Annotated in this window: 53 protein-coding genes, 1 CRISPR repeat array and 1 other annotated feature (2 of these 55 cut by a window edge); of the genes, 50 read left to right on the top strand and 3 right to left on the bottom strand. The window is 38.5% G+C overall.

Translation table 11 applies throughout. The features are described from left to right. From cas7i to V4T18_RS04360, 50 genes are all read left to right on the top strand, one after another. On the top strand, window positions 1-144 hold the 3' portion of the coding sequence (gene cas7i, locus V4T18_RS04605) for a type I-B CRISPR-associated protein Cas7/Cst2/DevR (RefSeq protein ID WP_332646992.1). 759 nt of this gene lie to the left of the window's left edge; 144 of the gene's 903 nt are visible here — the last part of the coding sequence; its start codon lies beyond the left edge, outside the window; the stop codon is at window positions 142-144. Then, window positions 122-835, top strand: a complete 714-nt coding sequence (gene cas5b / locus V4T18_RS04600) for a type I-B CRISPR-associated protein Cas5b (protein WP_332646990.1) — start codon at window positions 122-124, stop codon at window positions 833-835. The genes cas7i and cas5b overlap by 23 nt, the downstream gene beginning before the upstream one ends. Window positions 836-844: 9 nt before the next feature. Continuing rightward, the gene (gene cas3, locus V4T18_RS04595; RefSeq protein ID WP_332646989.1) at window positions 845-3,139 is read left to right on the top strand and encodes a CRISPR-associated helicase Cas3'; all 2,295 of its coding nucleotides are present in this window, start codon (window positions 845-847) and stop codon (window positions 3,137-3,139) included. Window positions 3,140-3,154: 15 nt separating this feature from the next. Then, window positions 3,155-3,670, top strand: a complete 516-nt coding sequence (gene cas4 / locus V4T18_RS04590; protein WP_332646988.1) for a CRISPR-associated protein Cas4 — start codon at window positions 3,155-3,157, stop codon at window positions 3,668-3,670. Then, window positions 3,648-4,643 (top strand): type I-B CRISPR-associated endonuclease Cas1b, encoded by a 996-nt coding sequence (gene cas1b / locus V4T18_RS04585; protein ID WP_332646986.1) that lies wholly within the window; start codon window positions 3,648-3,650, stop codon window positions 4,641-4,643. Before cas4 ends, cas1b begins: the two co-directional genes overlap by 23 nt. 1 nt (window position 4,644) lies before the next feature. Further along, window positions 4,645-4,908, top strand: a complete 264-nt coding sequence (gene cas2 / locus V4T18_RS04580) for a CRISPR-associated endonuclease Cas2 (RefSeq protein WP_332646984.1) — start codon at window positions 4,645-4,647, stop codon at window positions 4,906-4,908. Window positions 4,909-5,060: 152 nt separating this feature from the next. Continuing rightward, a CRISPR array of direct repeats spans window positions 5,061-8,410; the repeat unit is 29 nt; unit sequence GTTTTATCTGAACGTAGTGGGATTTAAAG. Between the two features lie 226 nt (window positions 8,411-8,636). Continuing rightward, window positions 8,637-9,782 (top strand): radical SAM family heme chaperone HemW, encoded by a 1,146-nt coding sequence (gene hemW / locus V4T18_RS04575; RefSeq protein ID WP_332646982.1) that lies wholly within the window; start codon window positions 8,637-8,639, stop codon window positions 9,780-9,782. Window positions 9,783-9,871: 89 nt separating this feature from the next. Then, window positions 9,872-10,897 (top strand): heat-inducible transcriptional repressor HrcA, encoded by a 1,026-nt coding sequence (gene hrcA, locus V4T18_RS04570; RefSeq protein ID WP_332646981.1) that lies wholly within the window; start codon window positions 9,872-9,874, stop codon window positions 10,895-10,897. 18 nt (window positions 10,898-10,915) lie between these two features. Continuing rightward, entirely contained in the window at window positions 10,916-11,470 is a 555-nt protein-coding gene (gene grpE, locus V4T18_RS04565) for a nucleotide exchange factor GrpE (protein WP_332646979.1), read from the top strand. Between the two features lie 46 nt (window positions 11,471-11,516). Beyond that, window positions 11,517-13,361 (top strand): molecular chaperone DnaK, encoded by a 1,845-nt coding sequence (dnaK, locus tag V4T18_RS04560; RefSeq protein WP_332646977.1) that lies wholly within the window; start codon window positions 11,517-11,519, stop codon window positions 13,359-13,361. A 423-nt stretch (window positions 13,362-13,784) separates the two neighbouring features. Further along, the gene (gene dnaJ / locus V4T18_RS04555; RefSeq protein ID WP_332646975.1) at window positions 13,785-14,906 is read left to right on the top strand and encodes a molecular chaperone DnaJ; all 1,122 of its coding nucleotides are present in this window, start codon (window positions 13,785-13,787) and stop codon (window positions 14,904-14,906) included. A 17-nt stretch (window positions 14,907-14,923) separates the two neighbouring features. Beyond that, window positions 14,924-15,868 carry a 50S ribosomal protein L11 methyltransferase gene (gene prmA / locus V4T18_RS04550; RefSeq protein ID WP_332646974.1) on the top strand — a complete coding sequence of 315 codons (945 nt, stop codon included), beginning with the start codon at window positions 14,924-14,926 and terminating at the stop codon, window positions 15,866-15,868. A 70-nt stretch (window positions 15,869-15,938) separates the two neighbouring features. Then, the gene (locus V4T18_RS04545; RefSeq protein ID WP_332646972.1) at window positions 15,939-16,682 is read left to right on the top strand and encodes a 16S rRNA (uracil(1498)-N(3))-methyltransferase; all 744 of its coding nucleotides are present in this window, start codon (window positions 15,939-15,941) and stop codon (window positions 16,680-16,682) included. A 16-nt stretch (window positions 16,683-16,698) separates the two neighbouring features. Further along, entirely contained in the window at window positions 16,699-18,036 is a 1,338-nt protein-coding gene (mtaB, locus tag V4T18_RS04540) for a tRNA (N(6)-L-threonylcarbamoyladenosine(37)-C(2))-methylthiotransferase MtaB (RefSeq protein ID WP_332647019.1), read from the top strand. A 238-nt stretch (window positions 18,037-18,274) separates the two neighbouring features. After that, window positions 18,275-20,251 carry a stalk domain-containing protein gene (locus V4T18_RS04535; RefSeq protein WP_332646970.1) on the top strand — a complete coding sequence of 659 codons (1,977 nt, stop codon included), beginning with the start codon at window positions 18,275-18,277 and terminating at the stop codon, window positions 20,249-20,251. 64 nt (window positions 20,252-20,315) lie between these two features. Then, on the top strand, window positions 20,316-21,485 hold the full coding sequence (locus V4T18_RS04530; protein ID WP_332646968.1) for a polysaccharide deacetylase family protein: 1,170 nt from the start codon (window positions 20,316-20,318) through the stop codon (window positions 21,483-21,485). Window positions 21,486-21,830: 345 nt separating this feature from the next. Beyond that, window positions 21,831-22,241: a hypothetical protein gene (locus V4T18_RS04525; protein WP_332646966.1), complete on the top strand. Its 411-nt coding sequence runs from the start codon at window positions 21,831-21,833 to the stop codon at window positions 22,239-22,241. 81 nt (window positions 22,242-22,322) lie between these two features. Next, a complete protein-coding gene (gene deoC, locus V4T18_RS04520; RefSeq protein WP_332646964.1) occupies window positions 22,323-22,991 on the top strand; it encodes a deoxyribose-phosphate aldolase in 669 nt (222 codons plus the stop codon). An 845-nt stretch (window positions 22,992-23,836) separates the two neighbouring features. After that, window positions 23,837-24,994 carry an N-acetylglucosamine-6-phosphate deacetylase gene (gene nagA / locus V4T18_RS04515; protein WP_332646963.1) on the top strand — a complete coding sequence of 386 codons (1,158 nt, stop codon included), beginning with the start codon at window positions 23,837-23,839 and terminating at the stop codon, window positions 24,992-24,994. Window positions 24,995-25,024: 30 nt separating this feature from the next. Continuing rightward, the gene (locus tag V4T18_RS04510; protein WP_332647018.1) at window positions 25,025-25,747 is read left to right on the top strand and encodes a GntR family transcriptional regulator; all 723 of its coding nucleotides are present in this window, start codon (window positions 25,025-25,027) and stop codon (window positions 25,745-25,747) included. Between the two features lie 4 nt (window positions 25,748-25,751). Continuing rightward, entirely contained in the window at window positions 25,752-26,471 is a 720-nt protein-coding gene (locus tag V4T18_RS04505; RefSeq protein WP_332646961.1) for a sugar isomerase domain-containing protein, read from the top strand. Between the two features lie 18 nt (window positions 26,472-26,489). Then, complete coding sequence (locus V4T18_RS04500) at window positions 26,490-26,759, top strand: HPr family phosphocarrier protein (RefSeq protein WP_332646960.1); 270 nt, start codon at window positions 26,490-26,492, stop codon at window positions 26,757-26,759. Further along, the gene (gene ptsP, locus V4T18_RS04495; protein WP_332646958.1) at window positions 26,753-28,465 is read left to right on the top strand and encodes a phosphoenolpyruvate--protein phosphotransferase; all 1,713 of its coding nucleotides are present in this window, start codon (window positions 26,753-26,755) and stop codon (window positions 28,463-28,465) included. The genes V4T18_RS04500 and ptsP overlap by 7 nt, the downstream gene beginning before the upstream one ends. Before the next feature lie 49 nt (window positions 28,466-28,514). Beyond that, the gene (locus V4T18_RS04490; RefSeq protein ID WP_332646956.1) at window positions 28,515-29,693 is read left to right on the top strand and encodes a GNAT family N-acetyltransferase; all 1,179 of its coding nucleotides are present in this window, start codon (window positions 28,515-28,517) and stop codon (window positions 29,691-29,693) included. Between the two features lie 266 nt (window positions 29,694-29,959). Beyond that, a complete protein-coding gene (locus V4T18_RS04485) occupies window positions 29,960-30,271 on the top strand; it encodes a PTS sugar transporter subunit IIB (RefSeq protein ID WP_332646955.1) in 312 nt (103 codons plus the stop codon). Between the two features lie 13 nt (window positions 30,272-30,284). After that, on the top strand, window positions 30,285-30,605 hold the full coding sequence (locus V4T18_RS04480) for a PTS lactose/cellobiose transporter subunit IIA (RefSeq protein ID WP_332646954.1): 321 nt from the start codon (window positions 30,285-30,287) through the stop codon (window positions 30,603-30,605). Between the two features lie 50 nt (window positions 30,606-30,655). After that, window positions 30,656-31,936 (top strand): PTS sugar transporter subunit IIC, encoded by a 1,281-nt coding sequence (locus tag V4T18_RS04475; RefSeq protein WP_332646952.1) that lies wholly within the window; start codon window positions 30,656-30,658, stop codon window positions 31,934-31,936. A gap of 370 nt (window positions 31,937-32,306) precedes the next feature. After that, window positions 32,307-33,389 (top strand): DUF871 domain-containing protein, encoded by a 1,083-nt coding sequence (locus V4T18_RS04470; RefSeq protein WP_332646950.1) that lies wholly within the window; start codon window positions 32,307-32,309, stop codon window positions 33,387-33,389. Window positions 33,390-33,459: 70 nt separating this feature from the next. After that, the gene (locus tag V4T18_RS04465) at window positions 33,460-34,434 is read left to right on the top strand and encodes an N-acetylglucosamine kinase (RefSeq protein WP_332646949.1); all 975 of its coding nucleotides are present in this window, start codon (window positions 33,460-33,462) and stop codon (window positions 34,432-34,434) included. A gap of 4 nt (window positions 34,435-34,438) precedes the next feature. Continuing rightward, window positions 34,439-35,143 carry a glucosamine-6-phosphate deaminase gene (locus V4T18_RS04460; protein WP_332646947.1) on the top strand — a complete coding sequence of 235 codons (705 nt, stop codon included), beginning with the start codon at window positions 34,439-34,441 and terminating at the stop codon, window positions 35,141-35,143. A gap of 180 nt (window positions 35,144-35,323) precedes the next feature. Further along, window positions 35,324-35,497, top strand: a complete 174-nt coding sequence (gene rpsU / locus V4T18_RS04455) for a 30S ribosomal protein S21 (RefSeq protein ID WP_004227078.1) — start codon at window positions 35,324-35,326, stop codon at window positions 35,495-35,497. Window positions 35,498-35,724: 227 nt separating this feature from the next. Further along, a complete protein-coding gene (locus V4T18_RS04450; RefSeq protein ID WP_332646944.1) occupies window positions 35,725-37,053 on the top strand; it encodes an NfeD family protein in 1,329 nt (442 codons plus the stop codon). 16 nt (window positions 37,054-37,069) lie between these two features. Further along, window positions 37,070-38,068 (top strand): flotillin-like protein FloA, encoded by a 999-nt coding sequence (gene floA / locus V4T18_RS04445; RefSeq protein WP_332646942.1) that lies wholly within the window; start codon window positions 37,070-37,072, stop codon window positions 38,066-38,068. Between the two features lie 40 nt (window positions 38,069-38,108). Then, the gene (locus tag V4T18_RS04440) at window positions 38,109-38,585 is read left to right on the top strand and encodes a hypothetical protein (protein ID WP_332646940.1); all 477 of its coding nucleotides are present in this window, start codon (window positions 38,109-38,111) and stop codon (window positions 38,583-38,585) included. Window positions 38,586-38,634: 49 nt separating this feature from the next. Beyond that, window positions 38,635-38,874 carry a hypothetical protein gene (locus V4T18_RS04435; RefSeq protein ID WP_332646938.1) on the top strand — a complete coding sequence of 80 codons (240 nt, stop codon included), beginning with the start codon at window positions 38,635-38,637 and terminating at the stop codon, window positions 38,872-38,874. After that, window positions 38,867-39,967 (top strand): sporulation protein YqfD, encoded by a 1,101-nt coding sequence (locus V4T18_RS04430; protein ID WP_332646936.1) that lies wholly within the window; start codon window positions 38,867-38,869, stop codon window positions 39,965-39,967. The genes V4T18_RS04435 and V4T18_RS04430 overlap by 8 nt, the downstream gene beginning before the upstream one ends. 2 nt (window positions 39,968-39,969) lie before the next feature. Beyond that, on the top strand, window positions 39,970-40,929 hold the full coding sequence (locus V4T18_RS04425) for a PhoH family protein (protein WP_332646934.1): 960 nt from the start codon (window positions 39,970-39,972) through the stop codon (window positions 40,927-40,929). Window positions 40,930-41,328: 399 nt separating this feature from the next. Next, a complete protein-coding gene (locus V4T18_RS04420) occupies window positions 41,329-43,446 on the top strand; it encodes an HD family phosphohydrolase (RefSeq protein ID WP_332646933.1) in 2,118 nt (705 codons plus the stop codon). Window positions 43,447-43,455: 9 nt separating this feature from the next. Continuing rightward, window positions 43,456-43,941: an rRNA maturation RNase YbeY gene (gene ybeY, locus V4T18_RS04415; RefSeq protein ID WP_332646931.1), complete on the top strand. Its 486-nt coding sequence runs from the start codon at window positions 43,456-43,458 to the stop codon at window positions 43,939-43,941. Then, entirely contained in the window at window positions 43,928-44,278 is a 351-nt protein-coding gene (locus V4T18_RS04410; RefSeq protein ID WP_332646929.1) for a diacylglycerol kinase family protein, read from the top strand. The genes ybeY and V4T18_RS04410 overlap by 14 nt, the downstream gene beginning before the upstream one ends. A 24-nt stretch (window positions 44,279-44,302) precedes the next feature. Further along, window positions 44,303-44,716: a cytidine deaminase gene (locus V4T18_RS04405; RefSeq protein WP_332646928.1), complete on the top strand. Its 414-nt coding sequence runs from the start codon at window positions 44,303-44,305 to the stop codon at window positions 44,714-44,716. Continuing rightward, window positions 44,697-45,617 (top strand): GTPase Era, encoded by a 921-nt coding sequence (gene era / locus V4T18_RS04400; protein WP_332646926.1) that lies wholly within the window; start codon window positions 44,697-44,699, stop codon window positions 45,615-45,617. The genes V4T18_RS04405 and era overlap by 20 nt, the downstream gene beginning before the upstream one ends. A gap of 101 nt (window positions 45,618-45,718) precedes the next feature. Continuing rightward, complete coding sequence (locus V4T18_RS04395) at window positions 45,719-46,813, top strand: sensor histidine kinase (protein WP_332646924.1); 1,095 nt, start codon at window positions 45,719-45,721, stop codon at window positions 46,811-46,813. Beyond that, window positions 46,814-47,458 carry a response regulator transcription factor gene (locus tag V4T18_RS04390; protein ID WP_332646922.1) on the top strand — a complete coding sequence of 215 codons (645 nt, stop codon included), beginning with the start codon at window positions 46,814-46,816 and terminating at the stop codon, window positions 47,456-47,458. 91 nt (window positions 47,459-47,549) lie between these two features. Next, window positions 47,550-48,482, top strand: coding sequence for an ABC transporter ATP-binding protein (locus tag V4T18_RS04385; RefSeq protein ID WP_332646920.1), 933 nt, complete (start codon window positions 47,550-47,552; stop codon window positions 48,480-48,482). A 12-nt stretch (window positions 48,483-48,494) separates the two neighbouring features. Next, window positions 48,495-49,748 (top strand): ABC transporter permease, encoded by a 1,254-nt coding sequence (locus tag V4T18_RS04380; RefSeq protein WP_332646919.1) that lies wholly within the window; start codon window positions 48,495-48,497, stop codon window positions 49,746-49,748. Further along, window positions 49,745-50,848: an ABC transporter permease gene (locus tag V4T18_RS04375; protein WP_332646917.1), complete on the top strand. Its 1,104-nt coding sequence runs from the start codon at window positions 49,745-49,747 to the stop codon at window positions 50,846-50,848. The genes V4T18_RS04380 and V4T18_RS04375 overlap by 4 nt, the downstream gene beginning before the upstream one ends. Window positions 50,849-51,392: 544 nt before the next feature. After that, entirely contained in the window at window positions 51,393-52,535 is a 1,143-nt protein-coding gene (locus V4T18_RS04370) for a CapA family protein (RefSeq protein ID WP_332646916.1), read from the top strand. 84 nt (window positions 52,536-52,619) lie between these two features. Further along, a complete protein-coding gene (gene recO, locus V4T18_RS04365) occupies window positions 52,620-53,384 on the top strand; it encodes a DNA repair protein RecO (RefSeq protein ID WP_332646914.1) in 765 nt (254 codons plus the stop codon). 216 nt (window positions 53,385-53,600) lie between these two features. After that, on the top strand, window positions 53,601-54,113 hold the full coding sequence (locus tag V4T18_RS04360) for a hypothetical protein (protein WP_332646912.1): 513 nt from the start codon (window positions 53,601-53,603) through the stop codon (window positions 54,111-54,113). Window positions 54,114-54,330: 217 nt separating this feature from the next. Here the strand turns inward: V4T18_RS04360 and V4T18_RS04355 are convergent, their stop codons facing one another. The 3 genes from V4T18_RS04355 to V4T18_RS04345 form a co-directional block, all read right to left on the bottom strand. Further along, a complete protein-coding gene (locus V4T18_RS04355; protein WP_332646910.1) occupies window positions 54,331-54,801 on the bottom strand; it encodes a hypothetical protein in 471 nt (156 codons plus the stop codon). Between the two features lie 139 nt (window positions 54,802-54,940). After that, complete coding sequence (locus V4T18_RS04350) at window positions 54,941-56,530, bottom strand: 2-isopropylmalate synthase (protein WP_332646909.1); 1,590 nt, start codon at window positions 56,528-56,530, stop codon at window positions 54,941-54,943. A gap of 73 nt (window positions 56,531-56,603) precedes the next feature. Continuing rightward, window positions 56,604-56,841 (bottom strand) — a binding site (T-box leader). Between the two features lie 74 nt (window positions 56,842-56,915). After that, a protein-coding gene (locus V4T18_RS04345; RefSeq protein ID WP_332646907.1) for a cytochrome ubiquinol oxidase subunit I crosses the window boundary here: on the bottom strand, window positions 56,916-57,671 show its 3' portion. 285 nt of this gene lie beyond the right edge of the window; 756 of the gene's 1,041 nt are visible here — the last part of the coding sequence; the start codon falls outside the window, past its right edge — the gene reads right to left on this strand; the stop codon is at window positions 56,916-56,918.

Here is a 57,671-nt window from a genome sequence, read left to right as displayed (position 1 = left end):
CTTGTTTCAGGTACATTCCAAAATGAAGCAGAGATTCGAGAAGCATTTGTGAATACAGCATCAATCGAACAGACTTTCAATACGCTTATTCAGCAAGTAGCTGAACATTATGGTGTAGCATATGAAGCAATTGCTACGGTTTAAAATCTTTCAAGAAACAGCATGTTATCAGAAGCCGTTTGCCTTTAAAGTTGGAGAAACATATCCCTTGGTCCCATTTTCTACAATAAAGGGGTTATTACATGCACTTTTAGAAGCGGATAAATATATTCCTCTAGATATTTCAATTCAAGGGAAATTTGAAACAATGCTGATCGATTATCAGAAAAAATATATGTATAAGAAAAAAGAAGCGCAAATTCCTTTTATTATTGATGGGCTGGGTGTGGAGTTAGAGCCGGAACATGTAACATCGATGCCGATGTACCAACATTTACTGTTTCATGTTGAACATGTTTTTCATGTGGATGCACAACCAGAGATTCTGCAACAACTATATGACAAGTTAACTAACCCAGATGTAACATTAAGTCTTGGCCGATGGGAAGATTTAGTGCGAATTGATGAAGTGACCTTAGTTGAAGTGACAAAAGATAAACTAACTCAACATACAAGTTATGATATATATGTTCCTGAATATGATGCCCAAGAACTTCGTGAATTTAAAGGAGAAAATAATCTAGTTGCTTATTATAGAATGCCGAAAAAATATACAATTATTAATGGTAGAAGGGTATGGGATTATTCTTCTGTAGCGCTAGTTCAACAAAATCAAAAATTTATATCTAAAATTTTAACAGATGGGGAATATCCAATATTTTTAATTAAAGGTTAGGTGGAGCTTATGTATTATGCCAAGTCAAAACCTGACATACTTTCTATCCTAGAACATACAAATGATGTTTTAGTCGCTGTAGAGATGCTTTATCATGCTTATGGTAAACATCTCTCTTTTTTTAAAGAAAAAGAGTGGGAATTGTTGCGCCTTGCAGCTTTATATCATGATATAGGAAAGTATAGTACGGGATTTCAAAACTCAATAAAAAAAGTAATTGAGGAAATAAAAGATTGTAAAACAGAAAATTATCCGCATAATTATTTGTCTGTTGCAATGGTGCCATTTGAAGAACTAGAAAATAAATATGATTTAGATGCCTTAGAGTGCATGTGTTATTCTATTGCATTTCACCATGAAAGAACAACTCAACCAAGTAAAGAAAAGGTAAAAGAAATTTTTAACCGTCAAATCTTACCATATAAAGAAAAAATAAAATATGATTTCAAGGAGATTTTAGATTTTAATTTAGAGTTTAATGAACTTTATTTAGACATTTTAGAAAAAAGAGCTAACTTATGGAAAGGGGAAGATAAAAAAAATCTTTATATCCTCCTAAAAGGTCTCCTTCATCGAGCGGATTATGCTGCATCTGCTAAAAGAAAAGAAGATAACATCGCCGATTTTATTGAGCAAGGAGTAGAAGCTTCTGTAGGTATTGCGACAGAAAGCTATTTTGAAAAAATGGGCTACAAAGAAAAAAGAGAGTTGCAGCAATTTGCATTTGAGAATCAAGATATAAACATTCTTCTTGTTGCACAAACCGGAAGTGGAAAAACAGAAGCGGCATTATTTTGGATTGGAGATAGTAAAGGATTTATTACACTTCCTTTGCGCGTTAGTATCAATGATATGTACAACCGTATCCAAAAAGAAGAGGGAATCGGATTTGAATCTACAGGACTTTTGCATTCTGGTGCTTTGGATTATTTAGTAGGAACGATGGAAGCAGATGAAGCGACATTTGGTTTGCATGCTGAATCCGTAAAAAAAGCCGCATTACTATCGTATAAATTAACACTTTCCACAATTGATCAAATTTTTAAGTTTCCGCTTTTATATCAGGGGTTTGAACGTGAACTAGCGACACTAGCTTATTCAAAAGTAGTCATTGATGAGATTCAAGCATACAATCCCCATATTGTTGCGATTTTGATAAAGGGGTTAGAGATGATTACAACGCTAGGTGGAAAGTGGATGATTATGACGGCTACACTACCAGCGATATTTAAAGAAGCACTGCAAAAGCGCGGTTTATTAAAAGAACAAGCAATCGAAAAAACAATATTGCTTCCAGATGATACAGCAGAAAACTGTGAGATACCACGTCGTCATCGCATACATGTAGTAGAGGATTCAATCTTAAATGCAGTAGAGACCATTCTAGAATATGGACAGCAGAAGAAAGTGTTAGTGGTTGTGAACACCATCAAACAGTCGATGCAGCTATATGATTTATTAAGCGAAGAAACAGAAGATGTTACCTTGTTACATTCTCAATTTATTACAAAAGACCGCCAGAAAAAAGAGCAACGAATTAAAAAGTTTGCACAACTAAACAATAATTTTTCTGGAATTTGGGTAACAACACAAGTTGTAGAAGCTTCATTAGATGTTGATTTTGATTACTTATTCACAGAAGTGGCTACACCAGATTCATTATTCCAACGTTTTGGCCGTTGCAATCGAAAAGGAAAAAGATATAAAGATTCTACAATTGTACCAACGGATCCGAATGTATTTATTTATACAGAAGAGGCCTCGGGAGTTGGATATGTTTATGAGGAAGAGATTGTAAATAACGGATTAATGTTGTTGAAAAATTATGATGGAGAATTAATGAGTGAACAAAATAAGCTAGATATTGTAGAGAACGTCTTTAGAAGAGAAAGTTTGTGCGGAACAAAATATTTAGAGCAATTCGACAAAGCGTTAGAAGAATTAGATTTTATGACACCGTTTAATAAAAAATCTACTGATGCCCAGCAGATTTTACGTAATATTCAGAGTGTCCAACTTATTCCCAGCGATAAATTATATCAAGAAGCTGAAGGATTAAGACAGCTATACTATAAAACACCTAAAAATAACGAACAAGAACGTAAAAAAATTAAAATGCAGATAGAGCAACTAACCGTATCAGTGAACAAATTCACATTAAAAATAAGAGCTAAGGAAAATGGTTTTAAAATTAATCTATTGGATGAAAGAGTGTTTCAGCATATCTATTATGCTCCGATTAATTATGAAGAAGAAAGAGGAATGGAGTATATATGTGATAGTATTGAAAGCCGATTTTTCTAACGGGGGTGAATAGAGTTGGCTGAAAAGATTGGTGGTCTTCATATTCAATATTACGCCGTATGTAAAAGAAAGTTATGGCTATATAGTAAACAGATTTCATTTGAAACAGAGCATGAGCGTGTAATAGAGGGGACATTATTACATGAAAACTCTTATAAAAGAAAAGATAAAGAGCTAATGGTTGATGAGTATGCCAAAATTGATGTACTAGATAGCGACTACATTCAAGAAACAAAACTATCTAGTAAAATGCAAAAAGTAGATGAATTGCAGCTATTATATTATCTTTATTTGTTAAAAAAGCGTGGAATAGAGAAGCGTGGGAAAATTGCATATACAAAAGAGAAAAAAGTAATTGAAGTCACTTTAGACGAAGAAAAAGAGACGATGATAAAAAAGACGATTGCGGAAGTATATAAAATTATCGATCAGGAATATGCCCCAAAATTAAAAAAGCTAAGCTACTGTAAAAGTTGTGCATACTATGATTTTTGCTTTTCGATAGAGGATGGTGAAGAAGATGCAACGTGATTTGTTTATGTTTTCCAATGGACGGGTTCAGCGGAAGGATAACACTATTTATATTGTCAATGAGGAAGGAAAAAAGCGGGCTGTTCCAGTTGAGCAAATTGAAAATATTCATTTGTTCGGAGAAATAGATTTAAATACATCATTTTTAAATTTTATGGGGCAAAGAGAAGTAGCGCTTCATTTTTATAATTACTACGGTTTTTATACCGGCAGCTTTTATCCAAGAGAGCAAAAAATTTCAGGTTTTGTCACAGTGAAGCAGAGCGAGCATTACTTGCATAAGGAAAAACGTTTAGAATTAGCGAAGGCTTTTGTATCTGCAAGTACTTTTCATATGATTCGTCTTTGTCGCAAAAAGAAAAATGTGCAGTCTGAATATGTTAAGGAAATTCAAAAACTTTATAAAGATATTGAGCAAGCAACAACAGTCCAGCAAGTAATGGGGACTGAAGGAATGATTCGGCAAAACTATTACCGGGCATTGAATGAAATGATTCCTGAGGAGTTTTGCTTCGAAGAGAGAAATAAAAGGCCACCAAGAGATCCCTTTAATGCTTTAATTTCATTTGGAAATACAATGATGTATACGGCAGTTCTTGGGGAGGTATATAAAACACAATTGAATCCGACTGTCAGTTATCTTCATGAACCATCTCAAAGGAGATTTTCGTTATGCCTAGATATTGCTGAAATTTTTAAGCCTTTATTTGTCGATGCCTTATTATTAGCGCTAGTAAATAAGAAGCAAATTAAATCTCAACACTTTGAAGATCATGAAGGCATGGTGTATTTAAATGAAGAAGGGCGTAAAATTGTTATTGCAGAATTTGATGAAAAATTTAAAACAACGGTCCGACATCGAAAGCTAAACCGCAATGTTTCCTATCGTAATTTAATTCGTTTAGAGTGTTACAAATTAATCAAACACGTAATTAATGATACAAAATACGAGCCATTGAAAGCGTGGTGGTAGTATGTATGTAATTATTACATATGATGTAAATGTCAAACGTGTTTCAAAAGTGTGTAAAAAGTTAAAAGAGCATCTTACATGGACACAAAACTCCGTATTTGAGGGAGAGATAACTAAAACACAATTTATGAAATGTCGCCAAGAGGTGGAGCGAATTTTAGATACAAGTGAGGATAGCATTTATTATTATATTGTTGCCAATCCAAAACATTTGAAAAAAGAATTCGTAGGGCATGAAAAAGGTGATTTCGACTTATTCTTCTGAGTTGGTGCATTCTGGTAATTGTTGTGATAAGCTAGAAAAATATTGATGTATCAACGTTTTTAAAACTTTTTGTAAATTAACATTTTACACGACTGGACATCTGCTGCAATAAGGATGTTATAAATGTTGTTATATCAGTATTTGAGTGCAGGGTTTTATCTGAACGTAGTGGGATTTAAAGCAGAAATTTCATCGAATGTAAGGTGTTCATAACCCGTTTTATCTGAACGTAGTGGGATTTAAAGTTTTCGGTGTTGCGGATCGTATCGGCAAAGTTGTACGCGTTTTATCTGAACGTAGTGGGATTTAAAGGTCTGATTGATGTAGAGGAAAAGCTACCTCATCGTTGTTTTATCTGAACGTAGTGGGATTTAAAGGAACGCTTCAATCTTGCTTTAGAAATTGCATTTGAGTTTTATCTGAACGTAGTGGGATTTAAAGATAGCACAAGCGCTTTGCACGTATTATCACGAACACAAACGTTTTATCTGAACGTAGTGGGATTTAAAGGGATCATCTCTCTTTCAAATTGTGCGAGTGCTGCCAGTTTTATCTGAACGTAGTGGGATTTAAAGTTGGATTGAAAGTAAAAGAGGTGCGTGAAAATCGTGTTTTATCTGAACGTAGTGGGATTTAAAGGATGGCACTCTCGATATAAAAGGACAAGAAAGTTTTGGTTTTATCTGAACGTAGTGGGATTTAAAGCTTTATAAGGGGTAGATATCTCTTGGGCAGAAAAAGTTTTATCTGAACGTAGTGGGATTTAAAGCAATATGCGTATGGATACAACAACAAATGAAATTTTGGTTTTATCTGAACGTAGTGGGATTTAAAGTTGCAAATTACTGCAAAAAAAGTAGCTAAAGATTTGGGTTTTATCTGAACGTAGTGGGATTTAAAGTTTAGAGATGATCCAGGGGGCTTTAATATTACGAAGTTTTATCTGAACGTAGTGGGATTTAAAGAATGAATATACACCAGAAATCATTGTTCAGCTTCGTGTTTTATCTGAACGTAGTGGGATTTAAAGAAATACTTTTGTTCGATTTCATCCCTAATTTCAGCGTTTTATCTGAACGTAGTGGGATTTAAAGTTTCAACACGCGCGGTTTTCGGTGCTTCTTCATAAGTTTTATCTGAACGTAGTGGGATTTAAAGACCGATGTGCATCGCAAAAAAAAGCAAATTTCGCTGTTTTATCTGAACGTAGTGGGATTTAAAGTTAACTCAACTTCGTCACATTCCACTTCGTCTTCATGTTTTATCTGAACGTAGTGGGATTTAAAGATTCCAATACTACAGGGGTGATTATTGACACAAGACAGTTTTATCTGAACGTAGTGGGATTTAAAGAAAAACAAATTGGAAGCGGTTCATCTTGGAGAAAAGTTTTATCTGAACGTAGTGGGATTTAAAGAATTTTTTTAACATCTTCCAATGAACGGAATTGTGGTTTTATCTGAACGTAGTGGGATTTAAAGCTGCAACAAGTGCTGGTACATCTTCACGAGCGTGTGCGTTTTATCTGAACGTAGTGGGATTTAAAGCACTATAGAAGCGCTCTACTGGTCTTACAGCTGCGTGTTTTATCTGAACGTAGTGGGATTTAAAGTTTGTTATAGGATATGGAGTTTCGTTGTTCACTTTTGTTTTATCTGAACGTAGTGGGATTTAAAGTATAGAGCGCTTTTATTAATTCAATAAGCATTTCCGTTTTATCTGAACGTAGTGGGATTTAAAGTCGCTTGAATACACTTTTATTTTTTGACTGTTAGTTGTTTTATCTGAACGTAGTGGGATTTAAAGGAATCATATTTTGAATTAGATTCTGCTGAATTGTTGTTTTATCTGAACGTAGTGGGATTTAAAGATAGAAGTGAATATAGATACTGTTTATTTACGTACAAGTTTTATCTGAACGTAGTGGGATTTAAAGTTGCTATTTTTTCTCTCACTAAACACCCACAACTCGTTTTATCTGAACGTAGTGGGATTTAAAGGATTCAACTGCTACCTTTTGAGCTCGTAATTCATCGACGTTTTATCTGAACGTAGTGGGATTTAAAGTTCCAACAAAGGCGGCTCCGAAGGTACAGGGAATAAGTTTTATCTGAACGTAGTGGGATTTAAAGCTTTTAAATCGTCCAGTGGACCACCGCGAACATTACGTTTTATCTGAACGTAGTGGGATTTAAAGTTCCCTTCTTGCTGCGCTTTTAAATTTTCAACAATGTTTTATCTGAACGTAGTGGGATTTAAAGGTCCATGTGGCTACTTGAACTGTTGTAATAGCTTTTGTTTTATCTGAACGTAGTGGGATTTAAAGACGCTAGTTACTGCTACAGAATTAATTGGTGGATATGGTTTTATCTGAACGTAGTGGGATTTAAAGGAATGGCATCACCCGTAACGTCAACATCTAACACTGTTTTATCTGAACGTAGTGGGATTTAAAGTTGAAGTCGTTCCCTAATTCAGCATAGTTTGCTATCTGTTTTATCTGAACGTAGTGGGATTTAAAGATCAATGGAAACTAACCCCCCATAGTCAATAGCACGTTTTATCTGAACGTAGTGGGATTTAAAGCCAATTTATCGATGTACGGCTTATGGTATAACTCCTCGTTTTATCTGAACGTAGTGGGATTTAAAGTTCCACAACGGATCGAATATCGAATGAGTTGTCAATGTTTTATCTGAACGTAGTGGGATTTAAAGGCACACGCTTCTACTGGATCAACGTCCCAGACAGACTCGTTTTATCTGAACGTAGTGGGATTTAAAGTTTTTCCCGTTCGAATTGTAAGGGAAGAAATTGATTGTTTTATCTGAACGTAGTGGGATTTAAAGGTAATAGATTGGTGTGTGGAGACATTCGAGAAATATGTTTTATCTGAACGTAGTGGGATTTAAAGTTGACAATTACTGCAAAAAAAGTAGCTAAAGATTTGGTTTTATCTGAACGTAGTGGGATTTAAAGATAATTCATAAATATATAATATGTGAGTGGGGCATTGTTTTATCTGAACGTAGTGGGATTTAAAGTTATATATGATGGATTAGGTTGCGTTAAATCTACAGGTTTTATCTGAACGTAGTGGGATTTAAAGGTATAATGTTTACATCTAGCATATTGGATAGCTCAGTTTTATCTGAACGTAGTGGGATTTAAAGTGAAGAATTGCTGTTCCATTTCGTAGGTGCTCCGGTCGTTTTATCTGAACGTAGTGGGATTTAAAGGATTTTTTTGATACGCCCTTGTTTCTCTCATGTTTGAGTTTTATCTGAACGTAGTGGGATTTAAAGTGTCCAGACATGTTAAGCAGCCAGCGACCATCTTCTGGTTTTATCTGAACGTAGTAGGATTTAAAGGTTGCAGGGTTAGCTACAGCCGCTGTTGCTGTCGGGTTTTATCTGAACGTAGTGGGATTTAAAGTTCGGTATGCTGTACTTTCCTGCAGCAATTACAAGTGTGTTTTATCTAAACGTAGTGGGATTTAAAGTAAACACGAATAGTTTGTTATCTAAATCTAGCTCGATAGTTTTATCTGAACGTAGTTCGAATTTGTGTTTCCATACTATCAACATTTTGATACTTCTTAAAATACAACATCTACACCAAAAAAATCCCCCCCACAACCCCAAAATTGTTTTTCCCCCAATAATCAGTACAATAGAGAAGAATGAATCCAAATGAAAATTCTACATTAGTAAAAGGGAAGTGATTTTGTGGCGCGAGGAGTTTATATTCATATCCCTTTTTGTCATCAAATTTGTAATTATTGTGATTTTAATAAAGTGTTCTTTAAAAATCAGCCGGTCGATGAGTATATCGAGGCGCTCGGGCAGGAGATGGCGCTGACGGTGGCGGCGATGCCGGATGCGTTTGCTCAAATAGAAACGGTTTTTCTTGGTGGCGGGACACCGACAGCGTTGTCTGCTCCTCAAATTGATCGTTTAATGGAACATATTCATGCGCATATTCCGATGGGAAATGTGACAGAATTTACATCAGAGGCTAATCCTGATGAATTGTCTGAGGATAAGCTGCAGGCGCTTTTTCGAGGCGGTGTGAATCGTTTAAGTATGGGTGTGCAGTCGTTCGACCCGGGCTTGCTTCATAAAATTGGCCGTACCCATTCAAATGAGCATGTGTATGAAACGATTGCTCTTGCTAAAAAAGTTGGGTTTGAGAATATTAGCATTGATCTGATGTACGGTCTGCCAGGGCAAACGATGGAGCAGTGGACGGAAACGCTGGAAAAGGCGCTCTCGTTAGATTTACCTCATTACTCGGCTTATTCGTTAATCGTGGAGCCGAAGACGATTTTTTACATCCAGTATGCGAAGGGCAAGCTCGCTCTTCCGACAGAGGATTTAGAGGCGGATATGTACGACGTTTTAATGAAGAGAATGGAGGAGCATGGCCTGCAGCAATATGAAATAAGTAATTTTGCAAAGCCTGGCTTCCTTTCTACACATAATAAAATTTATTGGGACAATGATGAGTATGCAGGCTTTGGTGCAGGGGCACATGGCTACTTGGACGGAGTGCGCTATTCGAACCATGGTCCGATTAAAAAATACATTGAAGCCGTAGCAGAAGGTATACGACCAATCGTTAGTGAGCATAAAGTATCTATGGAAGAAAAATTGGAGGAGCAAATGTTTTTAGGCTTACGTAAAGTAGAAGGTGTGCCTAGCGAAACCTTCCTTCAAAAATTCGGTGAACCATTAGAAAACCACTACGGAGAAGTCATCTCAAAGCTTGAACGGGACGGGCTAATACAAGCGGATTCAACGGGTGTTCGGTTAACGAGAAAGGGTCGATTTGTCGGAAATGAAGTTTTTCAACAATTTTTATTAGAACATTGAGCGATTCCGTTGACAGATAAAAAGGGATTTGTTAATTTAATAATAGTATTAGCACTCCCTAATGATGAGTGCTAACAGAGGTGATGGACATGTTAACAAATCGGCAGTTACAAATACTACAAGTTATCGTTGATGATTTTGTGACGTCTGCCCAGCCAGTTGGTTCACGCCAAATTTCCAAGAAGGATTGGATTACGTTCAGTCCAGCGACCATTCGTAATGAAATGGCGGATCTAGAGGAATTAGGTTTTCTAGAGAAAACACACACCTCATCTGGACGAGTTCCTTCAGAAAAAGGCTATCGATTTTATGTGGACCATTTGTTGCAGCCTCAAATCATGTCAGCTGACGAAGTAACTCAAATTCATTCGATGTTTAAGACTCAAATCGTTGAAGCAGAGCAATTGATACGGGAGTCAGCAAATATTTTGTCGGAGCTTACGACATATACGACGATTTTACTTGGACCAGATGTGCAAAAGCATAAGGTAAAAAGGTTCCAAATTGTTCCGCTTTCGGAGCAAAGTGCAGTTGCAATAATCGTGACGGACAATGGTCATGTTGAAAACAGATTGTTAACCTTACCGCCAGCGTTTAGTCCTTCCGATATTGAGAAAATGGTGAACATTTTAAATGAGCGCTTAATCGGCGTTTCGTTGCATGATCTCCATCGAAAACTAGAGGTAGAGGCGCTTGCTGTACTAAAGCAGCACGTCCGAACAGCTGATGATGTGATTCAATCCTTAATCGGCATTTCTTCTGGGCAAAATGAAGGAAAGATTTATTACGGTGGTAAAACAAATATGTTGAACCAGCCAGAGTTCCACGATTTAAATAAAGTCCGCATGCTGATGGAATTAATGGAAAAGGAAAGTCAATTGCAATCCTTGTTCAAGCCTAATAATACAGGCATCCAAATTCGTATCGGCTCGGAAAATAACCATTTAGCGATGGAAAATTGTAGTGTCATTACCGCCTCGTTTTTAGTCGGTGAAGAACAGCATGGCTCAATTGCGATTATTGGCCCGACACGTATGGATTACCAGCGCGTTGTGACCATTTTAGACATTATGAGCCGGGGTTTAACAAATGCGCTATCACAGCGGAATGATTAGCTATAAGGAGGATTACGAGTGTCTAATTCGACAGAAAGTAAAGAAACGAATGAAACAGTAGAAAACCTAGTTGAAGCAACAGAAGCAACAGAAGTAGTAGAAGAAGTTGTGCTAGATGAAAAGGAACAGAAAATCCAGGAGCTAGAACAAAAGCTAGCCGAGGAGGAAAATCGTTACCTACGCTTACGTGCAGATTATGACAATATGCTACGTCGTCAAAAGCTTGACCGCGAAGCAGCAGAGAAATTCCGTGCACAAAGCTTATTAACGGATTTACTACCAGTGCTTGATAACCTTGAGCGTGCACTGCAAGTAGAAGTAACTTCTGAAGAGGCAACTTCATTATATAAAGGTGTTGAAATGGTTTATCGCCAATTCGTTGATGCGGCAAATCGTGAAGGCTTAGAGGCAATCGCAGCTGAAGGAGTAGCGTTCGATCCGAATGTACACCAAGCAGTGATGCAAGAGCAGGACAGCGAAAAAGAAGCTGGAATAGTGCTTCGTGAGCTTCAAAAAGGCTATCTATTAAAAGATCGCGTATTACGTCCAGCAATGGTTTCAGTAAACGAATAATCACTACTACCACAAATTGTGTGTAACTATTAGGAGGAAAATAATTATGAGCAAAATTATCGGTATTGACTTAGGTACAACAAACTCTTGTGTTTCTGTATTAGAAGGCGGCGAGCCAAAAGTAATCCCAAATCCAGAGGGTAACCGTACGACTCCATCTGTCGTAGCATTCAAAAACGGTGAAAAACAAGTGGGTGAGGTTGCAAAGCGCCAAGCAGTAACAAATCCAAACACAATCATTTCTGTTAAATCACTAATGGGAACTGCTGAAAAAGTAAAAGCAGAAGATAAAGAATATACACCACAGGAAGTATCAGCAATGATTCTTCAATACTTAAAAGGCTATGCTGAAGAATATCTTGGTGAAGCAGTAACAAAAGCAGTTATTACAGTTCCTGCTTACTTCAACGATGCGCAGCGTCAAGCAACTAAAGATGCTGGTAAAATCGCTGGCTTAGAAGTTGAGCGTATCATTAACGAGCCAACTGCAGCTGCACTTGCATACGGCTTAGACAAACAAGATGTAGATCAAAAAATCCTAGTGTTCGACCTTGGTGGTGGTACATTCGACGTGTCAATCCTTGAATTAGGTGACGGCGTATTCGAAGTACTTGCAACTGCAGGTGACAACAAGCTTGGTGGAGACGACTTTGACCAAAAAATCATTGATTTCTTAGTTGAAGAATTCCGCAAAGAAAACGGTATCGACTTATCTAAAGACAAAATGGCTATGCAACGCCTTAAAGATGCAGCTGAAAAAGCGAAAAAAGACTTATCAGGTGTAACAAATACACAAATTTCTTTACCATTCATCACAGCAGGTGCTGAAGGTCCACTTCACTTAGAGGTGTCTCTATCTCGTGCGAAATTCGATGACTTAACGCGTGATCTTGTAGAGCGTACAATCGTGCCTACTCGTCAAGCTCTATCAGATGCAGGTCTGTCCTCTTCTGAATTAGATAAAGTTATCCTAGTAGGTGGTTCTACTCGTATTCCTGCAGTAGTAGAAGCAATCAAAAATGCAACAGGTCATGAGCCACACAAAGGTGTAAACCCTGACGAAGTAGTAGCAATGGGTGCTGCTGTTCAAGGTGGCGTATTAACAGGTGACGTAAAAGATATCGTTCTTCTTGACGTAACACCATTATCACTTGGTATCGAAACAATGGGTGGCGTGTTCACGAAGTTAATCGACCGTAACACGACAATTCCAACGTCTAAATCTCAAGTATTCTCAACTGCAGCGGATAACCAACCAGCAGTAGACATTCACGTACTACAAGGTGAGCGTTCAATGGCAGCGGACAACAAAACGCTTGGTCGCTTCCAATTATCAGATATTCCACCAGCACCACGTGGAGTGCCACAAATCGAAGTAACATTCGATATCGACAAAAACGGTATTGTATCTGTAAAAGCAAAAGACCTTGGTACAAACAAAGAGCAAACAATCGTAATTCAATCTGATTCTGGTTTATCAGACGAAGAAATCGAGCGTATGGTAAAAGACGCGGAAGCAAATGCTGAAGCAGATGCACAACGTAAAGAAGAAGCAGATCTTCGCAATGAAGCGGACCAATTAGTATTCCAAGTTGACAAAACAGTTACTGACCTTGGTGAGCAAATCTCTGAAGAAGAGAAAAAATCTGTTGAAGATGCACGTGATGAGCTAAAAGCTGCTCTAGAAAAAGGCGAGCTAGAAGGCATCAAAGCGGCAAAAGAAAAATTAGAAGGCATCCTACAACCACTTGTAATGAAAGTATACGAGCAAGCGGCAGCAGCAGCACAAGCAGCTGGCGGTGCAGAAGGCTTCGACGGCGCAGCAGACGCTGGCAAAAAAGACGACGGCATTGTAGATGCAGACTTTGAAGAAGTAAAAGACGACAAATAATATACAATAGCTGAGCGATGTGCTTCGGCAAGGTGAAAAAGTCAAAGCCGGAAATCGGACTTTGACTTTTTCACTGTTACAGGATATGCGTAAAAGGATCGACATAATTTGAGTATCGTTATTTCTTGAACCAAAACCGTATCATATAGTATATTTCGTTGATTGTAGTGAAAGGCGGCGACTCCTGCGGGAAAGCGGAGTGATGAGACCCCGCAGGAAATTTATTTGCGACGAAAGCGCAGCGACAGGAGCACCTTGCGACGAGGAGGCTCAGCGCTTCGCCCGCGGAAAGCGCCCGCCTGCAACGGAAATCAACAATTCACCAACATATGAACGGAACGAAAATAACTAAGCACTAACGATATACATCAAATTTTGAACATGTTACAATAAACGTTATGTAAAAAGAGCGGAGAGTGAACGATGAGTAAGCGCGATTACTATGAAGTACTTGGCCTAGCAAAAGGCGCAAGTAAAGACGAAATTAAAAAAGCCTATCGTAAATTATCGAAACAATACCACCCAGACATTAACAAAGAACCTGGAGCAGACGAAAAGTTTAAAGAAATAGCTGAAGCCTACGAAGTTCTTTCAGACGAACAAAAACGTGCTCGCTACGACCAATTCGGTCACGAAGATCCACAAGCTGGCTTTGGCGGCGGTGGATTCGGCGGAGGCGGCTTTGGCGGCTTTGAAGATATTTTCTCATCCTTCTTCGGAGGCGGTGGACGTCGTCAAGATCCTAACGCACCTCGTAAAGGGGACGATTTACAATTCCGAATGAATATCGACTTTATGGAAGCGGTATTCGGTAAAGAAACAGAAGTAGAAATTCCGAACGAAGAAACTTGTGATACATGTAATGGCTCTGGTGCAAAACCAGGAACAACACCACAAGCATGTTCACACTGTAACGGTGCTGGTGAGATCAATCAAGCAGTCGACACACCATTTGGTCGAATGATGAATCGACGTACTTGTCCAAGCTGTCGCGGTGCAGGTAAACTGATCGTAGAAAAATGTACAACTTGCCGTGGAGCAGGGAAAGTACAAAAACGTAAGAAAATTAAAGTTAATATCCCAGCTGGTGTTGATGATGGTCAACAGCTACGTGTTTCTGGTCAAGGTGAGCCAGGCATTAATGGAGGCCCAGCAGGTGATTTATACATCGTCTTCTCTGTTCGAGATCATGAACAATTCGAACGCGATGGAGATGATATTTACTACGAATTAAAATTAACATTCCCTCAAGCATCACTAGGGGATGAAATTGAAGTACCAACAGTTCATGGAAAAGTAAAATTAAAAATCCCTGCAGGTACACAATCTGGTGCACAATTCCGTATTAAAGATAAAGGTGTAAAAAATGTACATGGCTATGGTACAGGGCATCAGTACGTCATTGTAAAAGTTATGACACCAGCAAAGCTGACAGAAAAGCAAAAGCAGCTGCTGCGTGAATTTGCAGAAATTAGTGGCGATATTCCGGAAGAACAGGGCAGCTCACTGTTAGATAAATTAAAACGAAAAATTAAAGGCGAATAAAAAGGAGTGGATTGCAAGTGACATGGATTGAATTATCAGTTTTAACGACGCATGAAGCCGTTGAAGCTGTTTCAAACATATTACATGAAGCGGGAGCTAGCGGTGTTGTCATCGAGGATTCAAAGGAATTAACGAAAGAGCGAGTTGACCAGTTCGGTGAAATTTATGCGTTAAATCCAGATGATTTCCCTAAAAACGGGGTCGTAGTGAAAGCCTATTTATCAGCGACAAGCTTTTTAGCTGAAACCGTTGAAGAAATCAAACTTGCAATTGCTAACCTAGTAAACTTTGATATTAATATCGGTGAAAATGTTTTAACGATGTGCGAAGTAAATGAGGAAGACTGGGCAACAGCATGGAAACAATATTATCATCCTGTCAAAATTTCAGAGCGTTTTACGATTGTACCGACTTGGGAACAATATACGCCAGTAAAAACAGACGAATTAATTATCGAGCTTGATCCAGGTATGGCATTTGGTACAGGTACACATCCAACAACGGTGATGTGTTTACAGGCACTCGAAACGGTTGTTCAACCGGGAGATACAGTCATTGATATTGGCACAGGCTCAGGTGTATTATCGATTGGTGCTGCGATGCTTGGTGCAAAGAGCGTGCATGCCCTTGATTTAGATGAGGTCGCTGTTCGCTCTGCTATTGAAAATATCGAGTTAAATAAAGTACAAAACATTGTTAGTGTGTTCCACGGTAACCTACTCGACACAGTAAAAGAGCAGGCAGACGTTGTCGTTGCAAATATTTTAGCGGATATTATTATGTCGTTTACAGATGATGCCTTTACAATTGTAAAACCAGGTGGGCTTTATGTAACATCAGGCATTATCGGTGCTAAAAAAGACGAAGTAAAAGAAGCATTAGAGCGTTCAGGCTTTACAATTGAAGAAGTGTTAATGATGGAGGACTGGGTAGCCATTATTGCTCGTCGTCCACACGAATAAAGAAAAAGCTCAGCATCTCGCCTATTCCCTAGGCGAGATGTGTCTTTTTCATGAATAAGGAGAGGTTAGCATGCAACGTTATTTTATCGATGAACGAGCTTCCCAAATAGGTGAATTTACACTAACCGGAGAAAATGCTCGCCATATTTCTAAGGTTATGCGTATGACTCCTGGCGAGGAAATTATTGTTGTGCAGGATGGCATAGCATTCATCTGTGAATTAGTATCTGTTGGGCAGGAAGCTATTGCACAAAAAACGGGCGTTACTGTACCTTCTCCAGAAATGCCACTACTAGTAGATATAGCTTGTGGCCTACCTAAAGGGGATAAGCTAGAGCTGATTGCCCAAAAAGGCACGGAGCTTGGTATGCATTCGCTTATCCCATTCGCAGCCGAACGTTCAATCGTGAAATGGGATGAAAAAAAGGGTGATAAAAAAACAGAGCGCCTTCAAAAAATTGCCCAGGAAGCTGCTGAGCAATCACATAGAACGCATGTGCCGACGATACAGTCACCAATCTCGTTTAAGAGGTTATTAGCAAGTATCCCAAATTATGATGCCGTTTTTATTGGGGATGAGGAAGATGCAAAGCAAGAAGAACGCACAAGGTTTGCGGATAAGCTAAAAACGTTGTATGATAAGGAATCGAAGTCAATCTTATGTATTTTCGGTCCAGAAGGTGGCATTTCCCGTAAGGAATCCGAGGCGCTTGTAGCTGCAGGTGCCATAACGATGTCACTAGGACCACGTATTTTAAGAGCAGAGACGGCGCCGCTTTATGCGCTTTCTGCAATTTCTTATGAATTTGAATGAAAGAGGTGTACAAGCCTTGTCAACTGTGGCTTTTCACACATTAGGTTGTAAAGTAAACCATTACGAAACAGAAGCAATTTGGCAATTATTTAAAGACCAAGGATATGAACGTACAGAGTTTGAACACCAAGCTGACGTTTATGTTGTGAATACATGTACCGTAACGAATACAGGCGATAAAAAATCTCGTCAGGTCATCCGTCGTGCGATTCGCCAAAATCCGGATGCCGTAATTTGTGTTACAGGGTGCTATGCACAAACATCTCCAGCTGAGATTATGGCAATTCCAGGGGTGGATATTGTCGTTGGTACGCAGGATCGTGAAAAAATGCTTGGCTATATCGAGCAATTCCGCGAAGAGCGTCAGCCAATTAAAGCCGTACGCAACATTATGAAAAATCGTGTGTATGAGGAGCTAGATGTTCCGGCATTTACAGATCGTACACGTGCATCGTTAAAAATTCAAGAAGGCTGTAATAACTTCTGTACATTTTGTATTATCCCATGGGCGCGCGGCTTAATGCGTTCTCGTGACCCACAAGAGGTTATTCGCCAAGCACAGCAATTGGTTGATGCAGGCTATCTTGAAATCGTCCTTACAGGTATTCATACAGGTGGCTATGGTGCTGACTTAAAGGACTATAACTTAGCACAACTACTTCGTGATATGGAAGCACAAGTAAAAGGGTTAAAGCGTCTACGTATTTCATCAATCGAAGCCTCACAATTAACAGATGAGGTTATCGAGGTGCTACAAAATTCAGAAATCGTTGTAAACCATTTACACATTCCGATTCAATCGGGCTCGGATACTGTGCTAAAGCGTATGCGTCGTAAATATACGATGGAATTCTTCTCGGAGCGTTTACGTAAGCTTGAAAAAGCGTTACCAGATTTAGCCGTAACATCGGATGTCATCGTTGGCTTCCCTGGAGAAACAGAAGAAGAGTTCATGGAAACATACAACTTTATTAAAGATCACCAATTCTCAGAGCTACACGTCTTCCCATATTCGAAGCGTACAGGCACACCAGCTGCACGTATGGACGATCAAGTCGATGAAGAAGTGAAAAACGAGCGTGTGCATCGTTTAATTACATTAAACGATCAACTCGCAAAACAATACGCATCTCGTTTTGAAAATGAAGTACTCGACGTTATTCCAGAGGAGCGCTTTAAAGAAGGCGACAATGAGAATTTATACGTAGGCTACACAACAAACTATTTAAAAGTGATTTTCGAAGCAAACGAGGATATGGTCGGCAAGCTTGTCAAAGTTAAAATAACTAAAGCGGGCTACCCATACAACGAAGGCCAATTTGTACGAGTAGTAGAGGAACAAGAGGTAAAATAATAAGTACACTGATAGAACGCCCATTTCTGCTTGAGAAATGGGCGTTTGGATGTGCATAGCTCTAATTGTTCCTTAAGGGGAAGTTAATTTTCGCAAAAGAAAATGAACGATATGGTAGCAACTGCTCTATATAACAAATAGTTTTGTATTTTCGTATTCATTTTTTAAATATAAGTTCACTATTATAGTTATTTCTTATAGAATAGAGTAAAATATGTAAATTTTAGGGGGTAAGCAGATGAAAAAAATTACTTATGCAATAATAATTGTACTGTGTCTTTCATTGATTCCGATGCAAACGGCAAGTGCTTCAGATTGGAAGTATGTGAAGGCTGCCATGGATTATCAAAAAGCTGGAAGATGCGATTTAGCGATACCTCAATACCAGAAGGCAATTAGCATCTCGAAAAAGGCTAGTACGTATCGTGGGTTAGCAGTATGCTATGAAAAACTAGGCCAATTCCAAAATGCTGCAAATACATATTATGCAGAAGCAGAATTACATAAAGCTTTAGGAGCAACTCAAACTTATTTAGCTACTAAACAATTAGCAGATAACTTATTTAGTGAAGTGGATGTATACTTCGAAGTAGATAAAATTCAATCTAAGCCTTTGGCAAAATACGAGCCAGCTAGTGGTGCATACTTTGGTGCATTTATAGATCAAGATACACGATATGAAAATACTGGCGGTAAATATGCGAATAAGTATAGTGATTTTAATAATCTAATTAGTAAAATTCATGCTACATTCTTTGTTTACCACAAATACGGTACACCATTCCCGAAGGAAACAGCAAGGCTTGTGAAAGAGGCAGGTGGTGCTTTACAAATTGCGCTACAGCCTGAGCAAGGGTTATCTCAAGTAAATAATGATGGATATTTAAAACAATTTGCAAATGATGCAAAAGCAAGTGAAATTCCAATTTTTGTTCGATTCGCCTCTGAAATGAATGGTAAATGGGTTAAATGGCATGGCAATCCAACCCTATATAAAGAAAAGTTTCAATTAGTTGCAAAAGTTTTGCGTGAAAATGCACCGAATATTGCGATGGTCTGGTCGCCAAACAGTATGCCGGCAGATACAATTCATAGTTATTATCCAGGTGATGCAGCGGTAGATTGGGTAGGGATGAATGTTTACTCGAATCCATTTAACAACGGACAAGCGCATATTAGCACAGAAAATGTGAACCCATTAACTTTCTTAGATACAGTATATAATAAGTACCCAAATAAGCCGATGATGATTGCAGAATACGGAGCGAGTCACTTCTCTGAAACTACAAATGGTCAGCGCAAGGACCAAACTAAATTTGGACAAGCGAAAATGCGCTTATTCTATGAAGGTATTCGTTTAAAATATCCGCGTATCAAATCAGTTCATTGGTTTAGTGTAGATACGTTAACCTCTCGGTATGTAGCAGAGGATCGCCGTTTAAATAATTTTAGTTTAACAGCAAATAAAACAATCACTAATACTTATAAAGAGATTATTAGTCAAGATTATTTCTTATCCAAGGTTGTAAATGGGGCATTTGTTTCAAATTCAACAACTGGAAAAGGAACAGTAAATATTAATAATGCAACAATTCGCTATAGCTCTCCAGTGAAAATTTCATCATACGTTAAAACATATGATCCATATATATCAAAAGTTGTTTATGAGTTAAATGGTCAAAATATTGGACAATCTACAGCATTCCCATATGATATTACTATTTCTCCTTCTCAGCTAAAGGCATCAAACAAATTAAAGGTAGTTGTTTACGATTCGAAAAACAGAGTTGCCACAACAAAAACTGTTACATTTAATAAGAGCAGTGCAAAATTAGATTTACAGCCAGGACAACTACAGCTGTTCTTAAATGATAAATTTGCCTATAAAAATGTTGGCATGGCAGAGTTAGAAGTAGCACCATTTACTACAAATGGACGTACGTTAGTTCCGATTCGATTTATTAGTGAAAACTTAAATGGTACAGTTCACTATCAAGCCTCGACAAAGCGTATTACAATTAATAAAGGTTCATCTAAAATTGTGATGACAGTTGGTTCTAAAACAGGGTCAATTAATGGTAAGACTATTACCTTTGAGGCAGCACCGATACTGAAAAATGGCACTACGTTTGTTCCGTTACGGGTAGTAGCCGATGCATTAAATGCGAAAATTTCTTACGATAGTAAGTCACACGGAATTAGTATTTCGCAATAATGTATAAACTATAGTACCAACAGATAAAATTGTATTGATAAAAAAGAAATGTATAGGTGGAAAAATGACAAAGAAAACTAAAATCGTTAGTAGTGTAATAGTGTTGTTAGGTATTATCGTGCTATTCTTTGCTCTAACTTCTAAAAAAAATATTTTAATTGTTGATGATAAAATAAAGGGATTTGAGCAAGAGCCTATTATTGATGATGAGTTTGTGTACGTACCTCTTTCAGTAATTGAAAAATTGTATAATGTCACAGCCCAACATAAGGGTGATAAGCAATGGCAATTAACAATCAATGATAAAACTACTGAATTTGATCTAATATCAAAAGAGATTATTGTAAATGGAGAAGAATATTCAGATCCATTAAAGGTTGAGGAAGATAAAATAATGCTTCCAAATACGTTTATAGAGGAACATTATAACTTAGTCGCATCAGCAGATTCCTCGGAAGTGTCTGTTAAGTCTAAAAGCACTATACCTATTTTGATGTATCACACTGTCAATGAACGACCTAATGATACGATTAATACACAGCCAGAGCGTTTTGAAGAACACTTGAAGGCACTAAGTGAAGCGAATTATAATGGAATTACACCATTCCAATTATATGATTATTATTTTAATCAAAAAGATTTACCTGAAAACCCGATTTTAATAACTCTTGACGATGGTTATCGAGATAACTATACGACTGCATATCCTATTTTAAAAAAGTATGGGTTACAAGCAACGGTCTTTGTTATTGCTAGTCGTATTGAGCATGAAGGTGTAAATAATTATCCGAATGAAATCCCGAAATTTAAGTGGGAAGAAGCTCATGAGATGAAGGATTATATTACAATCCAAAGTCATACATGGGATTCACATCGGAAAATCGAGCAACAAGCAGGAAAAGATATCGGCCAAATCGCTGCTCCACAGAAAAAGTCAGATGGAACTTGGGAAACTCGCGAAGAATACGTGGCAAGAATCACAAAAGACATTAGTGCGGCACAAGACATTATCCGTGAAAAAATGGGCTACGAATCTGTGATAATTAGTTATCCATATGGCGAATCAAGTGAAGAAGTCCGAGAAATTGCATCGGAATTAGGTGCGAAAATCGGCGTTACTGTTAAGAAGGGCGTTAACTATAGCTATGAATCTTTAATGCAGTTAAACCGAATTACAGTCGACGGAAATTTTACAGGTGAAGAACTAGTAAAAATTATACAAGAAACTAAATAATATTATTGAAGACTCCGAATAGAGTAGACACTAAAAAGTCTATCTAGGCGGAGTTTTTTTATTAGAATATCCTATTAGTCAGAAGAATTTTATCCATTCCATTAAAGGGATTCATTTTTATGAACAGAGCTTGCTATCTAAAATTAAGTCAGTTTTTATGTTAGTTAGGACTACTGTTAACAAAGTAGATACAAATAAGAGTAATTTATCTATTTATGCCAAGTTTATTTGATATAAAATAAAAAGATGCAATACTTAGTTTAGGGGGCGTTCGTAATAGGGATTAAAAAAGGGGCAAAAAGGAATCCAACAGAGCTTATAAAAATTACACTACCAGATGATGTGATGGGACGGCTACATACTTTTTCAAATTATGATCCTACAAGAATCAGGCATTATGAACTGAGAGACGGCTTTATTTATCTTTATATGTACGAGGAAGATCGCCTACAAGCAATGGAGGAAAGCTTCAGTACGCTAGAGGCTTTTCAATATGAGGTTGAGCGAAAAGTGCTCCCAGAAACGATTGCCTATACATCATTCATTTTTGATAGAGAGCTCCAGCTTTTAGAGTTTTCTGTCGACAAGTCATTGTATGTAGATGATGTTTCAGTAAAGATGATTGAGCTTAGTTTAGTGGAGGACTCGATCCGTTATCAAGTATATAGTGGAATGCAAATAGGTGTAACTGTTCAATACATAGATTATGAATCAAAAGAAATCATAGAAACAAGGCATTATGCAAAAAATAATTGAAGAGTCTGTTTATTTTGATGTACTATGTCAACATGATATGATGAAGAGGTACGTACAACTTAAGTGAAGGAGCTTTTTATAATGTCTATAAATTATGCTGCAATGATTGATCATACACTTTTAAAGGCGGATGCAACGAAAGAGGGAATTCTCCAAATTTGTGAGGAAGCAAAAAAATATACATTTGCTTCAGTTTGTGTAAATCCAACGTGGGTGAAAACTTGTGCGGAGAGGTTAGATGGTACAGAAGTAAAAGTATGTACTGTAATTGGCTTCCCATTAGGCGCATCTACTTCAGCTGTAAAGGCATTTGAAACAAAAGATGCGATTGCAAACGGTGCTGGCGAGATCGATATGGTGATCAACATTGGCGCCTTAAAAGATGGAGACTACGATAAAGTTCGTGAAGATATTAAAGCGGTAGTCGATGCGGCAAATGGTACACTTGTAAAAGTAATCATTGAAACATGCCTCCTGACAGACGAAGAAAAAGTGAAAGCCTGCCAACTATCAGTCGAAGCTGGTGCTCATTTTGTCAAAACATCCACAGGCTTCTCTACTGGTGGCGCAACGGCTGAAGATATTGCATTAATGCGTAAAACAGTTGGACCTGACATTGGCGTAAAGGCCTCTGGTGGTGTTCGCAATCTAGAAGATATGCAAAAGATGATCGAAAATGGCGCAACACGTATTGGGGCAAGCTCAGGCGTAACCATTATGAACGGATTAACTTCAGAATCAAATTACTAATTTGTTTTGATACAAGAGGAAACAGGATGTCATATTGGCATCCTTTTTTGTAGGGAAAATCGTCAAAATAATACTCTTCAATGTGATAATTTGTGCAAAAAATCTGGGCAACCTAGCTTCACTAGCCACATTTTTCAAAATACTAGCCAAATTTTCAAAAATACTAGCCAAAAAATCGAGAATACTAGCCGAATTTTTCGAAATACTAGCCAAACTTTTAAATTTACTCGCCAACGTGAAAATTTGCGGATGAAATCGTGACCGATCTAGCTTCACTAGCCACATTTTCAAAAATACTAGCCAAAAAATCAAATTTACTCGCCAACGTGAAAATTTGCGGATGAAATCTTGACCGACCTAGCTTCACTAGCCACATTTTTCAGAATACTAGCCAAATTTTCGAAATACTAGCCAAATTTTCAAAAATACTAGCCCAAAAATCGAGAATACTAGCCAAACTTTTAAATTTACTCGCCAACGTGAAAATTTTGCGGATGAAATCTTGACCAATCTAGCTTTACTAGCCAAATTTTCAAAAATACTAGCAAAATTCCTAAAAAACTAGCCCAAAAATCAAATCTACTCACCAACCTAAAAATTCACACCTAAAATCCCCGACCAACCTAGAAAAATCTTCACCAATTTCGCTCCTGCAAAACGATATTTTAAACAATTTTTAGAAAAAAACGACAATAACAGAAAAAAATGCTTTGTTTTTCGCCGCATTGAATTTATAATTGGTATAGACAACTATACCGATTTACGAATATTAGCCGCGCTAACAGCAATGCCAACCGTTTCAGTAGGATGGGCGCCCATTGCTGTTATGGATAGGAGGTGTTTATTTGAGCAACACGCTGTTCATTACGAATGTAACCATTGTCAATGAAAATGCTGACCCGTTTAAAGGGGATGTATTTATTGAGGATGGTAGAATTAAAAAAGTTGGTGTAGGACTATGTGAAAAGGCATATACCACAATTGATGGTAGTGGCCAAAATTGGCTTTTGCTGCCAGGGTATATTGATACACATATTCACGGAGCCGCTGGATATGACACGATGGATAGTACAGAGGAAGCGCTTCGTGGGATAGCTAGCTTCCTAGTGAAGGAAGGTGTCACAGCGTTCCTAGCAACGACGATGACTCAGTCAGTTGAGGCTATCGAAAAAGCATTAATAAATGTTGGGCGGTATAGAAGACAAGATGGGGAAGCAGAAATTCTTGGGGTACATGTAGAGGGCCCGTTTATATCGCGACGGCGCGCTGGTGCACAGCCTATTCAATATATCATTCCGCCGTCTCCCTACTATGTACAACGATGGCAAGCGCTTAGCAATCACCTCATAAAAAATATGACAATAGCACCTGAAGTAGAAGGTGGCCTTCAATTAATTCGAGAGCTAGAAAACTTAGGTATAGTCGCGTCAATTGGTCATTCTGATGCAACATTTGAAGAGGTGGAGCAAGCGATTAGCAATGGTATTACAAAGGCTACGCATTTATATAATCAAATGCGCCCATTCCATCACCGAGATCCTGGTGTTGTAGGCGGGGTCTTGCTAGATGAACGTGTGAAAGTAGAGCTTATTGTAGATTTTGTACATTGTCATCCCAAAGCAGTCGATCTTGTGTATCGATTAAAGGGTGCTTCAGACATTATTTTAATCACTGATGCCATGCGAGCGAAAGGTTTACGGTACGGAAACTATGATTTAGGTGGTCAAAATGTTTCTGTAACGGAGGAAGGGGCTCATTTATCTAATGGGGCATTAGCTGGCAGTGTACTTTCAATGGAAAGAGCAGTGAAAAATATGAGAGCGGTTACAGGTTGCAGTTTACAGGAGCTTGTTGCCATGTCCTCGACCAATGCCGCTAAACAAATGAAGTTAGCAAGGAAAGGACAAATTGCTGAGGGATTTGATGCCGACTTCGTATTACTAGACCAAAAATTAAATGTGCAAAAAACTATTTGTCACGGTAAAGTTGTATATGAGCGATAAAATTGTAGATATAAGGAAGGTGCAATGCAATTGTTAGACAAAAATTCTCATATACCAATCTATATACAAATAGAAGAAATATTAAAGCAACGCATTTACTTGGAGGAATACGGAATTGACGAAAGCATTCCCTCAGAACGAGAGCTTTCAATCCAGTTCGGTGTTAGTCGAATGACGGTACGACAGGCAATCAATACTTTAGTCAATAGTGGTTTATTGTATCGTGAAAAGGGACGAGGAACGTATGTAGCAAACCCGAAGCTGGAGCAGCCACTAATGGGATTAACAAGCTTTACAGAGGATATGCGGGCAAGGGGAATGGAGCCAAGCAGTAAAATATTGAGATTTGAAAAAATCGTGCCACCATTCGATATTGCGAGCGATTTATTACTAGAAAAGGATGAAGAGGTATTCTTCGTTGTCCGAATTCGAAATGCAAATGATAAACCAATGGCCATTGAAAGAACGTATATACCAGTAAAATTATATCCAGAGCTCGATGAAAAGAAAATAATGGGCTCGCTTTATGCATTAATTGAAGCAAAATTCCATCAGAAAATTGGCAATGCCATTCAGCAAATGGAAGCAGCAATTGTTGCAAAGGATGATTGTAGATACCTGCAAATTAGCCCGACAGCACCAGTGTTAATTATTAAGCGAATCAGCTATTTAAGTGATGGAATTCCATTTGAATTAGTACGTAGTACGTATCGAGCAGATCGCTATAAATTTATTAGTGAGATAAAAAGGTGATAATATGCATTCCTATTTCAAAGAAGTTCAAAATCTTTTGCACGACAGCATCGAAAGTGAACACCCGAAATTAGAAATGGCAGCTAGAATGATAGCTGATCGTATCGAAAGAGGCGGGATCCTGCAGCTATTCGGCTGTGGTCATTCGCACTTACTCGCGCAGGAGGCTTTTTACCGTGCAGGTGGTCTCGTGCCGGTACGACCAATCACAATTGAGCCATTAACTTTACAGGCTGGTGCTCTGACTTCATCCAGTAATGAAAAGGATCCAACGATTATAGAACGACATAGGAATTCTTTCGATTTTCATGAGAATGATATATTCCTTGTCATCTCAACGTCTGGAAGAAATTGTGCGCCTATTGATGCAGCCTTACTTGCAAAATCATCTAATATACTCCTACTATCGCTGCAATCATTAAACTATGTTGAGCAGGCTTCTAAGCACAAGAGTGGCAAAAGACTAGAGGAAATTGTTGATATCGTAATAGATTCTCATATTCCGGTAGGGGATGGAATCTTAAATCATGAGGGCTTCCAATATGCACCTGCCTCAACAGTGATTGGCTCTGCACTACTAAATGGACTACTTAGCCTCGTAATGGAAAAAGTATTCGAAAAAACAGGGATATTTCCTGTATTTGAAAGTGCCAATGTTGCAGCTACGAAAACACAAAATGCCAATATGATTTCGATGTATAAGCAACGTATAAATTTTGATTAAAAATTGGAGGGAAATAGAATGGAACAAACATTTAAAATTACGACTCCTGAAGGCTTACATGCAAGACCAATTACTTTGCTAGTGTCTGCTGTAACACCATTTGCTGCTGAAGTTCAACTAACTTTTAAGGATCGGTCTGTTAATATGAAATCCATTATGGGTGTAATGTCGCAGGGGGTTCCACAAGGTGGCGTTATAACAGTGGCAGCTCAAGGAACGGATGCCGAGCAATTAATACAAGCAGTTACTGAAGTGATGGAATCGAAAGGGATTGGCGAAAGATGCTAGAGCTACATGGACTGGCTGTATCGAGCGGAGTAGCAATTGCCAACGCCTATTGCTTAGTAGAGCCGGACTTATCCTTTGAACAACGTACGATTACGAATACGGACGGCGAAATAGGTCGCTTTCAGCAGGCAGTCGGGCAAGCGAAATTAGAGCTTCAGGAAATTCAAGCCTTGGCAGAAAAGAAGTTCGGTGAAGAGGAAGCAGCCATTTTTGCGGCCCATCTATTGCTGCTAGAGGATCCTGAATTTATAGATGGGATTATTTTGAAAATACAGAGCGGACTCAATGCGGAATATGCCCTACATGAGATTTCTGCAATGTACATTGCGATGTTTGAAGCGATGGATAGCACGTATATGCAGGAGCGATCGGCAGATATTCAGGATGTGTCCAAAAGGCTTTTAGCACATCTTTTAGAAGTGGAAATTCCAGATTATAGTCGCATCTCGTCGGAGGTTATCATTGTAGCCGATGATTTAACCCCATCGATGACTGCTCAATTAGACACTAAATATGTAAAAGGCTTCGTAACGAATATTGGCGGGAAAACTTCTCATTCTGCTATTCTAGCGAGAACGATGGGCATTCCGGCTGTAGTTGGTGCCAAAACAGCAACACAGAGCATCAAGCATGGCGAAAAAATAATACTTGATGGCACATTCGGTAAAGTTATTGTCGAAGCATCGCCTAAAATGTTCGAATATTACGAATCCAGGCAGCGAGCATACGAGCAATCCGCACAGGAGCTTGAAAAATATCGCACGTTAGCTAGTGTAAGCGCGGACGGGTATGAGGTTGAAATTGCTGGCAATATCGGTAAGCCAGAGGATGTTGAGAAATTAATTGAAGCTGGTGCTGATGGGATAGGTTTATTCCGAACGGAGTTTTTATATATGAATCGCCAATCACTTCCTGATGAGGAAGAACAGTTTGTCGCGTATCGTACAGTATTAGAACGTATGCAAGGAAAGCCGGTAGTCGTTCGTACGTTAGATATTGGCGGAGATAAGTATTTACCATATTTAAAGCTACCAGAAGAGTCTAATCCATTTTTAGGCTACCGTGCAATCCGACTATGCTTACATGAACAAGAAATATTCCGGATTCAGCTACGTGCATTACTACGTGCAAGTGCATTTGGAAATTTAAAAATTATGTTCCCGATGATTGCCACCCTAGAAGAATTTAGAGCGGCGAAAGAAATGCTACTAGAAGAAAAACAACGATTATTACAAGATGGAATTCTGGTTTCTGATGGAATTGAAATTGGACTTATGATAGAAATCCCGTCGGCAGCCATTATAGCAGATTTATTTGCAATGGAAGCAGATTTTTTATCGATTGGTACAAATGATCTTATTCAATACTCTTTGGCAGTCGATCGGATGAATGAAAATGTCTCTTATTTGTATCAGCCGCATCACCCTGCCGTGTTACGACTGATAAAAATGATTATCGATGCTGGACATAGTCACGGAAGATGGGTGGGGATGTGTGGCGAAATGGCTGGTGATGATATAACTATTCCAATATTACTGGCGCTAGGTCTTGATGAATTTTCGATGAACGCTGCAACTATTTTGAAAGCTAGAGCACAAATTTCAACCTTATCAAAAGAGAAGCTAGCAGCCCATACTGATCAAATATTGAGGCTGTCTACAGCAAGTGATGTAGAGCAATATGTGCAGGAATTTTTACTAGGCTAGAATATACGTTTCTTATAAAACGGGTATTTGAAAGGTGTTGAGGTATAGGATGGATATTAAATTAGTGCCACAGCAAGATTATGAGCAAATACATCGACTAAGAGATTATAGCTTTCCAAATCGGTATGAAGGTGAGCGTCGACGAGATTTCCAATATTGGATCGAGCATAGTACGACAATCTGTGCATATGATAAAGAAAAGATTGTAGGTCAATTATTAGTGTTACCACTTAATATGACGGTTCATGGCGTCAACTATAAAATGGGTGGCATCGGCTTTGTTGCAACCTATCCCGAATATCGAAACCGAGGAATTATGAAAAAGCTAATGGTGAGAGCACTGGAAGAAATGCAGCGGAATGGACAATGGATCTCTGTACTTGCACCATATTCCGTATCCTTTTATAGGTATTTCGGTTGGGAGCTATTTTTTGATAAGCTACATTACACAATACCAGTAGAAGCGTTCCCAGCCTTTGGGCACCAGCTTGATCATATGGAGCGATTTAGCTTTGCATGGATGAATGATGATGTTTTTCAAGATATTCAGCAATTTCATACGCGTCATTCTCAAATTTGTAACGGAGGGATGATAAGGGATTCCGCCTGGTGGCAAAGAATAGCTAGGCGAGAACCGGACAGTCATTTTGCAGCGTATTATAATGCTTCAAATAAAATTGCTGGTTACATTCGTTATACGATTAGTGACTTAACCTTCTATGTTCATGATCTATTTGCCGATAATATGGAAGCCGAACATGCGATTTGGCGCTTTATTACATCTCATAGTGCAAGTGTAAAGAGCATTAAAGGAACTTCGTCGGCAGATTGTCTTTTTGGCTTCGGGTTCCAGCAGCCACAATTTAAAAAAGAAATAACACAGGATTGTATGGTGCGAATTGTTGACGCTTTTGCCTTTTTGAAAGCGTATTCGTGGGTGGAAATTCAAAATCCGTTATATGTTCGACTAGCAGATCCATTTTGTTCTTGGAATGAAGGGCTGTTTCAAATTAGCTCTGATTGTAGAGTGACCAAAATAGAGGGGAACGATGTAAACGAGCTTCATGTTTTATCCTTGTCTATCAATCTATTTTCGGCTATGATGGTGGGCTATCTTTCTGTAGAGGACGCGTTACGGTTCGCCAATACGGAGATCGCTCAAGAGAATTTATCGGATTGGCAAAAGGCACTACCAACAAGCAAGCCTCAATTTTTTGAATATTTCTAAATTAGCATACGGAAATCTGTGAAATTCAAATTTTTTTTACCTTTTTTCGTGGACTATACCAATTCTTTTGATTACTGAATTTGTAAGTATCGGCTCTGTAGCCCACTATTTATCAAGTGTCAAGTATGAAATAAAAGGTATAAAAAACATATTGTGGTATATACCAATTGGTGATATTCTCATAATAAGAAAGCGGTTGCATCTAAGAGTAATAGACTCCAGAAGGGCGATGCACATCATTCAAAAATGTGAAGGGGTGTTTCATAATGAAAAACATAGTATTAGTTTGTGTAGCAGGAATGAGTACAAGTTTACTTGTAACAAAAATGCAAAAAGCAGCTCAGGAACGAAATGTTGAAGCAGACATTTATGCCATTGCTGAAAATGAAGTGGATAAGGTTTTAACATCGAAAAAAGTAGATGTGCTTCTACTTGGACCACAAGTTCGCTATTTAAAAGGATCCTTTGAATCAAAATATGAGCATCTTAAAATGCCGATTGATTCAATTAATATGGCAGATTACGGCATGATGAATGGCGAAAACGTATTAAAGCAAGCATTAAAGCTAATCGGGTAAGGGAGAAAGCTAAATGGAAAATCAAGAGATGATGGAGTCTGTTATGGGGTTAATTGTTCATAGTGGAAATGCGAAAAGTGAATGCATGGAAGCGATTGGATTAGCGAAAATAGGAAATATAGAAGACGCTAAAGGAAAAATGCAGCTTGCCAATGAGGCGTTAGGAGAGGCGCATCGTTCCCAAACAGCCTTATTAACACAAGAGGCTAGAGGGGAAAAAGTTGAGGTATCGATGCTGCTAATCCATGCACAAGATCACTTAATGAATTCGATTACGTTCCGGGATCTAGCACAGGAAATGATCCATTTATATGAGCGTATCACAGGGGAATAACATCTAATTTTAGATGATCAATAATTTAATCACAAAGGGGAGTGTAAGTGATGTTCAAATTTTTAGAAGAGAAATTTGTTCCGGTAGCCTCGAGAATAGGGAGTCAGCGGCATTTAGTCGCAATCCGAGATGGCTTTATCGCGATAATGCCGTTGACGATTGTAGGTTCTCTTGCAGTACTAATTAACAATTTACCGATTGACTTTTACCAAAATGCTCTTAACTCAATTTGGGCGGATGGTAGCTGGAAGCAATGGGGTGGCAATGTTTGGGGTGCAACATTTGCGATTCTTTCCCTATTATTAGCTTTTACAATCTCTTATAATCTAGCTAAAAGTTATGATAAAGATGGACTTTCAGCTGCAGTAATTGGTCTATCTGCTTATATGACATTTGGTACGTTTGGTGAAGGTGGCTTAACGGGCCTAACAACAGGTACAGGCGGAATCTTTGTTGCTATTATAGTTTCTTTACTTTCTACCGAGTTATTTTGCCGATTATCTGGAAATAGTAAGCTATTAATTAAAATGCCAGAAGGAGTTCCACCAGCAGTTGCAAAGTCATTTGCAGCGTTACTACCAGCGATTATTACGATAGGTTTATTCGGCTTAGTTCGTACAATTATTTCACTTGGATTTGATGTTCCTGATATTATCGGTTCATTCTATGCAACAATTCAAGAGCCATTTATGGGCTTAACAAATTCATGGACAGCGGCACTGATTTTAGCCTTTATCCCTGCATTCCTATGGACGTTAGGTGTACACGGTGCTAACATTATTGATCCATTTATGCAAACAATCAACGCGGATGCGATCGCAAAGAATGTTGCAGCACTTGAGGCTGGTAATGCTGCTCCATATATTGTTAACAAGCCGTTCTTTGATGCATTTGTGAATATGGGTGGATCGGGTACAACAATTGCCCTGATTATTGCTATATTTATCATTGCAAGGAAAAATAAGCAATATAGTACCGTTGGGAAATTATCCGCAGCACCAGGACTATTTAACATTAATGAACCGTTACTATTCGGTTTACCAATCGTATTAAATCCAATCTTATTGATCCCGTTTATTTTAACGCCAATGGTCAATGTATCGATTGCTTACTTTGCGACGAAGTGGGGAATGGTACCAGCAGCAACGGTTGTCGCCCCTTGGACAACACCACCGATTATTAACGGATTCTTAGTTACGCAATCGTGGAAAGGTGCCGTACTAAGTCTCGTGCTCATTGTAGTAGCCGTTCTTATTTACCTTCCATTCATCGCAATGGCAAATCGGGTAACGAAACCAAATCCGACAGAACAAGCAGCAGATGGAGAATAAGCTCAGAGTTTTAAAAAAGATGTAGGAGCATAAGGATATTGCTCGGAAATATGGGAAAAACTTTTGTGAAAATACACATATTAGTCAATTTAACTAATGGTTTTTCTAATAAGAACCAAGAATAGTTAAGTGGAGCGGAAGGCGACGAGTGTAGCTGACGGCAGCGCCTTTCGCTACAGAGCAATGCTTTTCTGCACCGAAAGTAAAGCGGCTCAGTGCTTGACCGCGGAACGCGTCCGCCTGTAGCGTAACGAAAAGGATAATCGATTTTCCCTCTGTAATATTCGTATATGCTTATAGAAATAATAATTATGAAAATGACTCATCTAGAGTAAACATAATAAAATTCGGTTGTCAGTGGAGGTATTAGATGAGAAGGTTAGGGATTTCACTCTATCCTCAGCATAGTACATTAGATGAAATGAAGCGATATATTCGGCTAGCACATAAAAATGGCTTTGATCGAATATTTACTTGCCTTATGTCACTAAATAATGAAGAGGAAAGAATAAAATTACAAACGATCAATCAATATGCAAAAGAATACGGATTTGATATTTCAGCTGATATTGCGCCTTCCGTGTTTCAGGAGCTTGGTTTAACTTACCGGGATATTGGATTTTTGAAGGAGCAGTATTATCTTTCAGCGCTTCGTTTAGACTTAGGCTTTTCGGGTCAGGAAGAGGCCTTCATGTCATTGGATGCTAGTAATTTAAAAATAGAATTAAATATTAGCAATGGCACAAAGTATGTTGAAAACATCTTATCCTATCAAGCAAATAAGGCTAATATTATAGGCTGCCATAATTTTTACCCAAGAAAGTATACAGGACTTTCTCGTCAGCATTTTTTAACAACTTCTAAAATTTTCAAAGACAATCACATTCGCACTGCAGCGATGATTTCATCTCAGCATGGAACATTTGGTCCTTGGGAGGAGACGCTACAAGGGCTACCAACCCTAGAGGAGCATCGTCATTTACCAATAACGGTGCAGGCGAAGGATTTATGGAATACAGGGTTAATAGATGATCTCATCATAGGAAATATGTATGCTTCTGAAGAAGAGCTTGTTGCATTAGGGAAGCTCAACCGTCATAAGCTAGAGCTAAAGGTTGTACCGCTGGAAGAAACGACTAGCCTAGAAGAAACAATCTTATTTAATGAGCCACATTTTAATCGTGGCGATGTATCCGAATATGTTGTTCGTAGCACACAATCACGTGTGAAATTCAAAGACCGGGAATTTCAGCCACATGATACATTCGCTTTGATGCCTGGTGATGTAACAATCGATAATAACTTAGATATTAGATATAAAGGCGAGCTACAATTAGTGTTAAAGGAGATGCCAAACACTGGCTCTACTAATATTGTAGCGAAAGTCGTAGAAGAGGAAAGATTTTTAATACAAACGATTCAACCATGGCAGTCATTCTGTTTTACAAAATGAAAAGAGAGAGGACTTGGGCAAATGTAGGTGCTCAGTCCTCTTCCTTCATTTATAGATCGGAGGAGAAGGTATGTATGTTCTAGCAATCGATGGTGGTGGCACAAAAACATCAGGCGTAATTTGTGATGAATTTGGCACGATATATGCAAAAATGATAACAAAAAGAACGAATCCAACGGCCATGGATATTACGCTTTTTAAGGAAACACTTCACGGGCTGCTGCAAGCACTGCAGGGACAAAATCCTGAAATTTTTTCATCGATAGAGATTTGTTTTGCAGGTATGGCAGGTGTGAAGGAAACCAACACTGAAGGAATAGTAGAAGAGATTTTTCGTGAATACATTCCGAAAAAGACAAGTATTGTTATAGAAAATGATGCAATAATCGCCCTATATACCGGAACATTAGGGTATCCAGGCATTGTTCAAATTGCTGGTACAGGATCAATTACAATGGGCTATGATCCTACATATTCTTATTATCGTGTAGGCGGATGGGGTTATTTGTTTGATGATGAGGGGAGTGGCTATGATTTTGGTGTACAAGCACTAAAGGCTGTTTTTCAAAGCTATGATAAACGCGAGAAAGCAACAAAATTAACGGATGCAATCTTAGCCCATTTTGCTGTAGTGAGTGTGCCAGAGCTAATTCAATGTGTTTATAGTAAAGAGCATCCTAGAACTGTTATCGCTCCGTTAAGCCGATATGTCATGGTGGCTGCAGGGGATGGAGACGACGTAGCTAATAGGATACTGGAAGAAGGCTGTCATAAACTATTCCATGCAATCACAACCTGTTATCACCAGCTCACTTGGTCAGAGCCTAGTGCTGTGCCTGTTGTATTAACGGGTGGGGTAATATCGAATGCTTCATATTTTATTCCGAAATTTGAAAGATTAGCTCAACAGGAACAACTCCCTCTGCAATTCATCGCACCTAGTCTTCAGCCAATTGGTGGCGCAGCTGTAGGGGCTTTAGCGAGAATGGGGAAGCTGATTCACAATAATTTTACTGAAAATTTTTCAAAAAACTATGGGGGATGAATCGATGGCAATAAAAGTAGAAGTAATAGAAGATTTATCGACGCTCTATAGAAGAGCGACTAGAATTATAGCCGAACAGCTAGCGGACGGAGCAAAGACATTTGGATTAGCGACTGGAGGCACAATGCTACCGCTGTATGAAAATTTACGAAGCAGTAACTGTGATTTTTCCCAATGTACGAGCTTTAATTTAGATGAATATGTAGGGCTGGAGAAAGAACATCCAGAAAGCTATCTTTCGTTTATGAATAATAGATTGTTTCATGCAAAGCCTTTTAAGCAATCCTATTTACCAGATGGAGAAGCTGAGGATGTACAAGCAGAGGCGAAACGATATGAGGCGTTGTTACAAAAAAACACGCTAGATTTTCAATTACTAGGTGTTGGTGAAAATGGTCATATTGGCTTTAACGAGCCAGGCACTCCGTTTTCAAGTGAAACCCATGTTGTGATGTTAACGGAATCCACAAGAAGGGCAAATGCTAGATTTTTTAATTCTATACATGAGGTTCCAAAGCTTGCCATTACAATGGGTATCTCGACTATTATGCGTGCCCAATGTATTTTACTAATTGCTGTAGGGGAGAAAAAAAGGGCGGCATTAGAAGCGCTTATAAGTGGTGAGATTTCAGAGCAAATCCCCGTGACGTGCTTGCAAAAACATCCGAATGTGAAGGTTCTGACGGATATACAATTGAAAGGGGTTTAACTCTATGCATCTTTCCCTTATTGAATGCAAATATTAGTATGTGGAGGCTCTTCCGAATCTAATTATAAATTAAAATAGTTTCTATTGACGGTAGTGCAACATTACGATATAATCTTTTAGTACACACTAACAGCGAGTTAGTAGGTGTACTGACGTGTGTTCGGAGGGAGGGAAAGAGAGATGTCAAAAACTGTCGTTCGCAAAAACGAATCGCTTGAAGATGCTCTTCGCCGCTTCAAACGTACTGTATCAAAAAGTGGTACAATTCAAGAAGTTAGAAAGCGCGAGTTCTACGAAAAACCTAGCGTAAAACGTAAAAAGAAATCAGAAGCTGCACGTAAACGTAAGTGGTAATTTTTTTTCCTATAAAATCCCTACGTTCAAAACACGCAATTTTATGATTCACTGAGCAGACAAAAATGATTAACCCACAATTTGTGAAAGCAGATTGTGGGTTATTTTGTGTTGTTTTAGAATTCTATGGTAGGCTATAAAAGAAAATAGAAATTTAATAAAAAATGAAACTTTAAGCGGTTTCATTCGTAGAGTAAGAAAAGGAAGATAGAAAGGAGGGGAAGAATGTGAAGAGAACGCGGGTTTTTAGTGGGCTTCTCCTAATGATATTATCCTTTGTACTAATGATACCGAGTATATCTGCCGTAGCGAACGATAAAGTATATCATGTGCCGATTAAAGACAACATAGAAAAGGGTTTGCTGGCTTTTATGGAGCGTGCTTTCGAAGAAGCGAAGGATCAAAATGCAAAAGCGATTGTTTTAGACATACATACGCCTGGTGGATTTACTGATGCAGCGGAGGATATTGGGATGCTGCTAGATAATGCTCCCGAATCGATGAAGGTTATTGCCTTTATTAATTCCAAGGCACATTCAGCCGGTGCGTTTATCGCCTTGCATGCAGATGAGATTTATATGACAAAGAGTGCTACAATAGGTTCAGCGGGTATTATCGATAACGCAGGAAATGCAGCTGATGAAAAGGCACAAAGCGCTTGGTGGGCACAAATGGAAGCAGCAGCAAAATCCTCGGATAAAGATAGAGATCCTCAATATGCAATTGCGATGGCAGATAAGTCGAAAAATTTTCCGGAGTACCGTGCACCTGCTGGAGAATTTTTAACCTTAACCGCAGATGAAGCGCTAGAGGTTGGATATTCGGAAGGTACGGTAGCTAATTTAGAAGAGGCTCTAGTAAAGGCTGGTATTCATAATGCAGAAATAATTAACATTGAACCAACCTTTGCGGAACAAGTTGCTCGTATTATAACGAATCCAATTATTGTGCCAATCCTGTTATCTATTGCTAGTCTAGGATTAGTGTTAGAATTATACTCGCCAGGCTTTGGTTTACCTGGCACAATGGGATTAACTTCACTTGGCTTATTCTTCTATGGGCATACGATTGCTGGCTTTGCAGGCTATGAAACCATCGTTCTGTTTATCGTAGGTCTAGCCCTAGTCGTCGCGGAATTTTTTGTGCCTGGAGGTATTGTCGGTCTGATCGGAGGTGCGCTCATTATCATCAGTTTATTATTTGCAGGTGCCGATGTTGTGCATATGGCGTATTCGATTTTAATTGCAATGTTTATTGCAGTAATAGGAATGGTGATTATTATGAAATTCTTCGGTAAAAGGCTGCATTTCTTTAGTAAGCTCGTGCTAAAGGATGCAACATCAACAGATGAAGGCTATGTTTCCAATGTGAATCGTATGGAGTTAATTGGAAAAACGGGTGTAGCGATGACTGCTCTTCGTCCAGCAGGTGTTGTGATGATTGAAAATGAGCGAATCGATGCGGTTTCAGAAGGAAGCTTTATTGATGTTGCTTCCAAGGTGAAAATTATTAAAGTAGAAGGCTCACGTATTGTCGTGAGAGAAATTAAAGAGTAAATGGAGGAATAAAACTATGGTGTTTGATGCAGCAGCAATTAGCTTGATTATTACAATTGTAGTAATCTTCATTGTATTAGCCGTATTCTTTACATTCGTACCAGTTGCACTATGGATTAGTGCTCTTGCAGCGGGTGTTCGTGTTAGTATTTTCACATTAATCGGGATGCGCTTACGTCGCGTAATTCCGTCACGTATCGTAAACCCTTTAATCAAGGCGCATAAAGCAGGGTTAGATGTGACAATTAATCAGTTAGAGTCTCACTATTTAGCAGGTGGTAATGTTGACCGCGTAATTAACGCATTAATCGCAGCGCATCGTGCCAATATTGAATTAACGTTTGAGCGCTGTGCAGCAATCGATTTAGCTGGTCGTGACGTACTAGAAGCAGTACAAATGTCAGTTAATCCAAAAGTAATTGAAACACCATTTATCTCTGGTGTAGCAATCAATGGTATCGAGGTAAAAGCAAAAGCACGTATTACTGTTCGAGCAAATATTGATCGCTTAGTTGGTGGTGCAGGTGAGGAAACAATCATCGCACGTGTAGGTGAAGGGATTGTATCTACTATCGGTTCTGTTGATACGCATGCAAAAGTATTAGAAAATCCAGATATGATTTCACAAACAGTGCTAGCTAAAGGTTTAGATAGTGGTACAGCCTTTGAAATCCTATCGATTGATATTGCGGATGTTGATGTTGGTAAAAATATCGGTGCCGAGCTGCAAATCGAGCAAGCAGAGGCGGATAAAAACATTGCCCAAGCAAAGGCGGAAGAGCGTCGTGCTATGGCGGTAGCAAAAGAGCAGGAAATGATTGCAAAAGTACAAGAGATGAAGGCGAAGGTAGTTGAAGCAGAGGCTGAAGTACCGATGGCAATGTCAGAAGCCCTACGCTCTGGTAACTTCGGTATTATGGACTATATGAATTATAAAAATATCCAAGCAGATACTTCAATGCGTGATTCAATAGCAAAAGTATCGCAAGATAAGCCAGATTCAAAAGATAAATAAGACCGTGAAATTTGTGAATAAAGAAGGGAGTGTGAACTGAATGGAAGGAATTATTATGATGATCGTTATCTTTATTATTAGTTCTCTGCTTAATAAAGATAAGAAAAAAGAACAAAAGCCAATGCCTCCATTTGGTCAACAGGAAATTCCCGATGCTAATGAACCGGCTCCGAAATCGGTTCGCCCGACTAGGAAATCATTAGAAGACTTTGCGAATGAAGTTTTTGATCAATTAAATGAGAAAACTCCATCGCCCAAAGAGGTAGTTCAAAAATCTGTTCAACCCACTGTGCCTGTTTTTGAAAAAGCAGAACAAGCTGTTGAAAAAGAATTACTAAAACGTGTTCAGGAGCGCAAGTCTAATCGTCCAGAGCTAGCTGCTGGTCGCCCGCTTCTGAAAAAGCTTGAGGAGAAACGAAATGCTTCGTTTGCTGTCCCGAATTCAAGGGAGCAGCTCGTCCAGGCGATTATAACATCAGAGATCTTAGGTCCTCCAAAAGCGAAACAGCATAAATAATACATGCCCCCTTTTACACATGCATACACTGTGAAAAGGGGGTTTTTTCATGAGACAATTATTGTCGCCTACGCCATTTCTTGAATGGATAGCCTACAATAAAATTCGTTGGAGTGGAAAGTATGAAGTACTACACATTACAGATGAAGCCTTCAATTGTAAGCTGGGCAACTGGGAGCTACAAGTCGAAGGGGAAGAGATTATCGTGGAATACTTAGCTGAACAAAGCTTTATTATTAGTATGAAAAGGATTCAAAGACTAACTATAAAGGATGCGTCGGATGACTGATAATCGTAAAATTCGTGTAAGTGTTGGACCTCATGCAAAGCAGGGCGCTTTTATTCATTATTTACATAAGCATAACGTCAATATGACAGATTTACGTATGCAAGACGGCAACATGACGTTTTCTGTCGCCCGACAGCATTTAAAGCATCTCAAGGCGGGTAGACGAAAATACCGGTTAAAAATTACGTTACGATCATTAAATGACGAAGCAATTTTACAGCCATACTTCGTAACATATATCGGGTTGTTACTCTTTATTTTACTTCCTGTCTTAGGCTCGCAATTTGTTTGGAAATTTCATATAAAGGGTGCAACGCCAGAGCTAAATTATGCAGCAGAAAATTATTTAAAAGATGAGCTAGAAATAAAAACGCCGTTATTAAAGCGTGATTTGCAATCAGATTATACAATTCGTCAAAAATTAATGGCACAATTTCCAGAGCTATCTTGGGTGCATTTTTTGAAAAACGGCAGTGATATCGGGTTGAAACTACAATTAGCACCTATTAATGAAACGAAGGTTGAGCAAACACCCTCTCATTTGATAGCACGCAATAGTGGAATAGTTACCCATTATTTACTTACGAGCGGTGTGCGAAAAGTTGACGTGAATACGACCGTCTATAAGGGAGATACTTTAGTATCGGGAATTATTGAGAATGGGGATAATTCAGTTGTCGTCGGGGCAGTCGGCGAGGTGTTTGCTGATTACTGGCTCGAAACGTCCTTTATTATAAAGAGAAATGTAACATATTATTCAACAACAGAAAGTGCATGGAAACTTTCCTTTAATAAAAAGAATGAGGATTCTTTACAGGAATTGGCACTACCGAAATGGTTAGAAGATTATATTCAAATATCAAAAATACAAAAATATGCTAAGAAGTCTAAAGTATTATCCGAGGAGGATGTAGAGTCCTATATTATGCCGCTATTACACACAAAAATCTTACAAAGCCTCCCGCCAAAAACAACAATCAAAAAAGAAAACCTTTTGCACGTTACTTTTGATAATGATACAGTAAAAGGGCAAGTCCTATTTTTGGTAAATGAAAATATCGCAACACCACAACCTATTTATCAAGGAGAATGATCATGTCGGAAAAAATGTCAGAACTTATTGTGGACAATCCTAATGAAGCAGTAATGCTACTAGGAATGTCTGATGCTAACCTTAAATTAATTGAAGAAACATTCGATGTACACATTATTACACGCGGTGGAGTGATCCAAATTGCCGGTGAGGATGAACAGCATAAGCAATGTGCCGCGGATGTGTTACAGGCCCTCCTGCAAGTAATCCGTAAAGGAATTAATATAGATCAACGCGATGTTGCAACAGCTATTGAAATGGTTGGTAAAGGAACGATCGAATATTTTTCAGAGCTATACGATGAAGAAATTGCTCGTAATACAAAGGGGAAGCCAATTCGTGCAAAAACAATTGGACAGCGCGAATACATAAAGGCCATTCGCCATAGAGATTTAGTTTTTGGAATCGGTCCAGCTGGTACAGGGAAAACATACTTAGCTGTTGTAATGGCAACACAAGCATTAAAAAATGGTCATGTTAAACGCATTATTTTAACGCGACCAGCAGTTGAAGCAGGAGAATCATTAGGGTTTTTACCAGGTGATTTAAAGGAAAAGGTAGACCCTTACCTACGACCACTATATGACGCCTTACATGATATTTATGGAGCAGAGCAAACGCAGCGCCTGATCGAGCGAGGCACGATTGAAATTGCACCATTAGCATATATGCGTGGTCGTACATTAGATGATGCATTTGTTATTTTAGATGAGGCACAAAATACGACACACCAGCAAATGAAGATGTTTTTAACGCGTTTAGGCTTTGGCTCTAAGATGGTCATTACAGGAGATAAAACACAAATTGACCTTCCAAAAAACACGGAGTCAGGGCTTATTATTGCAGAGCGTACATTAAAATATGTAAAGGATATACACTTCCAAATTCTTGAACAGGGCGATGTTGTTCGTCATCCGTTAGTGGCGAAAGTAATACAAGCGTATACGGAACAGGAGCTATAAAATTTAAATTGAAAGCATTAAGGGGCAACCTTAATGCTTTTTTTACATTTTTTAACTTGAGGCAATGAGACTGGAATAGTAAAATGGAAGAAACATACAAAGTGTCATGATAGAAAGTCATTAGTTATTTGTAACAATTTTTATCCATAATCGTCAAATCATATAGAAGGCGGTTCAATGAATAGTAATGATCAACTCTTTATACTAATGTAGTTTCCGTACGAGTATGAAATGTTTAGTAATCACTCCTGCTAACAATTTTATACGTACACCTACTAAAAATACTAAAGAGAAGGTCAAATGATTCCCAATTAATAAAATACTAATGGATTTTACTTTTTCCATGAAATTATACTAATCTATTGGTAAAATAAAGTTATGCATAAGTGGAGGTGCTACATGAGGAAACAAATAAAGCGATTCATAGATGTCATTGGATTTCGTTCATTTTTAATGATTGTCCTCCTAATCACAGCATCCGTTCAGTTCTTATTAATGCTTGATAATGTGAAGGGCGTTACATATGATATATCAATGGGCAGTTTAGCACCAGAAACGATTCGTGCGGCAAAAACTGTGGAGGACACGGAGAAAACAGAGAGGGAACGAGAGGCGGCAGGTGAGGCTATCCAGCCAATCTATGATTACAATACGGAAATTGCACAACAGCGGACCTCTTTTGTTTCCTTAATATTTGATTTGGCCATCGAGGCACAAGAAGAAATTCAAAAAGATGAAAAGTTAACAAAATCTGATGAGCTACAAATTATACAAAAGAAGCTAAAGGATGTCTATGAGAGTCAAGATAACTTTAAGCTAACAGATGGACAGCTTCTACAATTAATCAATACACCTTCAGAAGATTTATTATTGACACGAGATTTTGTAGCTCAATCAGTTAAGGTTATGTTGCAGGAGCCAATCCGCAAAGCTGAGGTAGAAGAACAACAGAAAAGCATTGAAAATATCATTAAAATGAATGAAAAAGTACCCCAATCCCTAGAAGAAACAGCCACTGTTATTGGACGCACTGCAATTGTGGAAAATGAGAAGGTCAATGTAGAAAAGACTGAATTAGCGAAAAAACAAGCAATTGAGGCAGTCGAGCCTACAAAAATATTACAAGGGCAGATTATTGTGCAAGAAGGGGAAATGGTAGAACAAGAAATCTATCGTCAGCTTCAGCTACTAGGTTTAATAGATAACCAATCGTCTTTAAAACCAGTTGTTGGGTTGATCATCCTTATCTTTTTACAAATGTCCTTTATTTTTATGTTATTTGATCGTTCTAAGTCAAAGCTCTCTATAAAGCGTAATGGGCTGCTTGTGACAGTTATTATTTATATCGCATCTCTTTTCATTATGAAGCTAACAAGTATTGTAGCTCAAGATTTTGATGTGATGGTTGCGTTTATTTATCCTACAGCTATGGCAACAATGCTAGTAAGGCTACTAGCAAATGACCGTGCCGCGATTGTCGTTACTTTGCTTTGTTCAGCATCGGCAGGACTTATGTTCCAAGAAAGCTATGCGGCTATTCTCCAAATGGATATTGCTCTCTATATTTTATTTGGTGGCTTTGCTTCCCTATTTTTCATGCGAAGTGTAGAAAAGCGAGCTCATTTACTACAAGCAAGTGGTGTTATTACAGTTATTAATTTAATGTTTATTACCTTTTATTTACTAATGACGCAGTCTGGCTATGGATTAGCAGAAATCTCATTTTATGTTGGAGCGGCAGTCATTTCTGGTATTTTATCAGGAGCTTTAACGATGGGTCTCCTGCCATTTTTTGAGTCGATGTTCGGAATCCTTTCGACAATGCGTTTAATTGAACTGTCAAATCCGAATCATCCGTTACTAAAGAAAATTCTAACGGAAGCGCCAGGCACATATCATCATAGTGTAATGGTAGCAAACTTAGCAGAGGCAGCATGTGAGGCAATTGGGGCAGACGGACTGCTTGCACGTGTGGGCTGTTATTATCATGATGTTGGAAAGACGCGAAGACCCGCATTCTTTATTGAGAATCAAATGTCTGGAATCAATCCACATGATTCACTTCCACCAGAATCAAGTGCTGAGATTATTATTGCACATACGACTGATGGTGCAGAGATGCTACGCAAGCATAAAATGCCACAGGAAATTATTGATATTGCGCTTCAGCATCATGGTACAAGTCTGCTGAAATTCTTCCTGCATAAAGCGAGAGAAGAGGGCAAGGAGCTTGATGAAGCGCAGTTCCGTTATCCAGGACCAAAGCCGCAAACAAAGGAGGCAGCAATTATTAGTATTGCTGATAGTGTTGAGGCGGCTGTTCGTTCCATGAAGGCACCGAATGCAGAAAAAATTCAAAAGCTCATTCAATCTATAATTCAAGACCGTGTGAAGGATGATCAGTTCGATGAATGTGATGTGTCGCTAAAGGAATTGAAAAAAATAGAGGATGTATTATGTAAAACATTAAATGGTATTTTTCATTCGCGAATAGAGTATCCAGATGAAAAGGCATAGGAGGAAAAAATGCATTTAAATATTGATTTTTTGGATGAGACAAACGAAGTGAAGGAAGAGCATATTACACTCGTTAATCAACTTCTGCAACATGCAGCAAAGATAGAAAATATTGAAGAGGGCTCAGAAGTTTCCATTACGTTTGTAACAAATGACGCGATTCACGAAATTAATCGTGAATATCGTGATAAGGACCAGCCAACAGATGTGATTTCCTTTGCACTAGAAGAACTTGGTGAAGGGGAAGTACAAATAATTGGCGAAGGAATTCCACGAATTTTAGGAGATATTATTATTTCAACAGATCGAACAAAGGAGCAAGCCGAGGAATATGGGCATTCTTTTGAGCGCGAGCTAGGATTTTTAGCCGTGCATGGCTTCTTACACTTACTAGGATACGACCACATGACAGAAGAAGATGAAAAAGAAATGTTCGGTAAACAGGATGAAATATTAGCAACATTCGGCTTAAAAAGGGACAATGGACATTCGTAAATTTATTAAATCATTTAGCTATGCTCTAACCGGCATATGGACAGCATCGAAAGAACAAAATATGCGTTTTCATTTAGTGAGTATGGTTGTTGTGATTGTGGCAGGCTTGCTAACAGGCTTATCTATAACAGAATGGCTGATACTTACACTTCTAATGGCACTTGTTATTGGTACAGAAATGGTCAATACAGCTATTGAACGAGTAGTCGACCTCGCTTCACCAGAAATCCACCCGCTTGCTAAAGACGCAAAAGATGTTGCAGCGGGCGCGGTACTTGTTTTTGCTGTTTGTAGTGTTATAATCGGATTACTCATTTTTTTACCAAAATGGCTTTAGATTAAGGAGAGAGGAGTGTTTGAGGTGGAGAAAGATCAATTACTCCAACAATCAAAAATAGCGCGTGAAAAAGCGTATGTACCGTATTCAAAGTTCCCAGTAGGGGCAGCGCTTTTAGCAGAGGACGGTACAGTGTATCACGGCTGTAATATCGAAAATGCAGGCTACAGCATGACAAACTGTGCAGAGCGTACGGCATTTTTTAAAGCAGTATCAGAAGGTGTAACAAAATTTACGGCATTGGCAGTAGTAGCAGACACGGATCGCCCGTGCTCGCCGTGTGGAGCTTGCCGTCAAGTGATGGTAGAGTTTTGCTCGCCAGATATGCCAGTATTCCTAACAAATTTAAAGGGCGATGTACAAGAAACAACAGTGGGTGAGCTATTACCAGGCGCATTCACACCGGAGGACTTAGAATATGCAGCTAGAAAACAATAACGGCTTTAAATCGGGCTTTATCTCGATTATTGGTCGTCCAAACGTAGGGAAATCTACGTTTTTAAACCGTGTTATCGGACAAAAAATTGCGATTATGTCCGATAAACCACAAACAACACGAAATAAGGTGCAAGGTGTTTTAACGCAAGATGCATCACAAATGATTTTCATCGATACACCAGGCATTCACAAGCCAAAGCATAAGCTAGGTGAATTTATGCTAAAAGTGGCAAAAAATACGTTGCGTGAAGTCGACATTATTATGTTTATGGTCAATGCGGAGCAACGACTTGGCAAGGGTGACGAGTTTATTTTAGAAATGCTAGAGGGCAATAAAACACCTGTATTTTTAGTCATTAATAAAATTGACACAGTGCACCCAGATGAGCTTATCGATATTATTTCAGACTATAAGGATCGTTTCCCATTTGCAGAAATAGTACCGATTTCAGCACTTCAGGGGAATAATGTAGAAAATTTATTAGCTACTATTGAAAAATATTTACCTGAGGGGCCACAATATTACCCAGCAGATCAAGTAACGGATCATCCAGAGCGTTTTATTATTTCGGAGCTGATTCGTGAGAAGGTGTTACATTTAACTCGTGAAGAAATTCCTCACTCTATCGCTGTTGTAATTGATAGAATTAAGCGTGATGAAGAAAATGAAAATATGATTCGCGTACAAGCGACAATTATGGTTGAGCGAGATTCACAAAAGGGCATCGTGATCGGAAAGCGCGGGGCCTTACTGAAGGAAGTTGGCACACTAGCGCGTAAAGATATCGAAATGCTACTTGGCTCAAAGGTATATTTAGAGCTATGGGTAAAGGTGCAAAAGGATTGGCGAAATAAACAAACGCATCTTCGTGATTTCGGATTCCGAGACGACGAATATTAATAGGAAGCAGATGTAGCAAATGTTACATCTGCTTTTTCTTTTACAAATATTACGAATGTTATTATAAAATGTAAATAAAGGTTAGAGATTGGAGTGACCACATGAAAAATATTAGTATTAAATTTCCTGCTTTATTCATAATCATCATCACGATTATAACCCATACATACTTGACGGAAGCATCTAAAACAGCGGCGTTTTTTTCTTTAGCAATTATTTTATGTTTATATTTTATTACGCCCCTTATGAATAAAACACGGATTATTAGTTATTCGATTATATCAATTGTCCTTTTTACGTGCCCGTTTTTATCGCTAGACATCATGTATATGCTGCCATTGGTTGCCTTTATCCTTATTGAAGGAGCTTACATTCTAAACGCTAAATCATATTACATATTAGTTATCTTAAATATTGCTCTAGCTAGTTTTACTGTGGTGCTGAAGCTCATGCCATTTTACGGATTGCTTTTATTAGTAGCCCTTGCCGTGTCTTCATTGACGTTACGTTACTATATAGGAGCCTACCTCGAAAATAGAATACTATATGAGGAATTATTAGGACAGTACAGAGAGCTTAAGCGTCTATCCTTAGAGCGGGATCAACTAGCTCGTGTTGAGGAACGAACAAAAATTGCCCGTGATATGCATGATTCGGTGGGGCATAATCTAACATCCCTGCTAATGCAAGTTGAAATGCTGTCTATCAAAAACAGCTCGCCAGAATTAGAAGAGATAAAAAGCGTGGCACGAAAAAGCTTGGATGAAACAAGATATGCTGTAAGGCAGTTAAAATCGAGTGAATCCTATGGTTTACAATCTGTGCTGCAATTAATTCGAAAGCTTGAAACTGAAAGTCGATTACATATCCGATTCACAATTGAAAAAGGTGTCTTATCTCTGCCTATTTCGAATAACCAAAGCATTGTTTTGTACCGTGTTTTACAGGAATGCTTAACAAATGCAATGAAATATAGTGATTCAAAGGAAGTTGACATTACATTAGGAAAGGATTCATTACAAAATATACTTTTCATAGTAAAGAATAAATCGCTTACTCAGACCCCCTCCTATATTGGGTTTGGACTGAAAAATATGGAGGAGAGACTACAAGAGATCGGTGGGGTGCTTCGAGTAAATCGAATCGATCACCAATTTATTGTTAGAGGATCTTTTCCAATGAAGGGAGAACAATAAATGGCCTATCAAATTTTGCTTGTTGAAGATCAGTCTATTGTTCGCAATGGACTAAAAATGATTATTGAGCAGGACGAAACGCTGCAAATAGTAGCAGAGGCAAGTGATGGTGTTGAGGCATTAGAATCGCTAGAAAAATTCCATGTCGATCTGATCGTAATGGATATTCGCATGCCAGGAATGAATGGAATAGAAGCAACTAAGCGTATTCGAAGCCGTTTTCCAAAGATGAAAATACTCATCTTAACAACCTTTGATGACGAAGAGTATGCATACGAAACATTAAAGGATGGAGCCAGTGGTTTTCTAGTTAAGTCATCTGAACCTGCAAAGCTATTAGCGGGGATTCATAGTGTACTAGAAGGAGGTATGGTGATTCAGGAAGGTGTTGCTGCGAAGCTAATGCCGAAACTATTGCACAAGAGCCCCTTACAAATCCAACAAGAGCACCTACTACAGTTAACAGACAGGGAGCTGGATATTTTAAAGCTGATTGGTGAGGGAAAAACCAATAAGGAAATAGCCGCTACCTTATTTTTATCTATCGGGACAGTAAAAAATCATATTACAAGTATTCTAGGAGAGCTAGATTTAAGAGACCGAACACAATTAGCTATTTACGCCGTACGAAATGGAATCGTATAAAACATGACCTCAGTCACATCGCTTTATGACGCTAGCTAGACGTTGAACGTATTTGAAATTGATATTCTATAGAGGAAAGGGGGTAGTTTGAATGATTGAAGTGATCAATTTGACGAAAAACTTTAAAAAAGTTCGTGCTGTAGATGAAGTGAATTTTTATATAGAGCCGGGTGAAATAGTTGGGCTACTAGGACCCAATGGAGCGGGAAAATCGACAACCATTGCAATGCTGTCGACATTAATTAGTCCAACAAGTGGAGATGTGCTGCTGAAGCATCGGAGCATGTTGAAAAATCCGAGTGCGCTTAGAAAGGTGTTAGGTGTCGTCCCGCAAGATATTGCCTTATACGACGAGCTTACTGCACGAGAAAATTTGGAGTTTTTCGGGAAAATCTATAAGATTCCAACTAATGTTTTGAAAGAAAGAATCCACGAAATTTTAAAGCAAATAGGCTTAGCGAATGAACATAAAAAGCTTGTGAAGCATTATTCTGGGGGAATGAAAAGACGCCTAAATATTGGGGTAGCCTTACTTCATGAGCCAGAATATTTAATTATGGATGAACCAACTGTGGGGATCGATCCACAGTCGAGAAATCACATATTAGAGGCAGTTATGACCTTAAATAAAAAAGCATATACAGCGATTATTTATACGAGTCACTATATGGAAGAGGTCGAGGAATTATGTGATCGTATTTATATTATGGATCAAGGTAGGATTATCGCCGCTGGAACAAAGGAAGAAATTAAGGCGATCCTATCCTCAGAAAAAACAATCGTACTCAAGCTAGAGCAGCATTCAAATGAATTTGTGCAAGCACTAACGAAGCACAGCGTTTTATCAAATATTAGAGTAAAAGAATCTCATATTTCATTTAATGTAGCGAAAAATACGGATTTTATTCCGATCCTTTTACCCCTCTGTGAAGAGCATAGCGTTACGTTAAAAAGCTTTCATATTGAAGAGCCTAGTCTCGAAGATGTATTCCTACATCTAACTGGGCGCGCATTAAGGAATTAGGGGGGAGAACCGATGTTTTTTTCACTAATTCGTAAAGAAATCACATTAATCTGGCGTAGCCCTCAGGAGCTGCTAATTCTTTTAGTAATGCCGATCGCACTCATTTCCATTATTGGCTTTGCACTAGGATCTCTAATTGATGGCAGTAACGTAACGATAGAGATCGATGTAGCGGTTGTTCAGCATGAGGATGAGGAAGAGGAGTTTCAAAAGTTTCTTCAGGAAGCAAATTTAATAAGAATCGATAAGAAAACGGAGCAGGGTCTTCGTAATTCGCTACCGATATCCAATCTAACAGAGCGGTTACTTAAGGATGAAGAAATACAACAATTTATCCATGTCACGCAAATTGACCCGAGCGAGCTAGACCAAGCGCGCGAAAAAGGGGATTACGGTGCAATTATAGAAATACCGAAAGGATTTACAAAGCAATACTTGAATTCGCTGTTTGGCGAAGGGGAGAAACCGGATTTTAACGTGTATTTAAATGAAAATAAGCAGCTTACGTCGACTGTTGTCAAAAATATACTAGATGCTTATCAAACACAATTTACCATGATGACAGCACTTGCTTCAAACGGATTTATTGGGGATAGCTTTCAATTACCTACTGCCGATTTTACGTCGTCTGTCAAAACAATTAATCAGCATGAGCCAGTATCAACAAGTGCGTACTATACGTTCAGTATGAGTGTTATGTTTATTTTGTACTGGGCAAGCACAATGGCTGGGATGGCATTTTTAGAAAAACAAAGCCATATTTTTGATCGAATCCTACTAGCTAATATAAATCCAGTAGTATATTTACTATCTATTATCGTTTCCACAGTTCTACTAGCACTGGTTCAAATGCCGATTTTATTCGCTTTTGCTCATATTCTATTCGATATATCATACGATCCTTGGCCGTTGTATTTACTTGTCACATTTATGATAGCAGTTGTTGTAGGTAGTATTGCTGCATTGCTTTCTGCCATCAATTATCGATTCAATTCACCAGAAGCGTCTAATGTTTTCGGCTCATCCTTTGTCGCAATTCTAGCCTTTTTTGGGGGGAGCTTCTTTAATTTGAATAGCTTCGCTCCGATGTTAGCGAAAATTGGTAATCTGACACCGAATGGGGCCGCCCTGCAAAGCTTTTTAACACTACAGCAAGGTGGGGGTATTGCGGAAATTACCCCGCATATTTGGACTTTAGCTAGCTTAGCTATCATTATCTTTAGTACCGCCTTTCTAATGTTTCCGAAGAGAGGTGGAATCGTATGATGAATATATTAAAAACAAAATTTTTATTGTTGGCAAGAAAGCCAGGTGCCTTCATTGCAATAACACTAATTATATGTTTATTTGCTTACTTTATGGGAATTGGGCAAGAGGCAAAACAACCTGTCGCTGTTCATTCAGCATTGGATGAGACGACAACTGAAAAGATAGTAAATAAATTGGATGGGCTCGTTAATTATGAATTCACCCTGTATTCTAAAAAGGAAGCAAAGGAAAGAGTAGATTCTGGGGAAGTTGATGTAGCGCTCTTTTTGCAGGAGTCAAACTATGAGCTTCTTGTTTCTTTGGATTTTATGAATGCTACACTGCTACAAAATGAGTTAAATATCATCTATAATGAAATGCTCCAACATGAGGCGATCCTTCAATCATTCCCGGAAGAGCAAAAGGAGCAAATTACATCGATTCTTGTTAGATCGAAATCTTCTCCATCGTTTCTTATCCAGTATACCAACTTCCAAAAAGAAGACGATTTTAAATGGGATGGTAAGCTTCATAGTTTATTTGGATTTACACTATTTATGGTCATATATACGATCGCAAATGGCGTCAATCATATTGTGATGGAGCGTAGAAATGGGATTTGGAATCGATTAATTGTTTCGACGATTCACAAAGCTGAAATTTACGTGGCAAATTTAGCTTATACATTCTTATTGGGTTATTTGCAAGTCGTGCTCGTGTTTAGTATTTTTTACTTTATAGTGGATGTCGACTTTTATGGAGGATTTTTACTAAGCTTAGTAGCGGTCATTCCGTATTTACTTTGTATCGTTGCCTTGTCAATTTTTGTGGCATCCATTACGAATACGCCTGGTAAGTTTAATGCCGTAATGACGGTTATTGCTGTTCCATTTGCTATGCTTGGTGGCGCCTATTGGCCATTAGAAATTGTTACTTCAAAAGTTATACTCGCTTTATCTTATATTTCACCAATTACTTACGGCTTAGAAATATTAAAGGGTGTAACGATAAATGGTGGGGAGTTGACTCAAATATTGCAGCCACTAAGTTTACTATTGTTTTTAACTGTAATATTAATGGGGATTGGCATAAATGTACTAGAGAAAAATAAAGAATAAATTGTAAGGCTACAATCATCAAAATGTACGGCTTGCTATCTATACGATTAGATAGCAGGCTTTTTTTGATGTTTCCTTCCTGTATTAGTTTTGCAATAATTATCATAAGAATGTATCAACACCATAAGTCGGAATTGCTACTTATTCACCGCACACTGCACTCCGAGCGGTCGCTTTCTGCGTGCGAAGCACTGAGCCTCCTCGTCGCAAGGTGCTTCTGTCGCTGCCCTTTCGTCGCACAAAACATTGCTCTATAATGAAAGGCGTAGAGGTCAGCTACACTCGCCGCTCTAAGTTACGTGTGCTAAAAATTAATAAAACTTTAAATGAAACGTTTATTGATTGAAGTGGAGCCAGCGTGACTCCTTGGGGATTAGCGTCACAGATGAGACCCCGCAACGCAGTGAGGAGGCTCATCGGACGCCCCCAGGAAAGCACGGTGGCGCAACGGAAATCAACTACAAGTTATGGTTAATAGTAATAATAATGTATAAATTGTTAATAATTAGTATTATAATAATTCCAACAAGAAGAGGTGAGTAAGGTGAGTAGGAATAACAAAATTTTAATTGGACTGTTAATTTTTAGTCTAATTACAATATCGATTGTATTGTATAACATGGGAACGGAATATTATAAGGCCGATGAGCAGAGGGATAATCAACAGGAATCTATAAAGGTAAATAATAAACCACTAGAGAACCCCAATCCAGAGCCTAAAGAGGTCGTAACAAAGGAGACGATTACACTGGCGATGCTAGGTGATGTGCTACTCCATAAAAGGCTGGCTGTTTACGATGAGTTTATGAGTTCCTTTGAACCGATGAAATCCGTAATGGAATCGTATGATTATTTAATCGCTAATCAGGAATCGCCCCCTGTTGGCAATAAGTTTCCGGTTAGTGGTTATCCGCAATTTTCTAGTCCAGAATATATTATTCGTGATTTGAAAGGGTCTGGTGTTGATATGATTAACATCGCGAATAATCATATCGTTGATAAAGGAGAGTCTGGTGTTCGAACCGTTTTTGAAAATATCGAGCAATACGGGTTGCCGTATGTCGGGGCTTATCAATCGGAGGAGGACGCGCTTACGGATAGAATTATTGAGGTAAAAGGCATTTCAATCGGAATTATTAGTTATACGTACGGTACGAATGGCTTGTACTTGCCTGAAGAATCTCCGTTTATTATTAATTATATCGATGAGGCAAGGATCGTAAGTGATATTAAAGCAATGAAGGACAAAGCCGATGTTACGGTTGTTCATCTTCACTGGGGTCCTGAATTTACAACACAGGAGGCTGAATCACAGCGGCAATTAGCTCAGGCTGTAAATGAAGCAGGAGCAGATATTCTTTTTGGTACTCATCCACATGTTCTACAGCCATATAGCAAGCTTACAAATAGTGTCGGTAAGGAAACGCACGTATTTTATTCTTTAGGTAATTATTTCTCTACTACGATTACATCTACCGACTCTATGGTAGGGGGAATTGGAAGCCTTAACATTACGAAAGAAGGCGAAGAAATCCTTATCAGCAATCCAACATTACATGCTACAGCAATGCTCTTAGATGAAGATGGTAAATATAGAGTCTATCCTTTAGCAGAAGTAGAAGGGCGTGCTACGCAAAATCTACAATGGGTGAAGGATGTTTTAGGTGAAGGTATAGTCGTTCAATAAGCCCGGAATATTTACTATTCTCAAGCGAGAAGTAGGTTTCTCATGTATAATAGAACGATAGTAAAGATAGAAGGACGGGTGACTATGCTTCATAAATGGGAAGGAATTGTGCTTAAGGCACGTGCGTACGGGGAATCGAATAAAATTGTGACTTTAATGACGCGCGAGGCTGGTAAAGTGGCAGTGATGGCTAGAGGAGCGAAAAAGCCAACGAGCCGTTTAGCAGGGGTAACACAGCCTTTTATGCATGGCTCCTTTTTAGTGCAACGAACATCAGGTATGGGCACTTTACAGCAGGGCGAGCATTTTAATTCGATGCGCCATGTGCAGACCGATATACTGGCAACGGCCTATGCAAGCTATATTGTGGAGCTTGTGGATCGTTTAGTTGAAGAGGGTAATCCTGAACCATTTGCTTATGAGGTATTGCACCAGGCGTTGACTGCTATCGATGAAGGCTATGATCCAGAAGCGATTGCGCTATTTGTTGATTGGAAAATGCTCCCGTATACGGGGGTGCAGCCGATTTTACATGCTTGTGCATCGTGCGCGGCAGTGGATGGCGAATTTGCCTTTTCCTTTACACAGGGCGGCTTTCTTTGTCATCGATGCTTCCATTTAGATCCGTACATTATTCGATTATCACCGACACAGCTGAAATTGATTCGTATGTTTTATACGGTAGGGATTGACCAAGTAGGGAAGCTAGAGCTCAAGTCACAAACGAAGGGCTTTATAAAAAAAATCGTCACAACCATTTACGAGGAACAAACCGGCATTCGATTAAAATCACGCTCCTTTATTGAACAGCTAGAACGCACCCCTCAGCTAAAGCCACCAACAGCATAATTTCTTATTAAAAGTAGCTCTCTTGATTGAGCTGCTTTTTTAAATATTTCGTAAATAGAATATTTATTAAAATCATTTATATTTGAAATGACGAAGAACATGCTAGCTTGTGATTGGCAAAATTCGATTTTAATCTTGAAGTATTTAAAAGAATAGTTCTAGATAGGTAAAATATGGTATATTTATGCAAGGAAATGAAAGTGTAGGGGGGACATTGTGATTACAAGAAAAATAAGGTTCAGTCAATTATTTAGTTTAGCATTATTTATTCTTGTACTTACTGGATGCAACAGTAATGAGAAGTCAGTTATAAATCATTACTATTTGTCATTGATGGGAGAAAGTGAATCTTGGAGTTTAACTGGATATGAAGTATTGATAACATCTGATCACTTTAAAGCTGGAAATGGAACTTTAAATATGAAAAATGCAAATGAATATATTGGAGACTCTTTTCAATTTAGAACCTACGCAGTTATTAATGGTGAAGATACAATAGTACATTCTGGTTCGGTAGCTGGTGCAGAAATTGATATAGCAAAACAAACAACAGGAGCAATTGAAGGTGAATCATATTTAGATAAAAATGGAGACTTCATTACATTAAACGATGTAACTAATATTTATATGACGGTTGAATGGTGGGATGAAGGTTTGAGAAAAAGTGTGAGAGAAAGTATAGATTTATATAACAAAGAAAGCAAAGAGCAAACCTTCTTGCATGAATAGGATCGTATAAGAATAAAGGGGAAAATTATTACAAGTGAATAGACCTATCCATAATTAATGGAATGTATAAGAAGTGCGGAGTCAACCTAGGAGCAGTGTTGATTGTATCGGAGTACCGGCGATTTCTCAGAGAAAGCGTACGGACCGAAGAGAAATTCAATCTCTTTCAATAGAAGGGTGTAGTGAAAACTTCACTACACCGTATAAGCTTTTTTAATTATTCAAATTGCGAGAGCATCGGTAACACATCTTGTTTTAATGCTTCCCAAAATTGTGCTTCGAGCTTTTCATTTTGTAGGTGGTTGTTTTTTTCCTTGTATTGCTCATAGCAACGTGAAATTTTTTCTTTGTAAAATCGGAACGTATGGTTGTAATGTTCTCGATCCTGCTCACTGCTTAAGTGCATATACGCACGAATGAATGTATACAGTTGATTGGATTCACGTAGCGCGTGATCATAAGCTCTTTGATGAAATTGTCCAAGTTGAGAGGTTAATTCTGTATGCTTTCGATGATAGTCTCTGGCATTGCGAATTTCCTCTAATTTTGTATTTGCAGTATAAAGTAGATGGTGCCTTGAACTATGCTCCGGAAGCTCATGCAACAATATAGCAGTAACAATTTCCTTTATTTTTTCGTATGAATCTATCTCTTTTTTAATCTCTACCTCTTTAATTCTAAACAACATAACATCCCCTCCTGAAGTAAATAATCCCCTTAAGTTGATTATAACGGAAAGAAAGTTAATTTTGTTCATATTGTTCATAAAGTTCATCGTGATTTCTGAAAAAAGCTCATTTCGCTCTTGCGAAACAAGCTTAAAAGGGTTATACCGTGGCAATTTTTTTCTCTTGTTTTGGTTGAAGCCCAGCAACGATGATGCTATTGATCGCATTAATATAAGCTAGGGCAGACGCTTTTAGAATATCAGTATCAGCTGCCTTTGCTATATATTTTTCACCTTCATGCTCGACAGTAATTTTTACTTTTCCTAGCGCTTCCTGACCTCTTGTAACAGAGTTAATATTATATTCAACAAGCTTTACAGGAATTTGTGTGACATGGGCAATAGCTGAGTATAACGCATCAATTGGACCTGAGCCGACTGCACTTGCTTTGAATACCTCTTGGCCTTTACGCATCTTCACGCTAGCAGAAGGGAAGGAGGCGTTCGAAATAATTTGTAGGTCATCAATATCATAAAATTGATCAGAGAAGCTTTCGCCATTCGGATTATTTTTCTCTGATTTTTCGTAATAGCTTTCTACAATGACATATAAATCGTGATTATAAACTTCTTTTTTCGAGTCAGCTAGCTTTAAGAAGCCTTCAAAAATCCCTTCAAACTCATCCTCTGTGAACTCCTTAAAGCCAAGCTTTAATAGGGCGTTTTTCACCGCATGACGCCCAGAACGAGCTGTTAGCACAAGCTCCATATCCTCTAGCCCAACATCTTCCGGGTGAACAATTTCATAAGCTTCACGAGATTTTAATAAACCATCCTGGTGAATTCCAGAAGAGTGAGCGAAGGCGTTATCACCTGTAATGGCTTTGTTTACTTGAACATCTAGACCCATAAAGCTTGAAACAAGGCGAGAGGTGTTCATAATTTCCTTCGTATTAATATCTGTAAATACATTATAAACATCGCCGCGTGTTTTCATGGCCATGACGACTTCCTCGAGTGCTGCATTTCCGGCACGTTCCCCGATTCCATTAATTGTACATTCCACTTTATCGGCGCCGTTTTTAATAGCAGCTAGTGTATTGGCTGTTGCCATTCCAAGGTCGTTATGACAATGAACAGACAGCAGCACGGAGTCATCAAGGTTTTTCATACGGTAGTTTAGCTTTGCAATCATTTCGCCCCATTGCTCGGGCTCAGCGTATCCAACTGTATCTGGCACGTTGATCATTGTAGCGCCAGCCTTCATAACGGCCTCTATCGTTTTCCAAAGGTATTCAAAATCAGAGCGTGATGCATCCTCTGTAGAATATTGAACTTGTGGAAGTAGGGTTTTTGCATATTTCACAGCATCGACGCCAATTTGAAGAATTTGATCTTTAGATTTACTGAATTTTTTTTCTACATGAATATCGGATGTCCCAAGTACCATGTGAATCATCGGATTTTGCGCATGCTTTACTGCATGATAAACACTATCGATATCTGCCTTAACTGCTCGTGCTAATGCAGTAATCATAATGTCAGATGTATTGCCTACTTTTTCTGCTACGGCTTTAACAGCATTAAAATCACCTTGTGAAGAAGCAGGGAAGCCAGCCTCGATAATATCGACACCAAGCTTTTTGAGCTGCTGGGCGATCTCTACTTTTTCGTATAAATTTAATTTTGCTCCTGGCACCTGTTCGCCATCACGTAACGTTGTATCAAACACCCAAATTTTTCTACTCATTTTCCAAAACTCCTTCTCTTTTGTATTTTTTTCCTTTACATAAAAAAATCTCGCCTCCATGGAAAAATAATTCCATAGAGACGAGATTTAACTCGCGGTACCACTCTACATTGAACGCGTATTGCTACAGCGCTCCCCTTATCAACAGCTATCACTGTCTAGCCCTTTAACGGGGGCAACCGACAACCTCTACTTAAAAGTTCAAGGTGTAGCTCCTGGACGAGTTCAAAATTCGCGTCTACCGGTTTGCACCTACCACCGGCTCTCTTTAAGCACGCAGCCTTTTTACTATTTCCAATCGAGGCTTAATGTTCTCTTGAATGAAAGTGTAAACATTCTTTTTTTGAATGTCAACTATTTTTTAGAAAATTCTTTCAGTTCGAAATTATTCAGAAGTTATTTTTGCCTCTAATTCTGTGGTTCTAGGGTTTTCATCGATATACGGTTGTAGATAGTTTTCTCGTAGCTCATGTCGCATATAGCCCATAACGGCAAGAATTAATACAAAGGTAACGATGGAAAGTGTAAAGGCTTTTCGGTTATCCTTTTCACTCGCAATGTATAAGGCTGCACAAAGAATAAGGGTCAGTAAGATCGATAGTAACAGTAGGGAGGTAAGCAGTAAATCCTCGCCCAAATATAGCATTCGAATATCCTTCTCGAATGAGAATAATAAAATAAAGCCGAATACGATTTGCATTAATGTTATCCAAAAACAAGCTTTTAAGCCGAATTTTTTTAGTGAATGCTCCTGTGCTGCTATAGCTTGCTTACGATTCTTAAATGAAAAATACACGAATAAATAAAATCCACCAGAAGCTAAGCTGGCTAATATAAAATGGAAGTATCGTTGCCAAATTTGTGGATAGTGAAAGAGGCTATGGAAAAAGCCTTGTGCATCTCCCCAGCGATCTGGATAAAGCATGGATACAACATTCACAATAAATATAAGTGGCACAAATAATAGAATGGCACTTCCGAGTATACCAATTGAAAGATGCAGCGCCTTTTTATGCTGCCAGCGCTCCCAGGTGAATTTATATAGGTATAGTAATAAGAATGCTATTATCAAAAGAACTATTACACTTAACCATGCTTTTCCAATTATTATCGTTGATGCGTAAAAATATTGCGTATAAAT

This window comes from Lysinibacillus sp. 54212, from assembly GCF_036662795.1.
In the GTDB taxonomy this organism is placed as follows: Bacteria; Bacillota; Bacilli; order Bacillales_A; family Planococcaceae; genus Lysinibacillus_B.
This window is presented reverse-complemented; position numbering and strand designations above follow the sequence as displayed.

Bases quoted from the DNA above. Each gene is read 5' to 3' on its own strand.
- V4T18_RS04485 (WP_332646955.1), top strand. From the start codon at position 29,960: ATGAAAAACATAGTATTAGTTTGTGTAGCAGGAATGAGTACAAGTTTA.
- V4T18_RS04530 (WP_332646968.1), top strand. From the start codon at position 20,316: ATGACAAAGAAAACTAAAATCGTTAGTAGTGTAATAGTGTTGTTAGGT.
- V4T18_RS04395 (WP_332646924.1), top strand. From the start codon at position 45,719: ATGAAAAATATTAGTATTAAATTTCCTGCTTTATTCATAATCATCATC.
- V4T18_RS04385 (WP_332646920.1), top strand. From the start codon at position 47,550: ATGATTGAAGTGATCAATTTGACGAAAAACTTTAAAAAAGTTCGTGCT.
- V4T18_RS04350 (WP_332646909.1), bottom strand. From the start codon at position 56,530: ATGAGTAGAAAAATTTGGGTGTTTGATACAACGTTACGTGATGGCGAA.
- recO (WP_332646914.1), top strand. From the start codon at position 52,620: ATGCTTCATAAATGGGAAGGAATTGTGCTTAAGGCACGTGCGTACGGG.
- V4T18_RS04410 (WP_332646929.1), top strand. From the start codon at position 43,928: ATGGACATTCGTAAATTTATTAAATCATTTAGCTATGCTCTAACCGGC.
- rpsU (WP_004227078.1), top strand. From the start codon at position 35,324: ATGTCAAAAACTGTCGTTCGCAAAAACGAATCGCTTGAAGATGCTCTT.
- V4T18_RS04535 (WP_332646970.1), top strand. From the start codon at position 18,275: ATGAAAAAAATTACTTATGCAATAATAATTGTACTGTGTCTTTCATTG.
- V4T18_RS04355 (WP_332646910.1), bottom strand. From the start codon at position 54,801: ATGTTGTTTAGAATTAAAGAGGTAGAGATTAAAAAAGAGATAGATTCA.
- floA (WP_332646942.1), top strand. From the start codon at position 37,070: ATGGTGTTTGATGCAGCAGCAATTAGCTTGATTATTACAATTGTAGTA.
- V4T18_RS04475 (WP_332646952.1), top strand. From the start codon at position 30,656: ATGTTCAAATTTTTAGAAGAGAAATTTGTTCCGGTAGCCTCGAGAATA.
- V4T18_RS04490 (WP_332646956.1), top strand. From the start codon at position 28,515: ATGGATATTAAATTAGTGCCACAGCAAGATTATGAGCAAATACATCGA.
- V4T18_RS04465 (WP_332646949.1), top strand. From the start codon at position 33,460: ATGTATGTTCTAGCAATCGATGGTGGTGGCACAAAAACATCAGGCGTA.
- V4T18_RS04525 (WP_332646966.1), top strand. From the start codon at position 21,831: ATGGGACGGCTACATACTTTTTCAAATTATGATCCTACAAGAATCAGG.
- cas3 (WP_332646989.1), top strand. From the start codon at position 845: ATGTATTATGCCAAGTCAAAACCTGACATACTTTCTATCCTAGAACAT.
- dnaJ (WP_332646975.1), top strand. From the start codon at position 13,785: ATGAGTAAGCGCGATTACTATGAAGTACTTGGCCTAGCAAAAGGCGCA.
- ybeY (WP_332646931.1), top strand. From the start codon at position 43,456: ATGCATTTAAATATTGATTTTTTGGATGAGACAAACGAAGTGAAGGAA.
- V4T18_RS04390 (WP_332646922.1), top strand. From the start codon at position 46,814: ATGGCCTATCAAATTTTGCTTGTTGAAGATCAGTCTATTGTTCGCAAT.
- V4T18_RS04420 (WP_332646933.1), top strand. From the start codon at position 41,329: ATGAGGAAACAAATAAAGCGATTCATAGATGTCATTGGATTTCGTTCA.
- deoC (WP_332646964.1), top strand. From the start codon at position 22,323: ATGTCTATAAATTATGCTGCAATGATTGATCATACACTTTTAAAGGCG.
- dnaK (WP_332646977.1), top strand. From the start codon at position 11,517: ATGAGCAAAATTATCGGTATTGACTTAGGTACAACAAACTCTTGTGTT.
- V4T18_RS04430 (WP_332646936.1), top strand. From the start codon at position 38,867: ATGACTGATAATCGTAAAATTCGTGTAAGTGTTGGACCTCATGCAAAG.
- ptsP (WP_332646958.1), top strand. From the start codon at position 26,753: ATGCTAGAGCTACATGGACTGGCTGTATCGAGCGGAGTAGCAATTGCC.
- V4T18_RS04470 (WP_332646950.1), top strand. From the start codon at position 32,307: ATGAGAAGGTTAGGGATTTCACTCTATCCTCAGCATAGTACATTAGAT.
- V4T18_RS04505 (WP_332646961.1), top strand. From the start codon at position 25,752: ATGCATTCCTATTTCAAAGAAGTTCAAAATCTTTTGCACGACAGCATC.
- V4T18_RS04440 (WP_332646940.1), top strand. From the start codon at position 38,109: ATGGAAGGAATTATTATGATGATCGTTATCTTTATTATTAGTTCTCTG.
- V4T18_RS04380 (WP_332646919.1), top strand. From the start codon at position 48,495: ATGTTTTTTTCACTAATTCGTAAAGAAATCACATTAATCTGGCGTAGC.
- cas2 (WP_332646984.1), top strand. From the start codon at position 4,645: ATGTATGTAATTATTACATATGATGTAAATGTCAAACGTGTTTCAAAA.
- hrcA (WP_332646981.1), top strand. From the start codon at position 9,872: ATGTTAACAAATCGGCAGTTACAAATACTACAAGTTATCGTTGATGAT.
- V4T18_RS04545 (WP_332646972.1), top strand. From the start codon at position 15,939: ATGCAACGTTATTTTATCGATGAACGAGCTTCCCAAATAGGTGAATTT.
- V4T18_RS04375 (WP_332646917.1), top strand. From the start codon at position 49,745: ATGATGAATATATTAAAAACAAAATTTTTATTGTTGGCAAGAAAGCCA.
- V4T18_RS04425 (WP_332646934.1), top strand. From the start codon at position 39,970: ATGTCGGAAAAAATGTCAGAACTTATTGTGGACAATCCTAATGAAGCA.
- V4T18_RS04460 (WP_332646947.1), top strand. From the start codon at position 34,439: ATGGCAATAAAAGTAGAAGTAATAGAAGATTTATCGACGCTCTATAGA.
- V4T18_RS04480 (WP_332646954.1), top strand. From the start codon at position 30,285: ATGGAAAATCAAGAGATGATGGAGTCTGTTATGGGGTTAATTGTTCAT.
- cas5b (WP_332646990.1), top strand. From the start codon at position 122: ATGAAGCAATTGCTACGGTTTAAAATCTTTCAAGAAACAGCATGTTAT.
- cas1b (WP_332646986.1), top strand. From the start codon at position 3,648: ATGGTGAAGAAGATGCAACGTGATTTGTTTATGTTTTCCAATGGACGG.
- V4T18_RS04500 (WP_332646960.1), top strand. From the start codon at position 26,490: ATGGAACAAACATTTAAAATTACGACTCCTGAAGGCTTACATGCAAGA.
- era (WP_332646926.1), top strand. From the start codon at position 44,697: ATGCAGCTAGAAAACAATAACGGCTTTAAATCGGGCTTTATCTCGATT.
- V4T18_RS04435 (WP_332646938.1), top strand. From the start codon at position 38,635: ATGAGACAATTATTGTCGCCTACGCCATTTCTTGAATGGATAGCCTAC.